Below are 55207 nucleotides of genomic sequence, written 5' to 3'. Positions count from 1 at the left end.
CCGCTGTTGCTGATCAAGATCCGAACGCAATACGGCCTGCGCCGCTTTGCCGAGGTGGCGATCATCACCTACCTGCTGGTCTCGATTGCGGCGCTGATGATCTCGGACCTGCGCTCGGCGGTGATGGTGCAATTTTTTGCCGGCATGGCCTCGGCACCGTTGTCGACGCTGGCCTTTCTTTACATGCTGGAGCCGCTGCCGCCGCAATGGAAGATGCGGCTGGGCCTGCCGATGGTGCTGACTTTCGCGATGCTGGGCACGCCGCTGGCGCGGGTGATCTCGCCCGCGCTGATGAGCGATACGGGCTGGGTATCGCTGCACTTGCTGAGCCTTGGCATGGCGGCGGTGGCGCTGGCGCTGGTCTATCTGCTGCCGCTGAAGCCGACGCCGCATGTGAAGGTGATCGCGCCTTTGGACATTGTCAGCTTCCTGCTGATCGCCGTGGGCTTTGGCGGGTTGACCGTCGCCTTCGTCATGGGCGCGACCTATTGGTGGACCGAGGCCCCGTGGCTGGGCTGGACGCTGGTGGTCTCGATTCTCAGCCTGATGATCGCGGTCGTGATCGAGCTGCACCGCAAGGCCCCGCTTCTGGACATCCGCTGGATCATGAGCCCGGCCATCGTCCACCTGACGGTGACGCTGCTGATCTTCCGCCTGATCCTTTCCGAACAAAGCGCGGGCGCGCCGCGCATGTTTCAGGTGCTGGGCGTCACGCAGGATCAGCTGGTGCCGCTGTTCTCGGTCATCGTGGTGTCCTCGATTCTGGGCGGATTGGCCTGCATTCCCTTCATCAAGGCCGAGAATGTTCCACGATTTCACGTCGTTGCGCTGGTGCTGATCGCGGCAGGCGCATGGATGGACAGCCATTCCACCATCGACACCCGGCCGCATCAGATGATGCTGAGCCAGGCGATGATCGCGGCGGCCGGATCGCTGTTTCTGGCGCCCGCAATGCTGCGCGGGCTGATGTCGGCGCTGGCGCGGGGGCCGAATTACATCCTGTCCTTCGTCATCGTGTTCCTCTCGACGCAAAGCCTTGGCGGAGCCATCGGCTCGGGCGTGTTCAGCACGCTCATCAACCACCGCGAGGCCTTCCATCTTGAGGTGCTGCGCGAACAGATCCCGGCAACCAGCCCGATGGTCACCTCGGCCATTGCGGCGCGGGTCGCGGCGGTCAGCTCACAGATCGCCGATCCCATGCAGGCGCGTGCGCAGGCGGTGACGATGATCGGCACCGACATCACCAATCAGGCCTATGTGCTGGCCTATAACGATCTGTATCTGCTGACGTTCCTGATCGCCTGCCTCGCACTTTTTGCGCTGCTCTTGCACATGTGGCGGGACTGGATCGTTCAGCGGCTGGAGGCATGGCGATCTCGCCCGCCACCCGAGGCTGCGCCCGAAACCCCTGCCTCTGCCGAACCCGAAACCCCTGCCTCTGCCGAACCCGAAACCGCAACTGCAAAGCCCGCCGCGTCATGAAAAAGCACTTTCCAACGATTATCGCCATTTCCGCCGGTGTCATCGGTGTCCTACTGGTCCTTTACGCGTGGCATCTGCCGCCCTTCACCGCTGCCCTGCCACAGACGGAAAACGCCTATGTCCGCGGCAAGGTGACCTCGATTGCGCCGCAGCTTTCGGGCTATCTGGCCTCGGTCGAGGTGCAGGATTTTCAGGACGTGACCAAGGGCCAGATCATCGCGCGGATCGACGACCGGCAATATCGCCAGAAGCTGGCGCAGGCCCGCGCGCAACAGGCGGCGGCTCAGGCGGCCATGGATATTGGCGAGCAGAACGTCCATTCGGCCGAGGCCAGCGTGCAGTCGGTCGAGGCGGCACTGGCCTCGGCCGAGGCAGCGCGCGACACGGCGCAGCAAAGCTGGGACCGCGCCAGTGCGCTGCAGTCGCGCGGGGTGACGGCGCAAAGTTCGGCCGATCAAAGCCAGCTTTCGCTGCGGCAGGCGCAGGCGGCGGTGACGCAGGCGGAAAGCCAGATCGCGGTCGCCCGCGAAAGCGTCAACAGCGCCCGGGTGTCGCTACAGGCGCGGCAGGCGGATATCGAATCCGCCCAGGCCGCCGTCGAGCTGGCCGAGATTGATCTGGGCAACACCGTGATCCGCGCGCCCGAGGATGGCCGTCTGGGGCAGGTGGCTGCCCGCGTGGGCCAATATGTCACCCCCGGCACGGCGCTGGTCAGCCATGTCGGCAAGGAGGTCTGGATCATCGCGAATTACAAGGAAACGCAGCTTCACGGCATGCGCGTCGGCAAGCTGGCCAGTTTCACGGTCGATGCCCTGGGTGGGCAGAGGTTCACCGGGCGGATCGAGGCGTTCTCGCCCGCCACGGCCTCGGAATTCAGCCTGCTGCCCGCCAGCAACGCGACCGGCAACTTCACCAAGATCGCGCAGCGCCTGCCGGTCCGCATCTCGATCGATCCGGGGCAGGAGCGGTCCGAGTTCCTGACGCCGGGCCTGTCGGTGGTCATCACCGTCGATACGAATACGCCCGAGCAAGCGGCGAATTGATCCGGTCGCCCGAATGAAAAAGGCCCGCGTGATGCGCGGGCCTTTTTGTTGAAGGGGAGGGGGGGCGCTCAGACCTCGGGCACCAGAACCTCACGCTTGCCGACGTGGTTCGCGGGCGAGACGATGCCCTGTTCTTCCATCTGTTCGACCAGACGCGCGGCCTTGTTATAGCCGATGGCCAGCTTGCGCTGGATATACGAGGTCGAGCATTTCCGGTCCTTCGCCACGATGGCGACGGCCATGTCGTAAAGCTCGGCATCGCCGCCTTCGCCGGTGCCAAGGCCCAGAACCATATCGATGCTGTCGGCGCGGTCCTCATCCGGGCCCTCGACGACGCCCGACATATAGCTGGGCGGGCCGAAGGATTTGAGGTGGTTCACCACTTCCTCGACTTCCTCGTCGCTGACGAATGGGCCGTGGACGCGGGTGATTTTCGAGCCACCGGCCATATACAGCATGTCGCCCTGACCTAGCAGCTGCTCGGCCCCCTGTTCGCCAAGGATGGTGCGGCTGTCGATTTTCGAAGTGACCTGGAAGGAAATCCGGGTCGGGAAGTTCGCCTTGATCGTGCCGGTGATGACGTCGACCGAGGGGCGCTGCGTCGCCATGATGAGGTGGATGCCCGAGGCCCGCGCCATCTGGGCCAGACGCTGGATGCAGGCCTCGATCTCCTTGCCCGCGACCATCATCAGGTCGGCCATCTCGTCGACGATGACGACGATATAGGGGAAGGTTTCGGGCTGGAATTCATCCGTCTCGAAAATCGGCTCACCGGTGTCCTCGTCAAAGCCGGTCTGGACCGTGCGCTTGAACATCTCGTTCTTGGCCAGCGCCTCGCGGACACGGCCGTTATAGCCCTCGATGTTGCGCACGCCCATCTTGGACATCTTGCGATAGCGCTCTTCCATCTCGCCCACGACCCATTTCAGGGCGACGACCGCCTTCTTGGGGTCGGTGACGACGGGCGAAAGCAGATGCGGGATGCCGTCATAGACCGACAGTTCCAGCATCTTCGGGTCGATCATGATCAACCGGCACTCATCCGGCGTCAGCTTGTAAAGCAGCGACAGGATCATCGTGTTGATCGCGACCGATTTGCCCGAGCCGGTGGTCCCCGCGATCAGCAAGTGAGGCATCTTCGCAAGGTTCGCGACGACCGGGCCGCCGCCGATGTCCTTGCCAAGCGCCAGAGGCAGCGGCTGCGTGCCGTCGCCATAGGCTTTCGCGGCCAGAATCTCGCGCAGCACGACCTTCTCGCGGCGTGCGTTCGGCAGTTCGATCCCAATGACGGTGCGGCCGGGCACGGTCGAGACACGCGCCGACAGCGCCGACATGGACCGCGCGATGTCATCGGCCAGACCGATCACCCGGCTGGCCTTCAGACCGGCGGCGGGTTCCAGTTCATAAAGCGTGACGACCGGGCCGGGGCGAACCTCGGTGATCTGGCCCTTGACGCCGTAATCGTCCAGCACCGCTTCCAGCATGCGGGCGTTTTCCATCAGCGCCTCTTCTGACAGCTGATGACGCTCGACGGTCGAGCCTGCGGCCAGCAGCGACAGCGGCGGGCATTCATAGCTATGCGCCGGATCGGTGAAGCTGAGGCAGGGCTGCGCTTCACTTTGCGCCTGACGCGAGGGCTGGGGCTTGCGGGCAGGGGGCACGACGACGCGTTGGGTGGCCGCGCCAAAGGGCATGGCGGTCGGCGCGTCCAGCGCCTCATCGGCGTCGAAATCAACCTCATCCTCATCGACCGATAGCGTGGGCTCTTGCCGGGGCGCGGCCGCGGCGCGATTGCCGGTCAGCTTGGCGGCCATGGCGGCCATCACGCCGCCCGCCTTTGCCTCGCCTGCCGGGCGTTCGGCGCGCAGGCGGATCGCATCGGTGATGCGGGCGCTGATCGCGGCCTTCGAGGGGGTCTCGACGCCTTCGTAATCGGCATGACGCTCGACCAGTTCGGATTCGAACTGCATGTCGCGGTCGTCGTCCAGCGGCTCGGGCGCACGGCGCAGGCGGGGCAGGAAGCGGCGGCCTTCGGTCGCGGCGTCATCCTCATCCTCAAGCGTGGCTGCACCTGCACGGGCGGTGCGGTCGCGTCGGGCATCAGCGCGCGCCTTCAGCCCACGGGCGGCAACGCCCGAGGCATTCGCGCCCCGGTCGATCACCCGCAGCGCCAGATAGCGCGCGGTCAGCAGGCCGTTGCGCAGGAAGCGCGCGATGACAGAGACCTCTTTGCGGTCAAAGCCCAGCACGAAGGCCAGAAACGCGACCGAGCCCACCGCCGTCAGCAGCGCCAGGATCTTGATCGCAATCGAGGCCTTGATCGGCATGATCGACAGCATCGCGCCCATCAGCATATCGCCCAGATGCCCGCCAAGCCCGAAGCTTTGCGTCCAGCCCGGCGGCGGCGTCAGCGAGGTCGCATAGACCGAGACCAGCACCATCGCGATGGGCAGGAAGATGCCGCGCATGATCCGCTCTTCGCCCCGGTGCAGCATGCAGCGCAGCCCCCAGACGATGGCACCGAAGGACAGCGCATAGGCGCCATAGCCCGCGATCATGAACAGCGCCGAGGCGATGTAGGCGCCAAAGCGGCCCAGATAGTTCTGCGCCTGCTGGTCGGTGGCCGACATGATGCTGGGATCATCGGGGGAATAGCTGACCAGCATCATCGCGATCAGCACGCCAAGCACGACCATGCCAGCGCCCAGCAATTCCTTGCCGCGTCGCTCTAGTGCCGCCTGCGTGGATTGGTCGAACAGCGGATCGCGGTGTTTCGCCTGCCAGCTTGCCATCAACTAACCCCCTCGTACAAACAGTTCTTCAGGCGGGTCAGCGCCGCCTCGGTTTCTTCGGCCGACGCGACCAGCGCCACCCGGATGTAATTCTTGCCGGGGTTCCCCTCGGCGGTGTCGCGCGAGAGATACGCGCCCGGCAGCACCTGAATGCCCGCCTCGGACCAGAGCTTCTTCACCGCCGCCTCGCCGTCGCCGATCTCTGCGGGGACGGGCAGCCACAGGAAGAACCCGCCTTCGGGCGACTGATAGCCCGGCGTATTGCCAAGGATGCGGTCGGCGATGGCGTATTTCTGGTGATAAAGGGCGCGGTTTTCGACCGCGTGATCTTCGTCATTCCAGGCGGCGGCGCTGACGCGCTGGATCGGCAGGGGCAGGGGTGCGCCGGAATAGCTGCGCAGGATGCGCAGCTTCGCGATCTGTTCCGCACCGCCCGCCGCAAATCCCGAGCGGAGGCCCGGCAGGTTCGACCGTTTCGAGAGCGAATTGAACATCAGCACCCGGTCGGCCAGCCCCATGCGGGTGGCGACGGCCAGCGCACCGGGCGGCGGGGCATCGCGCCAGATCTCGGAGTAGCATTCATCGGCGAAGATCAGGAAATCATGCCGCTCGGCCAGCTGGATCAGCTGTTCCAGATAATCCTCACCGGCGACCGCGCCCTGCGGGTTCGCGGGCGAGCACAGATAGGCGATGGCCGTGCGGTCCAGAAGTGCCGGGTCCAGCGAGGCGAAATCGGGCAGATGGCCGCTTTCGGCGGTCGCATTGACGAAGACCGTCTCGGCCGAGACGGCGGCGGCGGCGACGGCATAGACCTGATAGAACGGGTTCGGGATCAGGATGGCGGGGCGCTGCCCGGCCTTTTCCTCGGGCGCGAGTGCAAGGGCGGTGTTGAAGAGCCCCTCACGCGTGCCGTTCAGCGTGGTGATGCGCGCAGGCTCGACCTCCAGCCCGTGGCGGCGTTTCAGCCAGCCCGAGATTGCCGCCAGCAGCTCCGGCGTGCCTTCGTTCGGCGGATACTTCCCGAATTCGCCGATATGTTCCGCCATGATCGGAGCGACGAAATCCGGCAGGCTGTGCCGCGGCTCTCCGATGGTCATGACGACGGGGTCCGCGCCCGGCGGAATCCCGTTCAAAAGCTTCCGCAAACGCGGAAACGCGTATTCCGGGAGGTTCGAAAACCGCTCGGGACTAGCCATGTCTGCCTCTCAGTCGGGGTCGTTGCGCCCCGTTTGGCCCAAGGTTACCGGCAATGGCCCGTTTCGTCCAGACTTTCGGCGGCCAAATGCCCCAGAAACAAGGCCATATCACGCGGCGGCGGCCAGCGCCGCCTCGACGGCGGCGGCGGTGCGCAGCAGCGCGCGATCCTGTCCGGCAGGCCCCATCAGCATCAGCCCGCAGGCCGGTTGCCCGGTCGGAAGCGAAATTCCGGGCAGGCCCAGCATGTTGCCGATGCGGGTGTTGCGCAGCGCCAGCAGGTTCTCAGAGGTGAAATAGTCCGGCTCGGCCAGAAGCCGCGCGGCATCGGGCGGCGGGATGGGCGAGGTCGGCAGGATCACCGCGTCAAAGCCCGCAACCGCGTGGGCCCATTCCGCGCGCAGGCGGCGCATTTCTTGCCAGCCGGCGATGAAATCGGTCGCCAGCACATCCTTGCCACCCCGGAAGCGTTGCAGGATCGGCGGATACATCAGCTCGGGCGCGTCCTCGATCTGCTCGCGCCATGTGGCATAGGCCTCGGGGGCGAACAGGGTCGTGGCCAGCGCCATGGCCTTGGCGACGCTGGGCGGGTTGCCGTGGGTGATGCGTGCGCCTGCCTGCGACAGGCGACGCACGGCATCTTCAAACGCGGTGACGGGGCCTTCGCGGGCCTGATCGAAGGGCACGCCCTCCAGCACCAGAAGCCGCAATCCGCGCGTCTCGGCCCCGGTCAGGTCGACGGCGGCCTCTCCGCGCAGGATGGCAAAGATTTCGGCGCAATCCTCGACCGTGCGGGCAATCGGCCCCAGGACGTCGAAGCTGGCGCAAAGCGGCACCACGCCGTCCGAGGAGACCGCGCCATGCGTCGGCTTGAAGCCGACCACGCCGTTCCAGGCCGCAGGCAGCCGGATCGAGCCGCCGGTGTCCGATCCGATCGCCGCCGCCGCCAGCCCAAGCGCCACCGACACCGCCGCCCCCGAAGATGAGCCGCCGGGCGCAAGCCCCGGATCATAGGCATTCGGCGGCGTGGCCGTGACCGGGTTCAGCCCAAGGCCCGAGAAGGCCAGTTCCGTCATATGGGTTTTGCCAAGGCAGACCGACCCCAGCATGGTCGCATTGGCCAGCGATCTGGCGTCCTGCGCAGGCGTCCGCTTGGCCAACAGGGCCGAGCCCGCCTCGGTCGCGATGCCTGCGCTGTCGACATTGTCCTTCCAGCTCAGCGCGACGCCGTCCAGAAGCCCGCGCCGCAGCCCGGCCTTGGCGCGGTCATGGGCGGCGATGGCCTCGGCCCGCGCACGGGTGGGGGTCAGGCGCGCATAGATCTGCTGGCCATAGCGGTGGCGATGGATCGCATCCAGATAAGCCTCTACCTGTTCGACCGGGCTCAGCAGCCCCGCCAGAAACGCCCGCCCCTGCTCTGCCGCCGACGCCTTCAGCCAGTCCATGCCGTCCCCCCTGCAAATGATGCGGAAAGCGTAAACCCGCGCCGTTCCGCCTGCAATGCCGCATGGACATTGCCGCTGTGGGCGGCATAGTGCGCGCATGGAACAGAACTTCGATGTGGTGATCGCAGGCGGCGGGCTGAACGGCCCCGCGCTGGCCCTGGCGCTGGTGGATGCCGGGCTTTCGGTGGCGGTCGTTGACGCGCGCCCCGTTACGGCGCGGGCCGCGGATGATTTCGACGGGCGCGCCTATGCGCTGGCGCTGGCCTCGCAGCGGCTGCTGGCCGCTTTGGGGCTGTGGCCGGGGCTCTCGGCCAATTCCCAGCCGATCCTGAAGGTCGAGGCGACGCAGGGCGAGCCCGGCGATGGCGCGGGCCCCTTCGGGCTGCATTTCGACGCGGCCGAGCTGGAGGAAGGCCGTCTGGGTTATATGCTGGAGGACCGCTTCCTTTACCGCGCGCTGATCCAGGCGATGCAGGGCCGGGTGACCCATGTGCCAGGCGTCTCGGTGATTTGTCAGGAGATCGAGGGCGCGCGGGTGCGGGTCGGGCTGTCGGATGGTCGCGAACTGACCGGCGCGGTGCTGATCGGCGCGGATGGTCGCCAGTCGGGCACGGCCACGCGCGCGGGCATTGGCCGCACCGGGCACAGCTATGGCCAGATCGCGCTGGTCGCGGCGGTCGATCACGAATTGCCCCATCAGGGCACCGCGCATCAGTATTTCATGCCCACCGGCCCGTTGGCGATCCTGCCGCTGCCGCCGGGCAACCGCAGCTCGATCGTCTGGTCCGAGGATGAAACCAATGCCCGCGCGATCATGGAACTGGATGACGGTGCCTTCATGCGCGTGCTGCGTCCGCGCTTTGGCGATTTTCTGGGCGAGATCCGGCTGACCGGCCCGCGCTTTTCCTATCCGCTAGGCCTGACACTCGCGGATCGCTATGTCGCGCCGCGTGTCGCGCTGATCGGTGACGCCGCGCATGGCGTCCATCCGATTGCGGGGCAGGGGCTGAACCTGGGCCTGCGCGATGTGGCCGCGCTGGCCGAGGTGCTGGTGGCCGCCCGTCGCCGGGGCGAGGATATCGGCGCGGCGGACGTGCTGGCCCGCTACGAGGCGTGGCGCAAGCCCGATGCCACGGCGCTGGCCTATGGCATGGACCGGGTGAACGCGCTTTTCTCGAACCGGAACCCGTTTCTGAAGCTGGCGCGCGAGGTCGGAATGGGGCTTGTCGACGCCGTGCCGCCCCTGCGCCGGGGCTTCATGCGGCAGGCGGCGGGCCTTCGGTTGCAGCCGATGCCTAAATTGTTAACAGGCCAGCGGCTATAGCGCCGGAACAGTCACGCGGGCGCGAGCGTTGAGGCTTTGCACATCCGGGTAACGTGATGTGCAAGTCGCTGAACACACAGTATCATCCGGATCATGAAACTCAGATCGCTTGCCCTTGCACCCGTCCTCGCCCTCGCCATGGCTTTCCCGGCACTGGCCGAGAAAATCCCGCTGAACGAGATTTCGCGCTATCTGAACGGTATCCAGACCGCGCAGGCCGATTTCTCTCAGGTGAATGCCGATGGCAGCATTTCCACCGGGACCGTGTTCATCCACCGCCCGAACCGTGTCCGGTTCGAGTATAAGGGGGACAACACGCTGGTTCTGGCCTCGGCCGGGCAGGTCGCGGTCTTCGACAAGAAATCCTCAGGCGGCCCGCAGCAATATCCGCTGTCTCGCACGCCGCTGTCGATCATTCTTGCGCCGAACGTGAACCTGTCGCAGGCGCGGATGGTCACCGGCTATACCGAGAAAAACAACGCCACCATCGTGACGGCGCAGGACCCGCAGCACCCGGAATATGGCAATATCCAGATGGTCTTCACCGCCAACCCGACGCAGCTGCGCCAATGGGTGGTGACGGATGACACCGGCTCTCGCACGACCGTCATTCTGGGCGACATGCAGACCGGCGTCAGCATTCCGCCCTCGCGCTTCGCCATCGAGAATGAGATCGCCCGCCGTCGCTAGGCCGCGCGAAGGGGCAAGGAAAAAGGCAGCGCCGCTTTCGCTGGCGCTGCCTTTTTCTGAACTGTGCCGATGTCTAGCGGCAGCTTGCCAGCTGCATCTGATAAAGCTGCGAGCGCGCATTGACCCGCCCGGCCACGGTCATCAGCCAGGGTTTCGAGTTGTGCGAGCCGCGCGAAAAGCCGCCCCGGCCCTCGTGATAGGCCAGATATTGCGACCCCGCGTCCAGCTTGGACACGCCCAGCCGCTGCGTGGTGCCGTTCATGTACCAGCCCATAAAATCGGTCGCGTCGCGGATATTGTCGCGCCGCGCGCGGCGGTTGCCGGTCGACTGGCGGTATTCGTCCCAGGTCCCGTCCAGCGCCTGGCTATAGCCATAGGCCGAGCTTTGACGGCCAATCGGGATGATCCCCAAGGCATATTGATGCGGGGTGCGGGCATCGCCGATGAATTTCGATTCCTGATGGATCGTCGCCATCTGCACATGGATCGGCACGCCCCAGCGGCGTTCGGCATCTCTCATTGCGCGCAGATAGGCGGGCCGCTCGGCCACGATGGCACAGGCGTTTTCCAGATTGCGCGGCGCCTTGTAATTGCCCCCGCCCCCACATGAGGCGACCAGCCCCACAATGGCAAGCTTGAGAAACCTGTTCATACTGCCCTCATGTTTTTTCCGGCCAGAATACGGAAAACGCGGGCCGGAGCAAATGACAAAGGCGGGAAGGATCTAGCTGCGCGCCATCGCGACCGACTTGATGACGGCGAAACAGGGGGTGCCCGGGGTCAGCCCCAGCACCTCGACCGAGCGGGGCGTGACCTGCGCCAAAGCCTTCTGATCGCCCAGTTTTAGCTGCACCAGACCGTCTGAAACCGCGGTCACGGTGGCCGGAAGAACGTTCAGCGCCGAGAGCCCGACGGGGGCCTCTCGCGACAGGATGATCTCATGAGCGAGAATCCGCAGACGCAGCATCTGGCCCGGCTGCGCGTCCAGATCGGCCAGTAGAAGCGGCCCGGCCGAGGTCGCGACGCGGACCATGCCATCGGCCTCGCGCGCCTCGACGGTGCCGGTGATCAGCGCGCCCGCCTCGCGCGCGCCAAGCTGCGGGGCCAGTTCCGGATCGGCCAGAATCTGGGTCAGCGGGCCCGAATGCGCGACCCGGCCCTTCTGCATCAGCACCACGGTCGTCGCCAGCCGCAGCACCTCGGCGACGCTGTGGCTGACATAAAGGATCGGCAGTTGCACCTCATCGCGCAGCCGCTCCAGCCAGGGCATGATCTCTTCCTTGCGGGCGTCGTCCAGCGCGGCCAGCGGCTCATCCATGATCAGAAGCTGTGGGTCGGACAGCAGCGCGCGGCCGATGGCGGTGCGCTGACGCTCCCCCCCGGACAGCGTCGAGGGGCGGCGGTTCAGCAGCGGGCCAAGCGCCAGCATCTCGACGATGCGGTCGAAATCGCGCGCGGCACCTTTGCGGAACCGGGCCGGATAGCGCAGGTTCGCGGCGACGGTCATATGCGGAAACAGCCGCGCATCCTGAAAGACGCAGCCGATGCGGCGCGCCTGCGGCGGCAGGTCGATGCGCCGGTCCGAGTCGTAAAGCGCCCGACCGTCCAGCACGATCCTGCCGCTGTCGGGCCGCATCAGCCCGGCAATCGCGTTCACGGTCGTGCTTTTGCCGCAGCCCGAGGGCCCGAACAGCGCGGTGACGCCGGTCGGCGCCTCAAAGGCGACGTTGAGGTCAAGTCCCGGAAACTGATGCCGGATATCGACAGAGAGGCTCATCTGCGCGCCGCCATCCTGCGGGCCAGATATTCCGAGCCGATGACCGCGCTCAGCGCCACGACGATCGAGACCAGCACCAGCCGCATCGCCGGACCCTCACCGCCGGGCTGTTCCAGCAGCGCGTAGATGGCCGAAGGCAGGGTCTGCGTCTTGCCCGGAATGTTCGACACGAAAGTGATCGTCGCGCCGAATTCGCCCATCGCCTTGGCAAATCCCAGCGTGGCCCCGGCCAGGATCGCCGGGAAGATCAGCGGCAGCGTCACGGTCAGGAAAATCCAGATGCGCGGCGCGCCCAGCGTGGCCGCCGCCTGTTCCAGCTTTGGATCGACCGCCTCGAACCCCAGCCGGATCGCCCGCACGGTCAGCGGAAAGGACATGATCGCGGCGGCCAGGGCCGCCCCGGTCCAGCGAAAGGCGAAGATGATGCCGAAGGGCTCCAGCAGCCGCCCGACCGGGCCCTTGGTGCCGAAGGTGATCAGCAACAGATAGCCCGTCACCACCGGCGGCAGGATCAGCGGCAGGTGAACCAGACCGCTGACCAGCCCGTGACCGGGGAAGTTTCTGCGCGCCAGCAACCAGGCCACCGCGATGGCCAAAGGCAGGCTGAGGATCGTGGCGACCAGCGAGACCTGCACCGACAGGCGGATGGCCTGCCATTCCTGCGGGCCCAGCCAGTCAAGAAACGGCAGGCTCATGGAAGGACGGTAAAGCCCTGCGCTTCAAAGATCGAGCGTGCCGGTTCCTGCGTCAGGCTGTCGAGGAAGGCATTCGCCTGTTTCGTTTGCGAGACCTTGGTGACCGCTGCCGGATAGATGATCGGATCATGGCTGTCGGCGGGGAAGGTGGCGACGACGCCCACCTCGGGCTCGGCCACGGCATCGCTGCCATAGACGATGCCCAGCGGCGCCTCTCCGGTCGCGACCAGTTTCAGCGCGGCGCGCACGTTGTCGGATTGCGCGACATGGCTTTCAACCGCGCCCCACAGGCCCAGCTTTTCCAGCGCCTGCTTGCCGTATTGACCGGCGGGAACCGAATCGACCATGCCCATGGCCAGCTTGCCGTCGCCCAGCAGGGTCGGAAGCTGATCGACCGCCGCCTCGGCTGGTTTACCCGTGCCGACCAGCACCAGCGTGTTGCCCAGAAGGTCCTTGCGCGTCGCCGGGTCGATGTCGCCCGACCCCTCGACCGCATCCACCCATTCCGGCGAGGCCGAGATGAACAGATCGGCGGGCGCGCCCTCCTGGATCTGCTTGGCCAGTTTCGAGCTGGAGGCGTAAGAGATCACCACCGTGTCGTCATGGTTTTTTTGCCATTCGGTCGCGATCTCATCCAGCGCGGTCTTCAGGCTGGCGGCCGCGAAAACCGTGATCTCATCGGCCATGGCGGCCGGAGCGACCAGGGTGGCAAGGGCGAAAGCAAAGACGGGAAGGCGCATCGACGTGATCCATTCGTTATGTTGCGCTAAGCATAACTGCCGGATTTTACGAAAGACAAGCGTTATTTACTGCGGTGCATAACCCTTGAGGGCGGCACGCATCCGCAGCAGCTCTCCGTCACCTTCGCGGCGCAACAGTTCCTCCAGCGCGGTGTAATCGGCCAGCATCTGGCGGCCGGTCGGGGTCAGCTGCGCGCCCCCGCCCTTCGCCCCGCCGCGGCTGCTGTCGACCAGCGGCTGGTTGAAAGCCAGGTTCATCTCTTCGACCAGCGCCCAGGCGCGGCGATAGCTCATGTTCATGGCGCGACCGGCGGCCGAGATCGAGCCCTGCTCGTCAATCAGCCGCAGCAGATCGGCCTTGCCGCGACCAAAGGTCAACCCTTGAGTGAAATGCAGCCGAAGGCTGAGACGGGGATCGTTTTCCATGGCGTGCATTCTTGGCGAGCCCGCGCGGCTGTGCAAGTCTGGAAGCGAGTTCCCTTCCGTTCCCACGCGTGGCGGACCCATTTAGCGAGGTGCATTGAAATGTCCGACGACGATATCGTGATCCTGTCCGGTGCCCGGACCGCCATCGGTGGCTTTGGCGGCAGTCTGGCGGCGGTGACCCCGATCCAGCTGGCGACCTTCGTGACCAAGGCGGCAGTCGAGCGCGCAGGCCTGACGCCTGATCAGATCGGAACGGTGGTCTTTGGCCATGTCATCAACACCGAGCCGCGCGACATGTATCTCTCGCGCGTCGCCATGCTGGATGCGGGCATCCCCGACACCACGCCCGCGATGAACGTGAACCGGCTGTGCGGGTCGGGCGCGCAGGCCATCGTTTCCGCCGTGCAGGCGCTGCGTCTGGGCGATGCCGATTTCGCCGTCGCAGGCGGGGCCGAATCGATGAGCCGCGCCCCCTATGCCTCGACCACGGCACGCTTCGGCGCCAAGATGGGCGATACGCAGATGCTGGACATGATGGTCGGCGCGCTGACCTGTCCCATGGGCACCGGGCATATGGGCGTGACGGCGGAAAATGTCGCGACCGAGACCTCGATCACCCGCAAGGATCAGGACGATTTCGCGCTGGAAAGCCAGAACCGTGCGGCCAAAGCCATCGCCGAGGGCCGGTTCAAGGACCAGATCGTCCCGGTCGAGATCAAGACCCGCAAGGGCATGGTCGCCTTCGACACCGATGAGCATCCGAAGGCCACCGATGCCGACAAGCTGGCGGGCCTGCGCCCGGCTTTCGTCAAGGATGGCACGGTGACGGCGGGCAATGCCTCGGGCATCAATGATGGCGCGGCGGCGGTGGTTCTGGCGCGCGCAGGCGCGGCGAAACAGGCGGGGCTCGCGCCGCGCTTCAAGGTGCTGGGCTATGCGGTGGCGGGCGTGCCGCCGCGCGTCATGGGCAACGGGCCGATCCCGGCGGTGAAGAAACTGCTGGAACAGACCGGCCTCTCGGTCGGCGATTTCGACGTCATCGAGTCGAACGAGGCCTTCGCGGCGCAGGCGATTGCGGTCAATCGCGGGCTGGGCCTCGATCCGGCCAAGGTCAACCCGAACGGCGGTGCCATCGCTCTGGGCCATCCGGTCGGCGCGACGGGGGCCATCCTGACCGTCAAGGCCATGTATGAGCTGGACCGGATCAACGGGAAGAAAGCGCTGATCACCATGTGCATCGGCGGCGGTCAGGGCATTGCCCTCGCGATCGAGCGGATCTGAGAAAGCGCGGGCGCACGGGTTTCCGTGCGCCGCCTCAGGTGCCGGACGCAGCCACGGCGGCGGCGCGAGGCCTTCCCGTCGCGGGCAGGGCCTCCCGGTAAAGCGCGCCGCGCGATACCAGCGTCACGGTGACAAAGGCCACGTAAAGCAACAGATACCACGCGCCGACCTTGTGGAAGCTGACCATCTTTCCGGCCTGCTGCCCGGCGTAAAGCCATGTGCCCGTGGCCGTGCCCACATTCTCGGCCACCCACAGCGCGATGCTGGACAGGAACGCGGCCACCGGCAGCGGCATCCGCCAGTCCCGGTCCGAGATCCGGAACCAGATCATCGTGCGCCAATAGATCACCACCGTCGCCGCAAACAGCCCCAGCCGGATGTCAGGCAGGAAGTGATGGGCAAAGAAATTCACATAGATCGCCACCGCCAGCAGCAGCGTAACCCAGAAGGGCGGATAGGGCGCAAAGCGCATGTCGAAAATGCGGATGACGCGGGCCATATAGCTGCCGACGCTGGCATACATGAAGCCGGAAAACAGCGGCACGCCCATCACCTTGAACAGCCCCGGATCCGGATAGGCCCATGACCCGGCGCTGACCTTGAACCACTCCATCAGTGTACCGGTCAGGTGAAACAGCAAGATCACCCGCGCCTCGTCCCAGGTCTCCAGCTTGAAGACCAGAAAGGCGGCCTGCGTCGCGATGGCGAACAGAAACAGCGCGTCATAGCGGTGAAACGCCCAATCCGGCTGCCAGAACATGCGCGTACCCAGCAGCGCTAGAAGCAACAGCCCGCCAAACAGACAGGCCCAGCCCTGCTTCAGCACGAACATTACCAATTCGCGCACCGCAAAGGGCAGATGGGCCCGCGCCCAATCGCCCAGACGCCGCTCGATCCGCCCTGTGCTGGGCTGGCGCGAGCCGCTCATTCGCCCCTCGGGAAGCGCTTCGATTCTTCCAGAATGTTCAGGTCCATATGGTTGCGCATGTAACGCTCGGAGGCCTTCATCAGCGGCTGATAATCCCACGGATAGTAGGATCCATTGCGCAGCGCCTCATAGACGATCCAGCGCCGCGCCTGACTTTCGCGCACCTCGGCGTCATAGGCCCCCAGATCCCAGCGTTCCGCCGCCAACGCCCGCATGTGCTCGAGCCGCCCCTGAGCCGCAGGGTCAGCGGCCAGATTGACCCGCTCACCCGGATCATCACGCAGATTGAACAGCATCTCGGGATCGGCGGCGCAGGCCACATATTTCCAACCGCCGTCGACCAGCCCCACCAGAGGCGTGATCGAGCCCTCGGCCGCATATTCCATCGCCACCGGCCCGCGCGCCGCCGCCCCTTGGGCAAGGCTGACGCCATCGGTCCATGGCGCAATCTCCGTTGTTGAAATACCCGCCAATTCGCACAAGGTGGGAAGAACATCGGTGGTCGAGACCGGCGCTTCCTCCAACCCCGGATCCATCCCGGGGGCCGAGATCATCAGCGGCACCCGCGCCGATTGCTCGAAGAAGTTCATCTTGAACCACAGCCCGCGCTCACCCAGCATTTCGCCGTGATCGGACAGGAAGACGATGATTGCCTCCTGCCGGGTGCGCTCCAGCACATCGAGGATCTCGCCGATCTTGTCGTCGATATAGGTGATATTGGCGAAATAGGCCTGACGCGAGCGGCGGATGTCCTCCTCGGTCACCTCAAGGCCCCGGAAATCGCAGGCATCCATCAGGCGCTGCGCATGCGGGTCCTGATCCTCATAGGCAATCGCGGGCGGAGCGGCCAGCTCGGCCGCGCCCTCATACAGATCCCAATACTTCCGCCGCGCGACAAAGGGATCGTGCGGATGGGTAAAGCTGACGGTCAGACACCAGGGACGGTCATCGGCCCCGCGCGACAGATCGTAAAGCTTGCGGCAGGCGTGATAGGCGACCTCATCGTCATATTCGTACTGGTTGGTGATTTCGGCCACGCCCGCGCCGGTGACCGAGCCAAGGTTATGATACCACCAATCGATCCGCTCGCCCGGCTTGCGGTAATCCGGGGTCCAGCCGAAATCGGCGGGATAGATGTCGGTGGTCAGCCGTTCCTCAAACCCGTGCAGCTGGTCGGGGCCGACGAAATGCATCTTGCCCGACAGCGTGGTCTGATAGCCCGCCCGGCGCAGGTGATGCGCATAGGTCGGGATGTCCGAGGCGAACTCGGCCGCATTGTCATAGACCCGCGTCCGGCGCGGCAACTGCCCGGACATGAAGCTCGCGCGCCCCGGCGCGCAAAGCGGGCTGCCGGTATAGGCGTTGCGGTAACGGACCGAGCGTGCGGCCAGCCGCTTCAGGTTCGGCGTATGCAGAAATTCGGCAGGACCATCGGGAAACAGCACCCCTGACAGCTGGTCGGCCATCAGGATCAGGATATTCGGTTTCGTCAATTCACTTCACCGAGGCCAGAACCGCATCCGCGCCGGGTTGCCCGTCAAGGGTGGTGACGCCCTCCAGCCAGGTCCCGACCCGATCGGGATTGGCGGCGATCCAGGCTTTCGCGGCCTCGGCCGGGTCCATCGCATCGTCAAGGATATTGCCCATCAGGACGTTCTCAATGTCGACGTCGAACACCAGTTGCGAAAACAGCTTCGCCGCATTCGGGCAGGCCGCGACCCATTCCTTGCGCGCGACGGTATGCACGGTCGCGCCGCCGAAATCGGGGCCGAATTCCTCATCCCCGCCGGTCAGATAGATCACGTTCATCTTGACGTTCATCGGATGCGGCGCCCAGGCCAGAAAGACCGAAGGCGTGCCCGCGCCGTCGTTGCGCTGCACCTGCGCCAGCATGCCCTGTTCGCTCGACTCGACCAGTTCCCAGTCGCCAAGACCGAACTTGTCGGCGTCGATCATCTTCTGGATCGACTGGTTGGCGGGCGCGCCGGGCTCGATCCCGTAGATCTTGCCCTGAAAAGCGTCCTTATGGGCGTCCAGATCGGCGAAATCCTTGACCGGCAGATCCTTGATGGCGTCGGTCACGGCCAGGGTGAACTTCGCGCCGGTCAGGTTCTGGACCAGCTCCTCGGTTTTGCCCGAGGCGTCCAGATCATCGCGGAATTTCTGCTGCGCGGGCATCCAGTTGCCCAGAAACACATCGGTTTCGCCGTTTTTCAGCGCCTCATAGCCGATGGGCACCGACAGCGTCTTGATGTCGGGCGTATAGCCCAGCCCGGTCAGAAGGGCGTTCGCCACGCCATTCGTCGCGGTGATGTCGGTCCAGCCGGGGTCGGAAAGCCGCACGGTTCCGCAGGTCGCGGCGTCATCGGCAAGGGCGGGCATGGCGGCGGTCAGGGCAACTGCGGCGACGGTGGCTTTGATGATCTTGCTCATGGCATCCTTGCTTCAACGTGACGGTGACAACTCGGGACAGATAATCATATTGATATCCCCCATGCCCATCAGCGCAACCCCGCTTGCGCTGTGGCGGCGCAGGTCCTTTTGTGAAGGCAGGCCCATGACCGACGACCCCTCAGCGACAGCCCCCTGCGCGATCTGCGGCAAGTCCACGCCTGTGGGCGATCTTGTCCCGCTGTCGATGAACCGGACCATGCTGGCTGACCTTATCCGCAAGGATCGGCCCGATCTGCGACCGGACGGGATGATCTGTCGCGATTGCATGGCGAAGTACCGCCAGCTTTACCTGACCCAGCTTCTGGCGGATGAGACGGGCGAGCTGGGCGCACTTGAGGCAGGCGTTGTCGAGGCGCTGGAGCAGGGCGAATTGCTGACCCTGCAAACCGCCCGCGAGTCGGTCGAGCCGATGACCTTCGGCGCGCGTCTGGCGGATCGCGTGGCCGAGATTGGCGGCTCCTGGGGCTTCATCCTGTTGTTTTCCTGCGTGCTGGTCGGCTGGATGGGCCTTAACACGCTTGGGTTTTTCACAAAGCCCTTTGACCCTTACCCCTTCATCCTGCTGAACCTGCTGTTGTCCTGCGTCGCGGCCTTTCAGGCCCCGGTCATCATGATGAGCCAGCGCCGACAGGAGGCCAAGGACCGGCTGCGCGCGGAAAACGACTACCAGATCAACCTGAAGGCAGAGCTGGAGCTGCGTCAGCTGCACGAGAAGATCGACCACCAGCTGACCCATCAATGGCGCCGCTTGCTGGAGATTCAGGCGATCCAGACCGACCTTCTGCGCGAGCTTCGGGGACCGGATGCCGCGCGGGCCGACCTTGGCGCGACTGACGGCAGGGCGTCCGGGAAATAGAACGGGCCGCCCCAGAGGAACGGCCCGCGAGATCTACGGAGATGGTCCGGTTAGGGTTGGAGTACAACCACCGTCCCAGTCAGGGTTTACGACCCTTGGGGCTGCCCTCAGGCCACGGCCCCCCTGACTGTCCCGACACCTCTCTCCACTATCACTCTCGACACTGGACCACCTCCTTTCAATATGTTGCCGTTAAATGGAAGCGTGCCACAAATATTGTGTCTGTCAATCAGATTTGCGTCCGTCTTTCGATCAGATTTCCGACAATGATGCGGAACGGTATCAGCGCCAGAACGGCCTGCGCCATCTTCACCGACCAGTCCGCCACCGCCAGCGAGACCCATAAAGGCTGAACCGGCCCGACGCCCAGAAGCGGCAGCGCCTCATTGGCCCAGGCCACGTCGTCATGCGGGAAAATGCCCGAAAGCGCGGGCGCGAAGGCGATGAAAAAGAAGACCACCGTGTCCAGAACCGAGCCCGCGACGGTCGCGGCCAGCGGCGGAAGCCACCAGTTGATGCCGCGCAGGCGGTTGAAGATGGTGATGTCCAGAAGCTGGGCCGACAGGAAGGCCGCGCCCGAGGCGACGGCGATGCGCAGCGTCGTCTTGTCCAGCCCGGCGGCCACGACCGAACAGGCGACCCCGGTCAGGAAGCCCGCAAAGACCACCTTGCGGGCGACGGCGGGGCCATAGACGCGGTTCATGATATCGGTGACCAGAAACGCCAGGGGATAGGTCAGTGCCCCCCAGGTCAGCCAGTCGCCCAGCAAATGCTGGACCAAAATATTCGAGGCCACCACGACGGCAGCCATGGCAAGAATGCCAGGAAGAAGGCGGGACATATCTGATCCGTTTTGACAAGGTAGCGGAGACTCGGCCCGAAGCACGGCCTCGGGCAGGGGCGCGATACGCCCCGCCGCCTTGCGAGTCAAGAATCAGGCGGCCGTAGCGCGCTGCATCTCGACCGAGAAACGGCCGCACATGCCCTCGACGGCGGTGTTGGTCAGCGCGATGACGGTGCGTTTGCGCAGCGGATCGATGAACCAGCAATGGCCGTAGATCCCACCCCAGGTGATGCTGCCCTTGGAAAGCCCGACCGAGGCCGCCTGCGGGTCGGTGATCAGCGCCCCCGCCCAGCCGTGGCCATAACCGGGGCCGCGCAGCGGATGTTCACCCAGAACGCGGTTCGTGGTCGCGGCGGCGCGCAGATCTGGCGTCAGGAACGCGCCCTCGCGCAGCGCCTCCAGAAGCAGCAGCGCCGATTCCGCCGTTCCGGCCATCCCGCCCCCGCCCGAGGGGAAGGCGGAAAGATCGGTGATCCGCTGCGGGTCGAAAGCATAGCTGAAGCCTTCGGGCAGGTTGCCACGGATGCGGGTCACGCCCTCCATCCGTTTGGGCTCGGGCTGACCGTCGACATAAGGCACGGCAAGGTTCGTCGTGTCAGGCAGAAAGAACGAGGCATCCAGCGCCAGCGGTCCGGTCACCAGCTCGGCCATGGCGAAGGGCAGGGCGCTGTCGGTCACCGCCTCGATCACCGCGCCCAGAACGTCGGTCGCGACCGAGTAGCGCCAGTCCTGCCCCGGCGTCAGGTCCAGCGGCACCGAGGCGATGCGGCGGATATTCTCGGGCAGCGAGATCATCCGTTCAGAGATGCCGTCCGACACGCCCGCGCTTTCATAGGCACCGCCGGGCGGTTGGGCGAAGGCGTAATCCAGCCCCGCCATATGCGACATCAGGTGATTGACGGTGATCTCGGGACGGGAGCCATCGGGAAAAGCGGGGGTGAACTCGGGCAGCCAGCGCGCGACCGGATCTTCGGGCGAGAGGCGCTGCTGCGCGATCAGTTGCAGCGCGGCCATGGTGACGAAGGGCTTGGTGACCGAGCTATAGCGGAACCAGGTGCCGGGCTGCATCTCGATGCCGTTTTCCCGGTCGGCAAGGCCAGCGGCGCGGGAATAGGTAATCTGGCCGTCCTCGGCCATCATCACGACCGTGCCGACCAGCCGTTTCTGCGCAATGGCCGCATCGATCGCCGCATCCAGTGCCGCGATGGCGGGGGTGTCGGGGCTTTTGCCGCTCATGTCTTGCTCCTTTACCGCTCGTTTTTCTGCCAACGAACGCAAGCGGGGCCGGCAAGTAAAGGCCGATGGCCAGAGGGGCGCGGAAATCGGCTTATTCAGCCGGTTCGATGACGCGATATTCGACTAGCTCGGTGCGCTGCAGGAAGTAGAAATTATCGTCCGAGATCATCGTCAGCCGGATCCCCAGCCCGTCGCTCCAGGCGGTGATGCCCTCCAGATTGTCATATTGCAGGGAGCGGGTTTCCAGCAGCGTGACCTCGTTCTCGATCCCGTTTTCGGTCAGATCGAAGCGCCGGACGCGGGACAGGAAGCCCAGAAGGCCCTTGAAGTCACGTTCCAGCAGATAGAAGCGGCCATCCGGGCCGATATCCGCGCCGACCGGCAGCCAGGCGCCCGAGCGCGGAATGCTGAAGGGCTGATCCCAGGCGCCATCCCTGTAGCGCCAGACCGGGAAGGGCCGCGTCAGCATGCCCGAGCGTTCGGGCAAGGTCAGGATCGTCCCATCCGCCGTGATCGCCAGCGCCTCAAGCGAGGAGTTGCGCTGCATCTCCTTGAACTCGGGCGGGCTGGGCAGGGGTTTGGCGGGGCTGTCGGGCGTGTCATAGCGCACGACGCGCGTCAGCCCCTCGAAGCTGACCCACATTGCGCCGTCGGGGCCGATGGCAATGCCCTCACTATCGGCCAGATAGCCGCCTTTCAGCGGCGCGCCATGGGCATCGCGCAACCGGGCGATGCCTGCGGTGTTCATCGCGCGGATGCGACCCGCGCCGTCACGCTCGACGCTGCCCCAGCGAACGGTTCCCCGGTCCGACAGCGCGTGAAAGCGTGTGCCGTCGTCATTCATCTCGATGCCCGAGAAGCCGCCGAACGCCTCGTCATCCATATGCCAGACATAGGTCGCGACATATTCGACGCGGGGCTGCGCTACTGCCGCGACGGCCCAAAGGGCCAGCGCCATCGAGGCCACGCCCCTCTGGATCAGAGGGGCGAAGCGTCGGGTTCGTGAAACGGTCGTAAGGGTGTCAGGCCCTAGCGGGCCAGACCGATGGTCTGACATTGCTGGGGCATTTCACTAAGCTTGAAGCTGCGCGGGTGACGATAGTTGGGATCGGGCGGCACGGGCTTCACGCGGCTGGGGTCGATACGGTTGCGGATCCACTCGGCCGCTTCCTCGCAGCCGTCGCCCGGGGGCGGCGCGTCCTGCTGCTGGCAGACCGAGCCTGCGGGGCAGGACATGCGGACGTGGAAATGGTAGTCGTGGTTGTTGATCGGGCGCACCTTGCGCAGCCAGTTGCGGTTGCCCGTTTCCGACTGGCACATGGCGACCTTGACCACCGGGTCGACGAAGACACGCTCGACCCGCGGATCGCTGGCGGCGGCGCGGATGATCGACATGTGGCCCGGCGTCCAGTAGTTCGAAAGCGCCGTCCCCGCCCGGTTCACCACCGAGACCGAGGAAATATTCTCGCGCTGCGCCCGGCTAAGCTGCAGGCTCGAGGGCGGCAGCATCCAGATATCGGCGTCCAGACCCAACTGGTGGCTGGCGTGGCCGGTCAGCATGGGGCCACCGCGCGGCTGGCCGATGTCGCCGATGTAGAGCCCCTGCCAACCGGCGCGCTGCGCGGCTTGGGAAAGGCCGATCAGGAAACCCACCATTTCGGGGTGGCCCCAGTTGCGGTTGCGCGACAGGCGCATCGCCTGCCAGCTTGGCCCGGATTCGGGCAGCGCCACGGCGCCGGACACGCAGCCCTTGGAATAGAAGCCGACCGATGCCGGATTGCCGGCGGTGGGCCCGGGGGCGCCTCCGAACACATCCTTGGCAAGCGGTTCTGCGCCGGCAGGCAACGCGGTCGCGATGGCCGCGAACGCCAGAGCGGCGGCGGATAGCATTTTGCGGATCACTGCTCGGGTTCTCCCTCTGGTTTGACCCAGATTAGCAAAATCAGCGACAGAAGGAACAGCAAGATCAGCGGAGAAATTCCCAGACGCTGGCTGCCTGACATGCTTGTGACCAGCGTGATCAGCGCCGGGGCCAGAAATGCGGTGGCCTTGCCCGAGAGCGCGTAAAGGCCGAAGGCCTCGGTCGCGCGGGCGGGCGAGGTGTGGCGCACCATCAGCGTGCGGCTGGCCGATTGCAGCGCCCCACCCGCGCCGCCAATCGCCACGCCGCAGATGAAGAACACCGTGTCGGGCAGGTTCGACCCGGCCTCCAGCGGCATGCCGAAGAACGAGGTGCGGCTCATCCCCACCAGAACGACGCAGACAAGGCAGAGGATCGATGAGCAGATGATGATGACCGGCATCGGCCCCCATCTGCGATCCGCCAGCCCGCCGATCCAGCTGATGACGGCGGCGGAAATGGCGCTGACGACGCCAAAGATGCCCGCCATGAAGATCGACCAGCCCAGCACCGTGCCCGCATAGACGCCGCCAAAGGCGTAAAGCGCGTTCAGCGCATCGCGCGACAGCATTGACGAGGCCAGCCAACTGGCCAGCGAGCGACGGTGACGCAGGCTTTTGATCAGGTCCCACAAATCCATCATGGCGCTGCCGAAGTGCAGCGGCTTTTTCGGCCCCTTCGGTTCAGAGACCCAGAAGAGGAAGGGCAGCATGAAGACGATGTACCACAGGGCCACAAAGGGGCCGGTCGCCCGCGTCCCCTCGCGCGCAGAGGCATCAAGGCCGAGGGGCGGGTTCAGGCCCAGAAGGGTCAGCCCGGTCTTCGAATCCTCGGCCAGAAACAGCAGCACGACAGCCAGCGATACCACACCGCCCACATAGCCGAAGGCAAAGCCCGAGCCCGAGACGCGGCCGATCTCATCTCGTGAGGCAAGGCCGGGCAGCATCGCATTTGTGAAGATCGTGGCGAATTCAATGCCGATCAGGCCGATGGCAAAGCTCGTGATGGCGAAATGCAGGTTCGGCTGTTCCGGCATCAGGTACCAAAGCCCCGCCGACCCCAGCACATAAAAGCCCGAGAAGACCCACACCCAGACCAGCCTGCGCCCGGTGTTGTCCGCAATCGCCCCCAGGATCGGGGCCAGCACGGCAATGATCACGCCCGAGATGGTCAGCCCGGTCCCCCACAGCTCTTGCGCGGCAGCGGCAGCGGTCGCCGTATCCATGCCCTGCTGGGCGAAATGGTGCCGCGCGACCTCGGCGTAATAGACGGGAAAGATGAAGGCCATCAGCAGCGTGGCAAAGGGCTGACTGGCCCAATCAAAGAACCACCAGCCCCAAATGCGCTTGCTGTTCATCGCGTTCGTCCCTGCTGAGCCTTGATTGCCGGCATAAGGACAGAGCGCGCTCAGGCTGGCAAGTCCTCGCGCGGGTCGCTGGCGGCCAGCGGGGGGACCTCGGGCGGCCAGGGACGGGCGGCATCGGCGGCGATCCAGTCCCTGACCCAATCGGGCAGCGCCGGGCTTTCCGAGGGCAACCCGGCCGCATCCAAGAGGCGCGCGGGCGGCACGATCCCGTTCTCGGATGTGATCGCGGCGCGCAGCAGCATGTGGTTGCAGCATTCGCCGCGCCGCCACATCGATTGCTCCATGTAAAGGAAGCGGTTGTCCCACCCCAGCGAGCGCGAGAGCATGGTGAACCGCTGGAACGCCCGGATCCGGCGACGATAGCGGACCGAGTTCCCGGCGACGGTGATGCCCCAGCGGTTCTGGCGCATCGTGTCGATCATACCGGTGCGCACCGCCATCGGGATGCGGCCCAGATCGTAAAGCGTCAGGGTGCGGCCGTTGTTCAGCTCGATCCAGGGGTCAAGGTCCCAGGGCCAGCAGCGGTGGGTCGAGACATGCACCCCCAGCGGGTCCAGTGCGGGCGCGCGACGGAATTTCAGCATTTCCTTGGCGAAACGCGCGAATGGGTACATGGGTGCGGTCCCTTCTGGCATGCCCGACCGGGCCCGGCTAGCCCCCGATGCCGCAGACGTCAACCGGGACGCCACGGCTAATGGGTTGCGCGAAGCCCGTGGCTGGCTTACCTGTCCCAAAACTCCATGACCGAGGGATGTGATGCTGACACTTTATCAGGCGCTCATGCTGATCCTTGACGTGATCTGGTTCGTGATGATCGCCCATATCCTGATGTCATGGCTGATCAACTTCCAGGTGCTGAACCTGCGCCAACCGCTGGTCTGGCAGATCTGGAACGGGCTGAACCGGCTGCTTGAGCCGATCTATGCGCCCATCCGCAACATCCTGCCCAACACCGGGGGCCTCGATCTGGCGCCGCTGGTGGTCTTTGTCATCATCATCATCCTGCAGCGGGCGCTGGCCAATAACGCGGGCTGGTTCCTGGGCTGATGTCCGCCGCGCCTCTTTTGCGGCAGATCTTCGGCTTTGACGCCTTCCGGCCCGGCCAGGAAGAGATCGTCGATGCCGTCGCCCAGGGCCGCAACGTGCTGGCCATCATGCCGACGGGCGGCGGAAAGTCGCTGTGTTATCAACTGCCTGCGTTGATGCGCGACGGGGTGACGGTGGTCATCTCGCCGCTGATCGCCCTGATGCGCGATCAGGTGCGGGCGCTGGCCGAGGCCGGTGTGGCGGCGGGCGCGCTGACCAGTGGCAATACTGAGGAAGAGAATGCCGAGGTCTTCCGCGCGCTCACCTCGGGCGCGTTGCGGCTGCTTTACATGGCGCCCGAGCGGCTGGCCTCGGGGGCGACGGTCTCGATGCTGCGGCGCGCGGGCGTCAGCGCAATCGCCGTTGATGAGGCGCATTGCGTCAGCCAGTGGGGCCATGATTTCCGCCCCGATTATCTGCGTGTGGGCGATCTGCGCCGCGCGCTGAACGTGCCGCTGGCCGCCTTTACCGCCACCGCCGATGCCGAAACGCGGGACGAGATTGTCTCGCGCCTCTTCGGAGGCGATACGCCGCAGGTGTTCCTGCGCGGCTTCGACCGCCCGAACATCCATCTGGCCTTCCAGCCCAAGGACGGGCCGCGCCGTCAGATCATGGATTTCGCGCAGGCGCGGCGCGGGCAATCGGGGATCATCTATTGCGGCACCCGCGCCAAGACCGAGACGCTGGCGCAGGCGCTGAACGAAAGCGGGCTGCCCGCCGTCGCCTATCACGGCGGCATGGAGGCCGAGGATCGCCGCGGCGTCGAGATCCGCTTTCAGCGCGAGGACGGGCTGATCGTTGTCGCGACCGTGGCCTTCGGCATGGGGATCGACAAGCCCGATATCCGCTGGGTGGCCCATGCCGACCTGCCGAAATCCATCGAGGCCTATTATCAGGAAATCGGTCGCGGCGGTCGTGACGGCGCGCCTGCCGAGACGATGACGCTGTTCGGCCCCGATGACATCCGCCTGCGCCGAAGTCAGATTGATGAAGGCCTCGCCCCGCCAGAGCGGAAATCGGCGGATCATGCGCGGCTGAACGCGCTTCTTGGGCTGGCCGATGCCAGCGGCTGCCGCCGCGTCGGCCTGCTGGGCTATTTCGGCGAAACCGCTGGTCCTTGCGGAAATTGCGACAATTGCGACCAGCCGCCCGAGGTCTTCGACGCGACCGAAGCGATCCGCAAGGCGCTGTCGGCGATCCTGCGCACCGGCGAATATTTCGGCGCGGGCCATATCATCGACGTACTGACCGGGAATGAGACCGAGAAGGTCCGCCAGCGCGGCCATGACCAGATCCCGACCTTCGGCGTCGGCCGCGACATGAGCCGCCCGCATTGGCAGGCGATCATCCGGCAGATGCTGGGCCGCGACCTGATCCGCCCGGATCCCGAGCGGCATGGCGGGCTGGCAATCACCGCCGCCGCCCATCCGGTCCTGCGCGGGGAAGAGCGGATCGAGCTGCGCCGCGACGTCATCGGCCGGGCCCGGCCCTCGACCGTGATCCGCACGCAGGTCGATGAGGAGGACGCGCCGCTGCTGTCGGCCCTGAAGGCCAAGCGCCGCGCCCTGGCCGAGGCCGCCCGCGTTCCGGCCTATGTTATTTTCCCGGACCGCACGCTGATCGAGATGGCGCAAAGCCGTCCCTCGACGCTTGATGAGATGGCGCAGGTCAACGGCATTGGCGCCAAGAAGCTGGAAAGCTATGGCGAGGATTTTCTGCGGGTCATTGCGGGCGACGTCGCGCCCATGCATCCGGCGCGCAAAGCGCTGGCCGGGCGCGCCTCGGGTGCGCTGTTCGACCGTCTGGCCGAGGCGCAGACCCGGCTGACGCGCGGCGAGGATGGCACCGAAAAGCCCTTGTCGGTCAGCAATTCGATCCTGCGCCGGATCGCGGAAGACCGTCCGCGCGACCTTTCGCGTTATCTTGATACCGCAAGGCTTGAGCGTTTCGGTGCCGCCTTCGACGCCGAGATCAGCGCCGAGTGATCAGGCGGCCTCGGCCTCCGTTGGCGTGTCGTCGTTCTTGGGCGGTTTGACGCCAAAGACCGCGCAGTAAAGTGCGGGCACAAAGATCAGCGTCACCAGCGTTCCCGCGATGATGCCACCCATCATGGCGAAGGCCATCGGCCCCCAGAACACCTGCCGCGAGATCGGGATCAGCGCCAGACTGGCCGCCGCCGCCGTCAGCAGGATCGGCCGCGCGCGGCTGTCGGAGGCCTCAAACACGGCCTCCCAACGGGAATGGCCCTTGCTGAGCAGCACCTGAATCTCATGCACCAGAATGATCGAGTTCCGGATCAGGATGCCGACCAGCGCCAGCACGCCCAGAATGGCGACAAAGCCCATCGGCACGCCGAAGGGCAGCAGCGCCGCGACCACGCCGATCAGCCCCAGCGGCGCGGCGGCAAAGACGATGAAGGACAGCCGGAAGCTTTGCATCTGGATCATCACCAGAAGCGCCATGACCAGCAGCATCACCGGGACGACGGCGGCAATCGGCTCCTGACTTTCGGCCGAGGTCTCGACCGTGCCGCCGATCTTGACCTGCACCCGCGAGGGCAGATCAGCGGTGAAGGCGTCGACCCGGCCCTGAAGCGCGGCAATCAGCGTCGCGGGCTGGTCCTTGGTGGTGATCGCCGCCTTGACCGTGACCGTGGGCAGGCCGTCGCGCTGCATGATCAGCGGCTGCTCGGTGCCATATTCCAGCTTCGCCAGTGACGCCAGCGGAATGGGTGTGCCGGTCGCGGTCGCCAGTTGCAGGTTCTGGATGGACTCCAGCGAGGCGCGATCATCCTCGGCCCCGCGCGCGATGATGTCGATCAGGAAGATGTCGTCGCGCAGCTGCGTGACCGTGACGCCCGAGAACAGCGCCATCAGCGCGCCCGAGATATCCTCATTCGTCACGCCCAGTTGGCGCGCCTGATCCTGATTGACCTGCAGGCGAATGACGCGCGCGGGTTCGTTCCAGTCCAGCGAGATATCGCGCAGGCGCGGCTCGGTCGCCAGCACGGCGGCAAGGTCGCGGGCGGTGTCGCGCGCCTCGTCAATGTCGGGCGAGGACACCCGGTACTGCACGGGTTTGCCGACCGGAGGACCGATTTCGAGGTTCTTGATATAGACATCCGTGCCCACCAGATCACGCTCGACAATCTCGGTCAGGCGCGCCTTCAGGCGGTCGCGGGCCGCAAGATCGGGGGTCTGGATCACGATCTGACCCATGAACGGCCCGGGCGTCGGCACATCCATCGACAGTACGAAGCGTGGCGCGCCGCGTCCGACATAAGAGGTCCAGAACAGCGCATCCGCATCCTCGGCCAGCTGCGATTCGATCAGGTCCATATCGGCCGAGGTCTTGGCGATCGAGGCGTTGGCGCGTTCGGTGATGTCCAGAATGATCTCGGTTCGGTCCGAGGTCGGGAAGAACTGCTGTTCGACGAAGCGCATGCCGAAGACCGACAGCGCGAACAGCAGGACGGTAGCCGCGATGGTCACCCATTTGTGCCGCATGCCCGCCAGCAAAAGCCGGTGAAAGGCGCGGCGAAGCCAGCTGGCCTTTTCCGAATGATGCGCCATCTTGGCGGGCAGGAAGGTGACGCCCAGAAGCGGCGCGAAAAGGACCGCGACGATCCAGCTGACCAGCAGCGACACGGCGATGACGACGAAGAGCGAAAAGGTGAACTCCCCCGCAGCCGAGCTGTTCAGCCCGATGGGGATGAAGCCCGCGACGGTAACCAAAGTGCCCGTCAGCATGGGAAATGCGATCGAGGTCCAAGCGTAGCTGGCCGCCTGTCCCAGATTGTCGCCCAGTTCCAGCCGCGAGATCATCGTCTCGATCGCGATCATCGCGTCGTCGACCAGAAGGCCAAGCGCGATGATCAGCGCCCCCAGCGAGATCCGCTGCAGGGTGATGCCGTAAACCTCAAGGATCATGAAGGTGATGGCCAGGACCAGCGGAATGGTCAGGGTGACGACGAAACCCGCCCGCATGCCAAGGCTGATGAAGCTGACCAGCAGGACGATGGCGACCGCCTCGGCCAGCGCCTTGACGAAATGGCTGACGGCTTCGTCGACGACATGGGGCTGGTCGGCAAATTTCGCCATCTCGATCCCCACCGGAAGATCGGCGGCGACGTCGGCCATCAGCGCGTCAAGTTCTGCGCCGAATTCCAGAATATTGCCGCCTGCGCGCATCCCGATCTGCAGGCCGATGGCCGGTTCGCCGCGATAGCGGAACAGCGTCGAGGGCGGGTCCTGATAGGTGCGCCGGATCGTGGCGACATCGGTCAGGTTGAAGAAGCGGTCGCCGACCCGCAGGTTCACCGCCGCAATCGAATCCGTATTGTCAAACTGGCCGCCCACGCGGACCAGAACCTGCTCGGGACCCGCCTGAATGATGCCCGAGGGCGCGATGGCGTTCTGGGTGGCCAAGGTGTTCATCACCTGCACCTGATTGAGGCCCAGTGCCGCCAGCCGCGCGCTTGAAAATTCCAGATAAATCTCTTCCTTGCGGACACCCAGAAGCTCGGTCTTGCCGGCGGCGGGAAGGGCCTGCACGCGCTTGCGGATATCCTCGACCCGGTCGCGCAACTCGCGCAGCGTGAAGCCGTCGGTGGTGAAGGCATAGATGTTGCCGTAGACGTCGCCGAAATTGTCGTTGAACTGGAAGCCCGCGAATTCCTGCGGGAAATCGGCGCGGATGTCGGACATCATGCTGCGCACGCGCTTCCAGATCTCCGGCACGAGCGGGCCACGGATCGAAGGGTCAAGCTCCAGATAGACGACCGATTGTCCCGGCATCGTCACCGAGCGGGTGAACTTCAACTCATCCAGCTCTTCCAGCTTGGTCTCGATCCGCGTGGTGACCTGATTGAGCGTGTCTTCGATGGTCGCACCGGGAAGGGCGGCGCTGATCACCATGGTCTTGATGGTGAAGTTCGGATCCTCTTCTCGCCCGAGGTTCAGATAGCTGAACGTGCCCGCGATCATCGAGACGATCAGCAGGAACCACACCAGAGAGCGGTGGTGAAGCGCCCAGTCCGAGAGGTTGAACCCCTTTTGCGTCATGGGCTTACCCCTTCTCCGACTCTTTGGCCCTCGGTCAGCGAGTGGATGCCCCGGATGACGATTTCCTCGCCCAGAGACAGGCCGTCGCTGATCGCGACGATGCCGTTGATCGCGGGGCCAGCGGGTGTGATCTCGCGCCGGGTGACCGTCGCGCTGTCGTCTTGGCGCTCAACAACCCAGACGCCCGGGCTACCGTCCTTCGTCAGAATCGCGGCCTGCGGCAGGGCGGGATGATGGTCGCCCTTGATCTGCGGGCGGGCGCGGATCAGCGCGCCCAGCCTGATATCTGCCTGCTCGGCCAGCGCGAGATGCACGCGCCGCGTCCGGGTGGCGGCATCCGCCAGCGGCGCAATCTGCCGGACCTTGGCGGGCTGGATGTTGTCGGGGTCACTTTCCGCCCAGACCTCGAACGCCTCTCCGATCGAGACATCCTGCAGCGCCGTTTCGGGCAGGTCGATGACGGCCTCAAGCTCGCCTTGCGCAGCCAGTTTGAACACAGGCTCACCCGCGCTGACGACCGCGCCGGTGTTGACATAGCTTGCGCTGATGACGCCGTCGAAGGGGGCTGTCATCACCGCAAATCCTTCGGCGTCGCGGGCGCGCACCAGCTGCGACTGGGCCTGATCCATCTGCGCCTGCGCGGCGGTATAAGCGCGCTCGGCCTGTTCAAGCTGGGCGGCGGGGGCGACATTGCGGCGCGCCAGTTCCCGCGTGCGTTCCAGCATCGCTTCGGTCGTTTGCAACTGAACCTCAGCCGAATCGACGGCGGCGAGGGCGGCATTGACGTCGCCATGAAGGTCATCAGGGTTCAGCGAGGCCAGTGTCTGGCCCGTCTTGACCAGATCGCCGATGTCGACGTTGCGCGTGGCCACGCGCCCGATGGTCTGAAAGCCCAGCGTCACCTCGACCCGTGCAGCGATCGCTCCGGGGACCGAGCGCACGTTCTGCGAGGTGTCGGCCAGAATGATGCTGGCCACGGGGCGCGGCGCGGTTTCTTTCGTCGTTTTCGCGGTCTGCCAGGGCCAGCTGAAGGCATGTGCAGTGCCTGCAAAAGCCATACACACAAAGATCAGCAGACCGGTGATCGCCCCCTTCATTTCCGCACCTCCGCTGCGACGACGGTCCGGCCAGGATAAAGCTTCTGCGACCCGGCGCCGACGACTGTCTCTCCGGCTTCGAGCCCGGATTTCAGGATGACCTTGCCATCCACGAAGCGCTCGATCACGACGGGCCGCAGGTTTGCGCGACCATCGGCCTCAACCACCCAGACGGCAGGTTGATCATGCGATGCGGTTAGGGCCGTCCAGGGAATCGCGATCCCCGAACCAAGCGGGAAATGGACAACGCCATGCGTCGCCCCGCCCAGCAGGTTGATGTCGTCGGGCGGGTTGTCGATCGTCGCGTGAATGGTGACCGAGCCCGTCATCGGATCGACAAGCGGAGAGACCTCGGTGACATGGGCCGTCATCGTCATCCCGGGATAATCCAGGGGCGTAATGCTGACCGAGGCACCCATGGCGGCGTGCAGCAAGGGGGAATCGGGTGTCTGAAAGACCGCCTCGCGCCCCTGTGCGGCGGCCAGCGACATCACCGTCTGGGCCGCGCCCACGATCTGCCCCGGCTCGACAGAGCGCGTCGTCACAATGGCATCGGTCGGTGCGCGCAGGACGGTATCCTCCAGCGCGCGTTGGGCCTGCCCCAGGGACGTCATAGCCTGAGCCAACGCCCCTTCGGATGCCGACAGTGCCTGAGAGGCGGAATCCGCTGCCGCCCTTGTGCCGACGCCGCGCTCCAGCATCGCCTTCGCGCGGTCATTCGCCTGTTTGGCCTGCGCCTGCGCGGCGCGGGCTGAGCTGACGGCAGCCTCGGCCACGCGCAGCCCCTGTGTCTGCTGAGTGGGATCGGTGCGGGCCAGAGCCTGACCTTTCACCACCTTGTCGCCTTCTGCCACCAGAACCGAGGTGACACGGCCGCCCAGCCGGAACCCCATATCGATGCTGTCCTTGGCAAGGATCGTCCCGGTCAGCCGCGAATCCAGCGTCAGCGACGTCGTTTCGACCGGGACGAATTCGACGCGCAACCCTTCCTCTGCCATGGCAAGCGAGGGGGTGGTCAGTCCGATGATGAGCAGCGCCGTAAATCTGTTCATGGCCAAGACTTCGCAAAGATCAGCGCAACCTGACCGATTTTGCCGCATATGAGAAGCACCCGGCCTCAATGACGTTACGCATTCGGCAGGAAGGGGTACGATCGGGCGGCGGAGCGCCGCGCGCGACCACGCCTACTGGTAACTTCGCACCAATGCGGCGGCGATCAGTCCCCAGCCGTCTATGACCACAAAGAATGCCAGCTTGAAGGGCAAGGCGACGACGGCGGGCGGTACCATCATCATGCCCATGGACATCAGAACCGCTGACACTACCAGATCGATGATGAGGAAGGGCAGGGAAATCAGAAAGCCGATTTCGAAGGCACGCTGCACTTCGCTGAGCATGAAGGCGGGGATCAGCACGGAAAGCCGTCCCTCGGCGCTGTCGGGGTCGGGGGCGACCTCTGCCAATGATGCCAGCGTTTCAGGGCTGGTGCGGTTCTCCATGAAGCCGCGAAACGGCTCGATCCCCCGTTCGAAGGCCTGTTCGACGGTGATCGTGCCATCGCGCAGGGGGGCGCCTGCAGTCTCCCATGCCTCGTTCAGGACGGGGCTCATGACGAACCAGGTCAGGAACATGGCGAGACTGACAATCAACATATTCGGGGGCGATTGCTGCAGCCCCATCGACTGACGCAGGATCGACAGCACCGTCACGATGAAGGGAAAACAGGTCACCATGATCGCAATTCCTGGTGCCAGGGAAAGGATCGTCATGACAGCCAGCAGGATGATCGTATGTCTGCCGACGCCATTCGCCAGGCCGTCAAGGCCATCCATCTCTTGCCCGAAGGCGATGGCGGGCAGCAGCATAAGTCCGACGGCGAGGCCCAAACGGATCATTTGTTGGCCACCGCGCCAAGGATACGGACGCAGAGCCGGTCACCATCGTCTTGATCGGTGGTCAGTTCGCCCCGGGCGATGACCTTTTCGCCCACGCAGATCTCGACGCCGTCCGAGATCTGTTGATCCAGCGTCAAGACATCATCCGGCTTCAACTGCGACAGCTCCGCAATCGTCAGTCGGGTGCTGCCCAGACGTATGGTGATTTCGACCACGATCTGGTCGGTGGCGATCAGGCTGGCGAGGTCTTCCATCGTCATTCCTCTGTCAATTCGGAGATAAGGGCGTGCAGCGATTGGGTGATCGCGTCGAGGGCAAGCACGGTTCTTGCGCTGTCGAAGATCAGCTCTGCCGATCCTGCCATGTCGGGATCGCCTTCGAGCTGAACGCGATCAACGCCAGAGGCCGCAACAGCTTGCTCAATCAGCGGCAGCAGGTTCAGATCACAGCGCACGAGCGGCCGCCGAAGGGGCGCATTGTCGACCATGCGGCGTAACTCATCTGCGATGGCATGGCACAGGCGGTCATTCCGCGAAGCATTGCCCAGCACATCCACGATGGCCGTCAAGACGATCCCCAGATCGCGCAGCATTTGCTGGCGAAGCTGGGCTGCCTGCGTCTCGTTGAACTCAAGCGTTGCGTTCAGCGCACGCAGTTGCCCAGCAAGATCTTCGATGCCGACCTGTCGGCCCTGCGCATAGCCGTCATCGAAGGCGAGCTTGCGCTCGTCTTCGAGCAATCCGGGCTCCGCCTCCATTGCTCTGGGTTGCGTAAAAGATTCGAGCCTCAGGACTGCGGCGCTCATAGCGCGTCCTCACGCTTCTCGATCCAGCCGGACAGCAGTTTGAGGCTTTCCTCGCGCCGCTCTTTCATCATTTCCTTCAGCCGTGCGACGGGATCTGATGCCGGGGCCGACATGGGTTCAAAATCGAACTCGGGAACTGCCATCGAAAGCGGAGGCAGATCATTGCTTTCAGCCGGGGACGGCTCGACCGGCGAGGGCAAGGCCACAGAATTATCTAGGATCGCTGCCGAAGCCGCAGCATTCCGGGCGCGAAGGACTGGGCGCAGGAACAGCAGCGCCAGGATCAGAACGAACAGTCCGAACATTGCCAGTTTGACCAGGCTGTTCAGTTCCAACCGATCAAGAAGGCCGCCCTTGCTGGCCTCGCTCCCAGCATCCGAGAGGTCTGCGAAAAGAAGCGATTTCACCGTGATGACATCGCCACGCGCCTCGTCGAAGCCGACCGCCGAGGCGACGAGTTCACGTATCGCTTGCAAGTCCTCCTCAGAGCGCGGAACCAGCGTGGGCGCGCCGTTCGCATCGGTCTGGACCACGCCATTGACCAATACGGCGACGGTCTGGCGGCGAACCTCACCCGGACGGCGGGTGACCTCCCGGGTGACCTTGCTGACTTCGAAATTCGAACGCTGGCGGGTTTCGGATCGGGATGACTTGCTTTGCTCGCCACTATCCATCTGTCCTTCAGGCAAGTTCGATGCGGCCGTGACACCCGCCTGCTGTGCGTTCGAGCTTTGATCGGCAGTTTCCTCGCTTTCCTGCGAAATCAGGGCGCGCTGCTGAGGATCGAACCGCTGTTCGGTCAGGAATTCGGATTCAGTGACGATATCAAGGTTCAACTCGACAATCGCATTCCCCATGCCCACATGCGGCTCAAGGATGCGCTCGACGTTGCGCTTCATCTCGGCCTCGCGGTCTTCGCTGCCCAGCTCCTCGCCCGTGCCGACCACGCCGCGTTCGCTGTCGATCACCGTCACCCGGTCAGAGGACATGCCCGGCACACCTGAAGACACAAGGAACTTCAAGGCCTTCGCCTGAGCGCGCGACAGGGGTGTCCCGTTTGTCGTCAAGGTGACCGACGCCGAGGCCTGCGCCTCCCGGCGGTACCCTCGTCCACCGGGTACGGCCAGATGGACCCGCGCTGCCTTGACGTTCGGAATTGCCAGAATGGTCCGGGCAAGCTCACCCTCTTTGGCCCGCCAGTAAGCGGCGTCAAACATCTGCGAAGTGGTGCCAAAACCGGACATGCCGTCCAGGATTTCGTATCCTGCGCCGGTCGCAGAGGGCAGTCCATCGCCGGCAAGCGTCATGCGCAAGGCGTCTCGCCGCGCCTCTTCCACCCAGATGGAATCGCCGCGAATCTGGTAGCGAACGCCCGTCTTTTCTATCGCCTCAAGCACGCTGCCGGATTGCGCTGAATCCAGCCCCGAATAAAGCAGCGCCATCGTCGGGCGGTTCGCCATCCAGGCGAAGGCCAGTATCCCCAGAAAGGAAAGAGAAAAGACGACAGCAAGCACTGTCTTCTGCTGCGCACTTCTTGCACGCCAATAGTCTTGCAGTTTCAGCAAAACATTCCCCCGCGAATCGCATTCGAAAACCGTTCATCCGAATGTGCATGAGTGGAATTAAGATTCGGTTAGTTTCGCAGTGCTATCTGTCGTCATGCCGGAAGGAGAATCATGATGACAGACATTGCCGAGCCAGATGGAGACGCGACGGGAGGTTCGCGACGACGGGGCGCCCTTATTGCGGTGCTTTTGATCGCGGTTTTTGCATCCGCTGGATTGGCGTCGACTTTTTTTGGGTATTGGTCACCCGGTGAGGTTCTCTCCCGTCGCGCCAGTGCGCCACTTGCCGAAGATACAGTCGTTTTTGTTGATATTCCAACGATTGTTCTTTTGGTCCCGGGATATCAGGGGCGCAATCTGGTTCTTTCAGCGAAGGTCGAAACCTCTTCGAAATATCAAGCTGATGTTGAATATATGATTCCCAGATTTTTGGACACGTTTAATGGCTTCCTAGCGGATATTGATGCCACGGCCTACGGGAAACGCGGAATTCTGGATGTTATCCGCGCCGAACTTATGACGCGTGCAAGCTACGTTGTTGGATCGGAAAAACTGAAAGATGTTCTGATAACGGAGTTTCGAATTCAATGAATATGACATTGATGATGCAAATTCCGGTTCTCGTATTTCTTCTTGCAACCTTGATTTACTGTGGTGTTCTGGCGCGCAGAGTGAAAAGCTTGAATGATCTTGAAACTGGGCTGGGCGGAGCCATCGCCGTGATGACCAGCGAGATTGATCGGCTTGACCGGGCTCTTGCTGCCGCCAAAGCCGATGCGCTGAAAGCCACCGAGACGCTCTCCAAAGAAATTGAGCGGGCGAAAGAAGAACGCGCATTCTGGATCCTGCAGCAGAAGTTTTCGCAAAACGGCGGCTCTGCGCCGGTCAGTCGGCTTCGTCGGCGTAAGCGGAAGGAGGCTCTGGAAGATGCGTAGGTACCTTCAGCAGGTGCAGGGTTGCGTGGCCGTCGTGGTTGCTGCGGGCAGCGCGGCAGCATTTCTTGGCACATCGGACAAGCTGCAGGCCCTTGCTGCACCGGCGGAGCTGTTGGCTGGCTGTCAGGACATCCCCGAGACGGTCGCATTGGCGCAAACGCTCAATGATCGAACCCTGCGACTTGAGACATATAAGCAGGAACTCGACCGTCGAAAAAACGAACTATCAGCGGCGCAGGCAGAGCTGACGCGGAAGCTGGAAGAGTTACGAAAACTCAAGCAACAAACCAGTGACCATCGTATCGCAAATGATCAACGACGGGACGATGATATTTCCGGCCTGATCGCGATTTACGATCAAATGAAACCCGATCAGGCCGCAACGATTTTGGCGAATCTTCCGCCCGATTTTGCAGCGCAGATACTCGTGCGCGTACAACCCGAGACGGGCGCCAGAATCATGGGCGCTTTTCCGCCAGATCAGGCCGCAATCATGACCCCCTACATGGGACTTGGTCGTTCCGCTAGAAATTAGGAGGTCGGAATGTTTGGACTAATTGGTATCGCCCTGACATTCGCGATGGTTTTCGGGGGATATATTCTTGCCGGCGGAAAGCTTGGCGTTATCCTCCATTCATTGCCCTATGAAATGATGATGATCGGGGGTGCTGCGGTCGGGTCATTCCTCCTGTCCAACGAGACATCGGTTCTGAAACACACGGCGGCTGGCTTGGGACGTGCATTGAAAGGGCCGAAATGGAACGAGCAGGATCATCAGGATGTTCTCTCATTGCTGTTCCAGCTGCTTCGCATGGCCCGGGCTGCCCCGGTCGAGATTGAAGAGCATATCGAGAACCCCGAAAGCTCCTCGATTTTCAGCAGCTACCCAAAGATTGCTGCCGACCACAATGCCGTCACACTGATTGCAGATACGCTTCGCTCGGCAAGTCTGAACTACGACGACCCTTATCAGGTTGAAGAGATGCTGGCCCGGCGCATTGCCCTGATGAATGAAGAGGCCATGCACCCTCCGCATGCGCTTCAGAATATGGCGGATGCCCTGCCTGCGCTTGGCATCGTCGCGGCAGTTCTGGGCGTGATCAAGACCATGAGCGCCATCGATCAGCCTCCGGAGATTCTGGGCGGCATGATCGGCGGCGCGCTGGTCGGCACGTTTCTGGGGGTGTTTTTGGCCTATGGTCTGGTCGCGCCTTTTGCGCAACGACTGTCGGCTGTCACCAAACAGGATCAATCCTTCTACGATGTCATCAAATCGGTTTTGGTCGCCGGATTGCATCAGCATGCGACCAACCTTTGCATCGAGGTTGGTCGCCAAGCGTCACCTGAGCATGTCCGACCGTCCTTCGTCAGCGTCGAAACGGCGCTGCGAGAGATCAAAAGGGCCGCGTGATGAGGCTCATTCTTGTGCATCTGCTGATCCTGGCATCCGCGCAGCAAGCTGCCGCGACCCCGCGCGATGACCTTCTTCATGAGGCGACAGCCTGGCTGCTGAATGGTGACGCGCTGCCACCTGATATCGCCGACCGGTTGATGCAGCTTGAGCCGGGCGAGCGTGTCGAGGTGCTGGTGTTTCTTCGCCGCTCGGGCTTGCTGACGACACCCGTCTGGTCGGCCGAGCGCATGCTTGCCCCTGCGGTCAAAGCCGAACGGGGGGAATGATGGGGCTCACTTTGCCGAAAACGTCGATCTCGCCCTTGGCCGTGACCGGGGGGCTGGTGCTGATCGTGATGTCGATGGTCCTGCCGATGCCAGCCTCGGTGCTTGACGTCGGTATTGCGCTGTCGATTGCCTCCGCCATCCTCATTCTTGTCATGGCCTCACTGGTCGAGAGGCCATCCGAATTCCAGGCCTTCCCGGTCCTGCTGCTGGTATCGCTGCTGATTCGGTTGTCTCTGAACGTGTCCTCGACCCGGCTTATTCTGACGGACGGACATAACGGCACGCATGCCGCCGGGCAGGTCATCCAGGGCTTTTCCGATTTCGTGGCGGGCGGATCATTGCTGATCGGCCTGACAGTTTTCGGCGTGATCTCAGTCGTTAACTTCATGGTTATCACCAAAGGCTCTGGCCGGATGGCCGAGGTGTCGGCGCGGTTCGCGCTGGATTCGCTTCCGGGCAAGCAGCTTGCGATCGATGGCGACCTGAGTTCAGGCGCAATCGACCATGAGGAGGCGAAGCGCCGCCGCGTGCAGGAACAGCGTGAGATCAGCTTCTATGGCTCGCTGGACGGCGCGTCCAAATTCGTCAAGGGCGATGCCATCGCGGGCCTTGTCATCATGCTGATCAACCTTTTCGTTGGCTTGGCGGCGGGAGTTCTGGTCCACGGCCTGCCGATTGGAGAGGCCGTCGCGACCTATTCAAAGCTGACCATAGGGGACGGGCTGGTCACGCAGGTGCCTGCGCTGATCACCTCGATGGCTGCCGCGCTTCTGTTGTCGCGGGGCGGTACGACCCAGAACACCGCAGCCCTCCTGTCGTCGCAACTGGTCGTCGACTGGCATGTACCAGCGGTGGTGGCCGCCGGTCTGGCGCTGATTGGTCTGATCCCCGGCATGCCGCATCTGCTGTTCTTCTCGCTGGCGATAGGTATGGCCTTTCTGGCCTATCGGAATTTCCGCCGCCAGAAGGCCAAGGCCGAAACACCGGAGGTCGCAACAGAGTTGCCAATCGCCGCGCCAACATCCTCAACTCTCGGCGATTTGCTGGATATGGATGAGATCTGCGTCGAAATCGGTGCCGATCTGATCGCCAGCGCTCTGGACGAGGCGAGGGGGCTTGGCCCGCGCATCACCAACCTGCGCCTGCATATCGCGCGGACCTATGGCCTGATTTTGCCGGACGTTCGCATCACCGACGTTTCGTCCTTGAGAGACGGGGAGTACGTGATCCGCCTGCAGGGCGTGACGCGCGGCAAGGGCGTGCTGCACGCGCACCGGGTTCTGGCGCTGGCCCCGGAAGACATTCTGCAGACCCTGCCCGGAGATCAGGTGCGCGAACCCGTCTACAACAGCCCCGCACGCTGGATCGAGCAAGACCGTCAGGATCAGGCGGCGCTAAGCGGCGCGACGGTCGTTGCGCCGATGGAGGTGCTCTCGACCCATCTGATGGAGGTGGTCAAGGCAAACCTTCCCGCGCTGCTGACGATGACCTCGATGCAACGGATGATTCGTGAGTTGTGCAACGTGACGGACGAACACCGAGCGCAACTGAACCAGCGCTTCTTTGATGGGATGGTGCCGGACAAGGTGTCGCCTGACATGCTGTTGTTCGTCTTGCGCGGCCTGCTGCAGGAACGGCTGTCGATCCGCAATCTGGTGCTGATCACCGACGCGACCTATGAGGCAAAGTCCTCGCCGACCCCGGAAGCTGCCTATGAGCAGGTTCGCAAGCGCCTGCGCGGCCAGATAACCGAGCAATATTCAACCAGCGATGGTCGATTGGATATCGTGCAACTACAACCTCAGTGGGAAGCTGAGATCGTCCGCGCCGAAGGCGAGGCGGGCCGGGGCAGTCCGGCACAGATCCCGCAGCTTCAGCTTCGACTCGCGGAGGCGCTCAAGACCACCTTGGCCGAGGTTCCCGACGAATGCGATCCGGTTCTGGCCGTTCCCGACCACAGGCGCAGACTTGTCCGGATGATGCTGGCGGCATCCGGCGTGGCAACTCCCGTGATCGGTTTGGATGAGATTGATCCGGATGCGCAAGTGCGCCTGTGCGGCACGGTGGCCTGATGACCGAGGGGCTGCAGGATCCGGCATTTCTGACCATGATGATGACGCTCTTTCTGGTCTATTGCCGGGTTCAGGCCTGCTTCATCTCGATGCCCGCCTTCTCTCAGAGGGTCTTGCCTGCGCGTGTGCGTGTGGCGCTGGCCATGGCCGTGACGCCGCTTCTGGCGCAGCAGGACGGGTTGCGCCAATTGCCTGCTGGCCTGGCGACGCTGGGCATGTTGGTTGCGGCCGAATTGGTGACGGGCCTGGTGCTGGGCGCGTTGGTGCGGCTGATGGCGGGTGCGCTGGATATCGCAGCCTCGACCATTGCGGCCAGCGCCTCGCTGTCGCAGCTGATCGGGGCGACAACCGAATATGCACCGCACCCGATCGGTAACCTGCTGCATCTGGCGGGGCTGGCGCTGTTGATGGCGATGGGCTTTCCGGTTCTGCTCTGTGAGCTTTTGCGCGACAGTTTCCAGCTTCGACCGCTGGGCGACTGGCCGCAGATAGCGGAGCTTCTGCCCAATGTCGTCGGCATCATGTCACGCGCCTTCCTGCTAGCGATGTTGCTGGCTGCCCCGTTCATTCTGGGCGGGTTCCTGTTCCAGCTGCTGACGGGGATGGTCAGCAAGGTCATGCCGTCGCTGCCAATCGTGTTCATTGCCGCACCGGCAGCCATTCTGCTGGCCCTTCTTGGGATCACGCTGCTGACCCCTTCCATTCTGTCGGTCTGGGCCGAAGCCCTGCTGACGCTGGTGGAGGACGGACCCGCATGAGCGAGGACGGCGAGAAGCAATTTGACCCGACCGAGCAGAAACTGCGCAAGGCACGCGAGGATGGCGATGTTCCCCGATCTGCGGAACTGAACAGCGCGCTGATGTATGTGGGTTTCTGGCTTGCCACGGCCTTCGCGGCGGGGTGGGCCGTACCACGATGGCTCAGGATGGCCGCGCGTGCCATCGGGGCAGAGCCTTGGCCGGACGCCGCCGGGCATTCGGTGATGGACCTGTCGACGGCGCTGGCGGGCTTTGCGGCCTTGGCCACGGTTGGCTTCATTCTGGCGATGGGGGTGCCTGTGCTGGCGGGGCTGATCGTGCAGCGGGCAATCACCTTTTCTCCCAAGAAACTCAATCTGGATTTCGGGCGGATCAATCCGCTCAAGAACGCCAAGCAGAAATTCGGGACTTCTGGGCTGGTCACCTATGGGATCTCGGTGGGCAAGGTCGCTTTGATGGTCGTTGGCGGCTGGTTTCTGTACCGGTTTCTGCTGAGCTGGCTGATGACGGCAGAAGCCATGGACGATCTGCAATGGGTCGACGGGCTGGGCGATATCCTGCGTCGCGCGACGATGCTGGCGACTGCGGTCGCCGCTGCGTTTGCGATCATCGATCTGCTGTGGAAGCGCATCGAACACCGGCGGCGGCTGCGGATGTCGCGCAAAGAGATGCAGGACGAGTTCAAGGAAAGCGAAGGGGATCCGCATCTGAAAGCGGCGCGCCGTCAGAAGGGTGTAGATCTGGTGCTGAACTCGATGCTGGCGGATGTCGAAAAGGCCGATGTAATCATCGTCAACCCGACCCATTACGCGGTCGCCCTGGAATGGAAGCGGGGCAGCGGGCGCGCGCCCGTCTGTCTGGCCAAGGGCATGGATGAAATCGCCGCGCGCATTCGCGAAAAAGCGCGCGAGAACGGCGTGCCGATCTGGTCCGATCCCCCTTGCGCGCGGGCGATCTACGCTTCGGTCGAACTGGGCGATGAGATCGAGACCGAGCAATTCGCCGCCGTCGCCGCTGCGATCCGCTTTGCCGAGGAGATGCGCAAGAAGGCACGCAACGGCTGGGGCAGCGCCGTCGCCACCAAGAAGGGCAAAAGATGAGCCGCACGACCGACCGGCTGGAGCAGCTGCAAAAACTGGCGAAACTGCGCTCGGATATGGAGATGCGCCGCTTCTCGGCCTTTCGTCACCATGTTGAGGCGATGCGGGCCAGGATCGACGGTCTGCAGCACGATCTGGCGGCGCTCTATCAGGTTGAAGATAAGTTTTCGGTTAGCCAGGCAAAGCTGGTGAATGCCATGGCGGGTGATATCGCCCGGCAGACCCTGCATGCCGAGACGGAACTCAGCCAGATGCTGCCGGGGTTCGAGGCCGCGCGCCAGGATGCGGTGCGGGAATTCGGCCGGGCCGATGTCCTGAAACGGCTGCGCGAAAACCTGACCACAGAGGAGAAACAGAAGGCGCAGAAGAAGCTGGCAAACCTATGAAGTGCTGAGGATCACGACGGTCGAACTGGGACCAGCAGATGAACCGGCACGCCTCCGTAGCTGTGGAAAGCGCCGCACCGCAGCCGCCCTAAACCATCAGGCGGCTGCCCGCTTCATCGAAAGCGCGCTTAAAGCCCAAGCGCCTGATAGCTGGCGGCGATGCGTCGGATCGCCACGACATAGGCCGCCGTGCGCAGGTCCGTCACCCGGTTGTCGCTGTAAAGCACGTCGGCCATGTTCTGGAACGCGCCGCGCATGGTGTCATCCAGACCGGAACGGACCAGCTCAAGCTCATCAGCACCGCGCAGATACTTTTCCTTGAACCCTTGCGTCAGGGTCCATCCCAGCCCGCGATCCGCCGAAAGCTGCTCCAACTCGCTGACAAGAAGCTGGTGCCGGGCCTCCTGCTGGCGCCGCTCCATCCGGCCGAAGCGGATATGGCTGAGGTTCTTGACCCATTCGAAGTAGCTGACCGTCACCCCACCGGCATTGGCATACATGTCGGGAATGATCAGCGTGCCGCGTTCGCGCAGGATCTGGTCGGCCTCGGCCGTCAGGGGGCCGTTGGCGGCCTCGATGATCATCCGGGCCTTGATGGCCTTGGCGTTTCCGGCGTGGATGACGGCCTCGACCGCGGCGGGGATCAGGATGTCGCAATCCAGTTCCAGCGCCGCCGCCACGTTCGGGTCAAACCGGCCGCCTGCAAAATCCGCGATCCCCCCGGTCTGTGCCAGATGGGCGCGCAGATCCTCGATGTTGAGCCCGTCTTCGTTCGAGATGGCCCCGTCACGCTCGATCACCGCGATGATCTTGGCGCCATCCTCTTGCGAGAGGAACTTGGCGGCGTGATAGCCCACATTGCCAAGGCCCTGAACGATGATGCGCTTGCCACCAAGCCCGCCTTCCAGCCCGGTCGGCTTGATCAGTTCGGGGTGACGGAAGGCCTCGTGCAGGGCGTATTGGATGCCGCGCCCGGTCGCCTCGACCCGGCCCGCGATGCCGCCCATCGACAGGGGCTTGCCGGTGACGCAGCCGCGCGCGTCGATGTCCTCGGGGTGCAGGCGCTTGTAGGCATCGGCCATCCAGGCCATTTCGCGCTCTCCGGTTCCCATGTCCGGGGCGGGCACGTTCTGGCTGGGGGAAATCAGGCTGCGGCGTGACAGCTCATAGGTGAAGCGGCGGGTGATGCGCTCCAGTTCATCCTCGTCATATTGGCGGGGATCGATGCGTAAGCCGCCTTTCGAGCCACCGAAAGGCACCTCGACCAGGGCGCATTTGTAGGTCATCAGCGCGGCCAGCGCCTCGACCTCGTCCTGATTGACGTTCGAGGCATAGCGGATGCCGCCCTTGACCGGCTCGGCATGTTCGGAATGGACCGAGCGGTAGCCGACGAAGGTGTGGATCGCGCCGCGCAGGCGGACGCCGAAGCGCACGGTATAGGTTGAATTGCAGACCCTGATCTTTTCCTCCAGCCCCTCGGGCAGGTTCAGCAGCGAGGCTGCATGGGAAAACATCTGGTCGACCGAATCACGAAATGAACGATGTTGCGGAACCGGGTTCTTGGGCGAAGACATGCGGCCTCCCTGACTGCGTCAGCCTTTGGATCAAGGTTTCCTAGGGCCAGAGTCGGCGGATTGGTGCCGAATTCTCCGGCTTTCCGATGGTCCTGAAACGCTAGCACGCGACCAAGGTCTTGCCTATCTGGTATCCGCGATACGGCTCAGTGCAATAATGCATCATTTGTGTGGCGTTGGTTTCCGCAGTCCCGGATCATGCGTTCGGCCCCTTTTGTTGAATTGGCATGAACCGTATAGTTTGAACTTGGGCTGCATTTAATTCGTTTAGTCTGGATTGTACCGACAAGTCGTTATGTTGAGGTCAGGAGGTTCGTTGTGATGCAGAAATCGTTGCCGGTGACGCGCGGTCGGAAGTTCATGCAGGTTCTTGAAGGCGCTCGGACGGTTTTTCTGAGAGACGGATTCGAAGGCGCCAGCGTGGACGACATCGCGCGCGAGGCGGGGGTCTCGAAGGCGACGCTTTACAGCTATTTCCCTGACAAGCGGATCATGTTCATCGAGGTGTTCCGCAACGAACTGGCGCGCGAGGCGGCCGATGCCAGCGCGCTCATCGACGTCGACCTGCCGGTCGAGCAGGTGTTGCCCTTCATCGTGCAGATCATTTCGGCGCATCTGGTCTCGGGTCTTGGCATGCGCATGTACCGCGTCAGCGTGGCCGAGGCCGAGCGCTTCCCGGTGCTGGCGCAGGAATATTACGAGGCCGGGCCCGTGCTTTTGCGCACGCAGGTCGTCCAGTATCTGGAGCGCTGCGTCGAGAAGGGCGAGCTGGACATCCCCGACCTTGAACTGGCCGCCGACCAGCTGATCGAGCTGTCCAGCACGACGGTTCATGACCGTTCGCTGTTTCTGGGGCCGGAGTCGGTCGACAAGGATCTGATGCGCCGCATCAACCGTGGCGCGGTGCGCATGTTCATGTCCTGCTATGGGCAGGCCTCGACGATGAGCCGCTCTGCCGTCGGGTGAAACTTGCGTGATTGCGCCGTGTCCAAATAACGTCGCGCGATATCAAACCATTAGCCTGTGGCGGCGCTGCCGCTGCGCGACGGATTGATCTTTCGCGCCCTTCTCAAGGCATCTGCCGTCTTTTATGATGAGGCGGATTTCAATTCTGCGCCGGGATGCCTGACTGATGAAACGACCTTTGATTGCGCTTCTTGCTCTTGTGCCGCTGGCTGCTTGCGTTGCCCCGCAGGCGCAGCAATATCCTGTCGAACCCGTTCCGGCCGTTCAGCCGGTCGTGGCCGCGCCCGTCAGCCCGGTTGCAGGCTTCGGTGGCCTGCAATCGCGCGAGCCTGACGCCTGCCACGCGAAAGACTATACCTCGGCCCTGGGTCAGCCCGGCACCGTCATTCCGGGTCTGGGCGTGACGCGCCAGTATCGCGTGGTCGAGTATCGCGGCATCGAGCCGCAGGAATACGACCCGCTGCGCATCGTCTTCCGCCTTGATGCGGCAGGCAACATCTACAACATCGACTGCGGTTGAGGGGGCCAGCCCGTATGAAACTGCGACTTCTTGCCCTTCTGCCGGCGCTGATGCTGGCCGCCTGTGTCGAGACCTCGACCCCTGCGGTCGAGCCGCCGCAGGACGCCTGCAACGCCACCCGCTTTCAGGGGCTGGTCGGCCAGCCCGAGGGTGTGCTGAAGGAAATGATGCTGCCTGCGGGCGCGCGCGTGATCCGTCCGAATGACGCGATCACCGATGATTTCCGGGTTGATCGGCTGAATGTCGAACTGGGCAACACCGGCCGTATCGAGAAGGTCAGCTGCTACTGATCGCCATGATCGCGAAACGGGCGGCTTCGGCCGCCCTTTTTCGTTGCCACCGCGCCCGGCCGGTGCCACCATTTGGTCATGAATGCACCCACGCCCCTTGTTCCCTCTGGTGATCGCGTGACCTTCAACAGGGCAGAGCTTGGCGTGATCCTGTCCGTTTATGGCCGCATGGTCGCCGCCGGGGAATGGCGCGACTATGGCATGTCCTTTCTGCGCGATGTCGCGATCTTTTCGGTGTTCCGCCGCGCGACCGAACACCCGCTTTACCGGATTGAAAAGCGCCCGAAGATGCGGGCGGCGCAGGGGGCCTATTCCGTCGTCGCCATGGATGGGCGCATCCTGAAGCGCGGCCATGATCTGGCAACCGTCCTGCGGGTGCTCGAGCGCAAGCTGATCCGCCCCGTCGAATAACCCGCCCTCGGCAATTCGCTGCCGATCAGGGCGCGCCATTTTGCCTGAACTCTGGCGCGATTTCGGCGGTCTCGACTATGCTTGACGCATGATGATGCGTTCGTTTTCCAGTTCATTGTTTTGTGTGTTAATTGCATCCGGCCCTGCCATTTCGCAGGACAGCAAGGATTGCAGCGATGTGGCCGCGCCCGGCCAGCGGTTGGCCTGCTATGACGCCGCCGAAAATCCCAGCGGTGCCAGCACCTGGCGCATCCAGCGCGAGGCGACGGCGGTCGACAAGCATGAGACGGTCCATATGGCGCTTCTGTCGAAGAACGCGATCTCGACCCCGTTCACGACGATGGGCGATGCCTCGACCCATGCGGTTCTGGCGCTGCGCTGCATGGGCGGGACGACGGCGTTCTATGTCACGCTGGCCGACAATCTGATGAGCGACATCCGCGAATTCGGCCATGTACCCTACCGGATCGATGAGGGCGAGCCTGCGGAATATGTGATGACCGCCTCCTCGGACGACAGGTCGCTGGGTTTCTGGGACAGCGCCAGCGCCATCGCCGCGATCAAGCCGCTGCTCGAGGCGCAGACGCTGCGCATCCGCGCGACACCCTTCGCGGGCCGCCCGCATGAGCTGGAGTTCACCGTTGCGGGCCTTGATGAGGCGATCAAGCCGCTTCGCGCCTCTTGCGGCTGGTAGGCGGCGCGTCAGCCGCCCGTCACCCAATGGATGAAGGCGGGCACGGTCAGGATGCTGGCCGCCGTTGAAAACAGGATCGCGGTCGAGACGCGATGCGGCGCGACCTCGAATTGCCGCGCCAGAATATAGACATTCCCGGCCACCGGCAGCGCCGCGGCTGAAATCATCACGGCTGCGGCGAAGGGCTCGACCCCAAAGACCGCCAGCGCGGCGATGCCCACGGCGATGGGGTGCAGCACCAGCTTGGCAAAGCTGATCCACAGCGCTGTGCCGACACGGGTCGCGGCGCGCCCGACGAGGCTCGCCCCGATCGCGAACAGCGCCCCCGGTGTCGCGGCGGATCCCAGCATGGCCAGGAACTCCTCCAGCGGCGCGGGCATCGGCAGATGCAGCGCCGACCATGCCAGCCCCAGCAGCATCGACACGATCATCGGGTTCGCGACGATCCCGCGCAGGATCGGCGCAAGTGCCGCAACCGAGACGCGGCCCTGACGGCTGATCTGGACGATGACCGTGATCAGCGTGGTGAAGACCACCAGATCGATGGTCAGCATCATCAGGACTGGCCCGACCGAGGCCGGACCCAGCAGCACGACCAGCATCGGCACGCCCAGAAAGCCGGTGTTCCCGGTCATCGAGCAATGCGCCTCCATCCCCGCCTCGGCCAGTGGCAGGCCGCGATAGCTCGCGACCGCCATCGCCAGCCCCCAGACCGCCAGCGAGCCCAGAAGGTAGGCCAGAATGAAGTTCAGCCGGAACAGCGTCTCGACCTCAAGCGAGGCGGCGAAGCGGAACAGCATGGCAGGCAGGGCGAAGTAATAGACGAATTTCGTCAGCCAGCCGGTCGCTTCCTGGGTGAAGAACCCGGTCCGTCCGGCAAACCAGCCGCAGCCGATCAGGCCAAAGAAGGGCAGGGTCTTCAGAAAGATCTCAAGCATCTTCCGCGCCGCGCTCGACCAGATATTCGGCGGAACCGTCGTCCAGCGGCCGCGTCTCGATCAGCAGATGGCCGGATTCGCGGCAGAAATGCGGCACGTCGATGATGGCGGCCGGATCGGTCGCGACCAGCACCACGCGCGCGCCGGGCGGCAGGTCCAGCAGGATCTTGCGCAGGCGCAGCACCGGCAGGGGGCACAAAAGGCCCCGCGCGTCGATCCGGGTGGTCATGCGGCGGGCCGGTCCAGCGCCCCCAGACACCAGTCCTGCATCGACGCCGCCGAGACCGGCTGCGCCAGATCGCCCGCGAAGGCATGGAAATCGGCCAGCATCTCGGGCGGGACGTACAGCAGCACCGGAATTTCATCGTCCAGCGCGCGGGCGATCACCTCGCGGAAGCCACCGCCCCGGCTTTCCTGCTTGCCGAATTTGTTCAGGATCACCAGATCCGCGCCGCCATCCAGCACGGCGACGATGCGCCCCGCCGCCTGCATCAGCGCATCCGTATCCAGCCTGCACCCCTGCGAGCATGAGCCCAGCGATTGCGAGATGCGGATCTCGGGGCCGTCGTCGCCCAGAATGCGCAGGTCCATGTCGCAGTCGCGGTCGGGGCCGTGGTCGATGTTGAACTGCACCGCACCAGCCAGCCGGACGCCACGCTCGGCCAAAAGCCGCGCGGCCTCGGCCAGAATACGGTCGGCTGCGCCCGGCGCGTCATTGTCGATGGTCACGAAACCCAGCATGTCACGGCCTTTCTGAATGCATGCGCAAGACTAACCGGCATGGGCGGGCGTGTCACGGCTGCTCATCACCCTTGGCCAGCGGGCCATAGATGATCAGCGCCGGATGTTTGCTGGGCCCTTCGGCCTGCAAAAGCGCGGCAAGGGCGGTCACGGTCGAGCGCACGAGGCGTTGATGCGGATGGCCGACCGCTTCGGCCAACAAGGCGGGCGTATCGGGCGCAAGCCCGTTCTTCACCAGCAGTTCCACCATCGCCGGGAAGGTTCGCTGCCCCATGAAGACGACCGTGGTCGCGAAAGGATCGGCCAGCGCCGCCCAGTTCTGGTCCTGCGGCAGACCGCCGGTCACATCCGCCCCGGTCAGGAACTGCACCCGGCGCGAGGTCAGCCGCCGGGTCAGCGGCAGTCCGGCAACCGCCGCCGCCGCATTGGCCGAGGGCACGCCCGGCACGATCTCATAGGGAAGGCCCGCATCGCGGACGGCCTGCAGCTCTTCCTCAAGCCGGCCGAAAATCCCGGCATCGCCCGATTTCAGCCGCACGACGCGCCGCCCGGCCTGCCCATGTTCGACCAGCAGCGCGTTCACCGTTTCCTGCTTGGCCGAGGGCCGCCCGGCGCGCTTGCCGACGCTGATCAGCGTGGCGCCCTCGCGCGCCTGCCCCAGCACCGGGCCCGAGGCCAGATCGTCATAAAGCACGACATCCGCCGCCTGCAGCCGCTTGACGGCGCGCAGCGTCAGAAGCTCGGGATCGCCCGGACCCGAGGACACGAAACTGATGAAGCCATTCGAATTCTTCATAGCAGCCGGTTGCGCTAAATCTTGACGCAATGCAAGAGGCTGCGCGCTTGCCGGGCTGCCCCGCATTTGCGATAGAGAGCGCGACCGAACCGAGGGAAGTTCAACATGTTTCGCGCGCGCCACCTTCTTGGGATCGAGCCGCTGGCTCCGGCCGAAATCACCGCCATCCTTGATCTGGCCGAAACCTACGTCGATCTGAACCGGCGCACCGTCAAGCATTCGAACGCGCTTGAGGGCATGACTCAGATCAACATGTTCTTCGAGAACTCGACCCGCACCCAGTCCAGCTTCGAGCTGGCCGGGAAGCGCCTTGGCGCCGATGTGATGAACATGTCGATGCAGACCAGCAGCGTGAAGAAGGGCGAAACGCTGATCGACACCGCGCTGACGCTGAACGCCATGCATCCCGACCTGCTGGTCGTGCGCCATCCGCAATCGGGCGCGGTTGACCTGCTGGCGCAGAAAGTGAATTGCGCGGTCCTGAACGCGGGCGACGGTCGGCATGAGCATCCGACGCAAGCGCTGCTGGACGCGCTGACCATTCGCCGCACCAAGGGCCGCCTGCACCGGCTGACCGTCGCGATTTGCGGCGACATTGCCCATAGCCGCGTCGCACGCTCGAACCTGATCCTGCTCGTCAAGATGGAGAATCGCGTGCGGCTGGTCGGCCCCGCGACGCTGATGCCCTCGGGCGTGGGTGAGCTTGGCTGTGAGGTCTATGAGGACATGCGCGAAGGCCTGAAGGGCGCGGATGTCGTCATGATGCTGCGCCTTCAGAAAGAACGCATGGACGGCGGCTTCATCCCCTCCGAGCGGGAATATTACCACCGCTGGGGTCTGGATGCCGAAAAGCTGGCGCTGGCCCATCCCGATGCCATCGTCATGCACCCCGGCCCGATGAACCGCGGGGTCGAGATCGACGGCACCATCGCCGATGACATCAACCGCAGCGTGATTCAGGACCAGGTCGAGATGGGCGTGGCCGTGCGCATGGCCTGCATGGATCTTCTGGCGCGGAACCTGCGCGCGCAGCGGGGCGCCATGGCCTCGCAGGCCTTCGAGGTCTGATCGAGTGGCCGCATCCGTCCCCACCATGCCCCCCACCGATGAGTGGCGCGATTATCTTCTGCCCGACGAGAGCATCGTCTGGCAGGGCCGCCCCGGCACCATGCTGCGAATCCGGCCGCGCGACCTCTTTCAGATGCTGTTCGGCGCGGCCTTCACCGCCTTCGCGCTGTTCTGGATGATCGGCGCCTCGCAGGCCGGGGGCCATTTCTGGATGTTCGGGCTTTTGCACTTCGGCGCGGGTCTGGCCCTGACGCTGATGCCGCTGCTGGCCGGTCCGTTTATGCGCCGCCGCAGCTTCTATACGCTGACGACGCAGCGCGCGCTGATCGCCAGCGACGTGCCGCTTTGGGGTCGCCGCCTTGACGCCTATCCGCTGAAGCAGATGGGCGAATTGCGGCTTGAGCCCGGCAAGCGCGGATCGGTCTGGTTCGCCGAGCGTCCCGGAAACTGGGCCCTGCGCACCGCGCCCGCCCAGATCGGATTTGAATTCATCGCCGATGCCGCTCAGGTGTTTTCCTGGATGGCGCAACTGCAAGGGAAACGTTCGTGATCCTTCATTTCCTGAACGCCCGCCTGATCGACCCCGAGGCGCAGACCGACGCCCTGGGCTGCCTGACCGTGACCGATGGCATCATCACCGCGCTGAACGCCGAGCCGCCCGAAGGGGCCAAGCTGATCGACGCGGGCGGCAAATGCCTGGCACCCGGCCTGATCGACTGGGGCGTCAAGATCGGTGAACCGGGTGAGCGTCACAAGGAAAGCTTCCGCTCCGCCGGTCTGGCGGCGGCTGCCGGGGGCGTGACCACGCTGATCGCGCGCCCTGACACGCTGCCCGCCATCGACGCCCCCGAATCGCTGGAATTCGCCACGCGCCGCGCCGCCGATGCGCCGGTCCACATCCGCCATATGGCCGCGCTGACCAAGGGCCGCGACGGGCGCGAGATGGTCGAGATGAGCTTTCTGCGCGACGGCGGCGCCGTGGCTTTCACCGATGGCGTCCGCGTCGTGCCCGACACGCGCCTGCTGTCGCGCTGCATGACCTATGCGCGCGGCCTTGACGCGCTGATCGTCGGCCACCCGCAGGAACCGGGTCTCTCGAAGGGGGCGGCGGCCACCAGCGGCAAGTTCGCCTCGCTCTACGGCCTGCCCGCCGTCTCGCCCATGGCCGAGGTCATGGGGCTGGAACGCGACCTCGCGCTGGTTGCCATGACCGGCTGCCGCTGGCACGCCGATCAGATCACCACCGCAGGCAGCCTGCCCGCCCTGCGCCGCGCCCGCGACAAGGGGCTGAACGTCACCGCCGGGATTTCGATCCATCACCTGACGCTGAACGAATTCGACGTGGGCGGCTATCGCACCTTCTTCCGCTTCACCCCGCCGCTGCGATCCGAGGATGACCGCATGGCGATGATCGATGCCGTGGCCGAGGGGTTGATCGACGTGATCGCCAGCTTCCACACGCCGCAGGATGAGGAATCGAAGCGCCTGCCCTTCGCCGAGGCCGCTCCGGGCGCCGTCGGCCTGCAGACGCTGCTGCCTGCGGCCATGCGGCTTTACCATCAGGGCGGGCTTAGCCTGCCGCAGCTCTGGCGGGCGATGTCGCTCAATCCTGCGCGCAGGCTGGGCCTGCCCGGCGGACGGCTCAGCCAGGGCAGCCCGGCCGATCTGGTCCTTTTCGACCCGGATGCGCCCTTCATTCTTGACCGTTTCACGCTGCTCTCGAAATCCAAAAACACGCCCTTCGACGGCGCGCGGATGGAGGGCAAGGTCCTCGGCACCTGGGTGGCGGGCAAAAAGGTGCACGGAGACAACGCATGAGCCTGATCCTCTGGACCGTGATCGGCTATCTTCTGGGCTCGATCCCCTTCGGCATCGTCATCACCCGCAGCCTGGGGCTGGGCGACCTGCGCCAAATCGGCTCGGGCAATATCGGCGCAACGAACGTGCTGCGGACCGGCAACAAGGGCGCGGCGCTTGCCACACTCCTGCTCGACACCGGCAAGGGCGCGATTGCGGTCCTGCTGGCCCGCTGGGCCGCCGGCGATGACGCAGCCATGCTCGCCGGTGCCGCAGCCTTCCTCGGCCATCTCTTCCCGGTCTGGCTGGGCTTCAAGGGCGGCAAAGGGGTCGCGACCTTCCTCGGAACCGTGCTGGCGCTCGATTGGCGCCTCGGCCTTGCGGCCTGCGGCATCTGGCTGGTCGCGGCGCTGATTGGACGGATTTCGTCCCTCTCGGCCCTCGTCGTCGCTGCCCTGACGCCCTTCCTCGGCTGGTGGCTCGACGGCGGGCGCATGGCACTGGTCACCGCCTTCATGGCCGCGCTCATCTTCATCCGCCACCGCGCGAATATCGAACGCATCATGTCGGGCACCGAACCCAAAATCGGCAAACGCTGACCCGCGCCTGCCGATTTCTCTGTTGCCCAAATACCCCGGGGTCCGGGGCAGAGCCCCGGCCTGACTAGCGCGTCGGAACCGGCGTTTCGCCCGAATAGTCATAGAAACCGCGCCCGGTCTTGCGACCCAGCCAGCCCGCCTCGACATATTTGACCAGCAACGGGCAGGGCCGGTACTTGGTATCCGCCAGCCCTTCATGCAGCACGTTCATAATCGCAAGGCAGGTGTCGAGACCGATGAAATCGGCCAGCTCCAGCGGCCCCATCGGATGGTTCGCCCCGAGCTTCATCGATTCGTCGATCGAGCGCACCGATCCCACGCCTTCATAAAGCGTATAGACCGCCTCGTTGATCATCGGCATCAGGATCCGGTTGACGATGAAGGCCGGGAAGTCTTCGGCGCTGGCCGAGGTCTTGCCGATCTTCTCGACCACCTCGACTAGGGTCTTGTAGGTTTCCTCATTCGTCGCGATGCCCCGGATCAGCTCGACCAGCTGCATGACGGGAACGGGATTCATGAAATGGAAGCCCATGAACTTCTCAGGCCGGTCGGTGCGGCTGGCAAGCCGGGTGATCGAGATCGACGAGGTGTTCGAGGTCAGGATCGTGCTGGGCTTCAGATGCGGCAGCAGATCCTCGAAAATCGCCTGTTTCACCGTTTCGCGCTCGGTCGCGGCTTCGATGATCAGGTCGGTCTGGCCCACGTCCGACAGTTGCTGCGTGGTCGAGATGCGGCGCATTGCGGCGGCACGCTCTTCTTCCGAGATCTTCTCGCGGCTGACCTGGCGTTCGAGGTTGCGATCAATCAGCGTGATGGCCTTGTCCAGCGCTTCGCGTGAAATGTCGGTCATGAGGACATCATAGCCGGCCAGCGCGAATACATGCGCGATGCCATTGCCCATCTGTCCTGCGCCGATGATGCCCACCGATTGAATCGCCATGGTTCTATCCTTTTGAAGGTCAACCCGGACGATAGGCGCAGGGCAGGGGCGGTTCAATGCAAAAACCGCCCGGCTTTGTTGGCCGGGCGGGGATTGGGTGTGGTGTCGGGATGGGAGGGGCTCTGCCCCTCGGCGCGGTGCGCCTCACCCCGGGGTATTGATCGCAACGAAGAAGCTCTCAGAGCTTTTCGGTCAGTTCCGGCACGGTGGTGAAGAGGTCACCCACGAGGCCGTAGTCGGCGATCTGGAAGATCGGGGCCTCTTCATCCTTGTTGATCGCGACGATGACTTTGGAGTCCTTCATCCCCGCGAGGTGCTGGATCGCGCCCGAGATGCCAATGGCGACATAAAGCTCGGGGGCGACGACCTTGCCAGTCTGCCCGACCTGCCAGTCGTTCGGGGCATAGCCCGAGTCGACCGCCGCGCGCGAGGCACCGACGGCGGCGCCGAGCTTGTCGGCCAGCGTCTCGATGATCGCGAAGTTCTCTTTCGAGGCCACGCCGCGGCCGCCCGAGACCACGCGCTTGGCCGAGGTCAGTTCCGGCCGGTCGCTTTGCGCCACCTCGTCCGAGACCCAGGCCGAGAGGCCGGGATCGGCCGCCGGGGCCGCGTCCGCGACCGAGGCCGAGCCGCCCTCGCCCGCCGCGTTGAAGCTGGCCGTGCGGATCGTCATGACCTTCTTCGCATCGCCCGATTTCACCGTCTGGATGGCGTTGCCGGCATAGACCGGGCGCTCGAACGTGTCGGCGTCGACGATCTTCGACACATCCGACAGGATCATCACATCCAGCAGGGCCGCCACGCGCGGCATGATGTTCTTGGCATCCGTGGTCGCAGGTGCAGCGATATGACTGTAGTCGCCCGCCAGCGACACGATCAGCGCCGCCGTCGGTTCGGCCAGCCGGTGGCCGTAAAGCGCGTTCTCCGCAACCAGCACCTTCGAGACCCCGGCGATCTT

General features: G+C 64.4%; 57 protein-coding genes (1 of these 57 cut by a window edge). 26 read left to right on the top strand and 31 right to left on the bottom strand.

All coding sequences use genetic code 11. The features are described from left to right. A protein-coding gene (locus tag IQ24_RS19580; RefSeq protein ID WP_242008360.1) for an MFS transporter crosses the window boundary here: on the top strand, positions 1–1482 show its 3' portion. Its footprint begins 252 nt before the window's first position; only the last 1482 of its 1734 coding nucleotides appear in the window; its start codon lies beyond the left edge, outside the window; the stop codon is at positions 1480–1482. Then, positions 1479–2525, top strand: coding sequence for an HlyD family secretion protein (locus IQ24_RS19570; protein WP_145400064.1), 1047 nt, complete (start codon positions 1479–1481; stop codon positions 2523–2525). Before IQ24_RS19580 ends, IQ24_RS19570 begins: the two co-directional genes overlap by 4 nt. A 68-nt stretch (positions 2526–2593) precedes the next feature. Here the strand turns inward: IQ24_RS19570 and IQ24_RS19565 are convergent, their stop codons facing one another. From IQ24_RS19565 to IQ24_RS19555, 3 genes are all read right to left on the bottom strand, one after another. Then, positions 2594–5317 carry a DNA translocase FtsK gene (locus IQ24_RS19565; protein WP_145400063.1) on the bottom strand — a complete coding sequence of 908 codons (2724 nt, stop codon included), beginning with the start codon at positions 5315–5317 and terminating at the stop codon, positions 2594–2596. Then, complete coding sequence (locus IQ24_RS19560; RefSeq protein ID WP_145400062.1) at positions 5317–6513, bottom strand: aminotransferase class I/II-fold pyridoxal phosphate-dependent enzyme; 1197 nt, start codon at positions 6511–6513, stop codon at positions 5317–5319. The genes IQ24_RS19565 and IQ24_RS19560 overlap by 1 nt, the downstream gene beginning before the upstream one ends. A 108-nt stretch (positions 6514–6621) precedes the next feature. Then, complete coding sequence (locus IQ24_RS19555) at positions 6622–7956, bottom strand: amidase (RefSeq protein WP_145400061.1); 1335 nt, start codon at positions 7954–7956, stop codon at positions 6622–6624. A 97-nt stretch (positions 7957–8053) separates the two neighbouring features. Here IQ24_RS19555 and IQ24_RS19550 point away from each other — a divergent pair, with 97 nt between their 5' ends. Together IQ24_RS19550 and IQ24_RS19545 are read left to right on the top strand one after the other, a co-directional pair. Further along, positions 8054–9280 carry a UbiH/UbiF/VisC/COQ6 family ubiquinone biosynthesis hydroxylase gene (locus IQ24_RS19550; protein WP_145400060.1) on the top strand — a complete coding sequence of 409 codons (1227 nt, stop codon included), beginning with the start codon at positions 8054–8056 and terminating at the stop codon, positions 9278–9280. Between the two features lie 93 nt (positions 9281–9373). Then, the gene (locus IQ24_RS19545) at positions 9374–9970 is read left to right on the top strand and encodes a LolA family protein (protein WP_145400059.1); all 597 of its coding nucleotides are present in this window, start codon (positions 9374–9376) and stop codon (positions 9968–9970) included. A 73-nt stretch (positions 9971–10043) separates the two neighbouring features. On the opposite strand, the gene IQ24_RS19540 is transcribed toward IQ24_RS19545, so the two are convergent. The 5 genes from IQ24_RS19540 to IQ24_RS19520 form a co-directional block, all read right to left on the bottom strand. Further along, positions 10044–10622, bottom strand: a complete 579-nt coding sequence (locus IQ24_RS19540) for a transglycosylase SLT domain-containing protein (RefSeq protein WP_145400058.1) — start codon at positions 10620–10622, stop codon at positions 10044–10046. 72 nt (positions 10623–10694) lie between these two features. Next, complete coding sequence (gene modC / locus IQ24_RS19535) at positions 10695–11747, bottom strand: molybdenum ABC transporter ATP-binding protein (protein WP_145400057.1); 1053 nt, start codon at positions 11745–11747, stop codon at positions 10695–10697. After that, positions 11744–12442 (bottom strand): molybdate ABC transporter permease subunit, encoded by a 699-nt coding sequence (modB, locus tag IQ24_RS19530; RefSeq protein ID WP_145400056.1) that lies wholly within the window; start codon positions 12440–12442, stop codon positions 11744–11746. The genes modC and modB overlap by 4 nt, the downstream gene beginning before the upstream one ends. Further along, positions 12439–13182, bottom strand: coding sequence for a molybdate ABC transporter substrate-binding protein (gene modA, locus IQ24_RS19525; protein WP_145400055.1), 744 nt, complete (start codon positions 13180–13182; stop codon positions 12439–12441). Before modA ends, modB begins: the two co-directional genes overlap by 4 nt. Before the next feature lie 66 nt (positions 13183–13248). Further along, positions 13249–13608: a winged helix-turn-helix domain-containing protein gene (locus IQ24_RS19520; RefSeq protein WP_145400054.1), complete on the bottom strand. Its 360-nt coding sequence runs from the start codon at positions 13606–13608 to the stop codon at positions 13249–13251. A 99-nt stretch (positions 13609–13707) separates the two neighbouring features. On the opposite strand from IQ24_RS19520, the gene IQ24_RS19515 reads away from it, so the two are divergent. Beyond that, positions 13708–14889: an acetyl-CoA C-acyltransferase family protein gene (locus IQ24_RS19515; RefSeq protein WP_145400053.1), complete on the top strand. Its 1182-nt coding sequence runs from the start codon at positions 13708–13710 to the stop codon at positions 14887–14889. Positions 14890–14923: 34 nt separating this feature from the next. On the opposite strand, the gene IQ24_RS19510 is transcribed toward IQ24_RS19515, so the two are convergent. The 3 genes from IQ24_RS19510 to choX are packed head-to-tail and all read right to left on the bottom strand — an operon-like array spanning position 14924 to position 18250. Further along, a complete protein-coding gene (locus IQ24_RS19510) occupies positions 14924–15817 on the bottom strand; it encodes a DUF817 domain-containing protein (RefSeq protein WP_145400052.1) in 894 nt (297 codons plus the stop codon). Then, a complete protein-coding gene (gene betC / locus IQ24_RS19505; protein WP_145400051.1) occupies positions 15814–17310 on the bottom strand; it encodes a choline-sulfatase in 1497 nt (498 codons plus the stop codon). Before betC ends, IQ24_RS19510 begins: the two co-directional genes overlap by 4 nt. Position 17311: 1 nt before the next feature. Beyond that, positions 17312–18250 (bottom strand): choline ABC transporter substrate-binding protein, encoded by a 939-nt coding sequence (gene choX / locus IQ24_RS19500; RefSeq protein WP_145400050.1) that lies wholly within the window; start codon positions 18248–18250, stop codon positions 17312–17314. A 124-nt stretch (positions 18251–18374) separates the two neighbouring features. On the opposite strand from choX, the gene IQ24_RS19495 reads away from it, so the two are divergent. Continuing rightward, a complete protein-coding gene (locus tag IQ24_RS19495; RefSeq protein WP_145400049.1) occupies positions 18375–19127 on the top strand; it encodes a DUF1003 domain-containing protein in 753 nt (250 codons plus the stop codon). 229 nt (positions 19128–19356) lie between these two features. On the opposite strand, the gene IQ24_RS19490 is transcribed toward IQ24_RS19495, so the two are convergent. The 6 genes from IQ24_RS19490 to IQ24_RS19465 form a co-directional block, all read right to left on the bottom strand. Next, positions 19357–19968, bottom strand: coding sequence for a VUT family protein (locus IQ24_RS19490; RefSeq protein ID WP_145400048.1), 612 nt, complete (start codon positions 19966–19968; stop codon positions 19357–19359). Between the two features lie 93 nt (positions 19969–20061). After that, positions 20062–21207: a serine hydrolase domain-containing protein gene (locus tag IQ24_RS19485; protein ID WP_145400047.1), complete on the bottom strand. Its 1146-nt coding sequence runs from the start codon at positions 21205–21207 to the stop codon at positions 20062–20064. 91 nt (positions 21208–21298) lie between these two features. After that, positions 21299–22165 (bottom strand): esterase-like activity of phytase family protein, encoded by an 867-nt coding sequence (locus IQ24_RS19480; RefSeq protein ID WP_242008358.1) that lies wholly within the window; start codon positions 22163–22165, stop codon positions 21299–21301. Between the two features lie 71 nt (positions 22166–22236). Then, positions 22237–23109, bottom strand: a complete 873-nt coding sequence (gene mepA / locus IQ24_RS19475; protein ID WP_145400046.1) for a penicillin-insensitive murein endopeptidase — start codon at positions 23107–23109, stop codon at positions 22237–22239. Next, positions 23106–24464 carry an MFS transporter gene (locus IQ24_RS19470; RefSeq protein ID WP_145400045.1) on the bottom strand — a complete coding sequence of 453 codons (1359 nt, stop codon included), beginning with the start codon at positions 24462–24464 and terminating at the stop codon, positions 23106–23108. Before IQ24_RS19470 ends, mepA begins: the two co-directional genes overlap by 4 nt. A gap of 50 nt (positions 24465–24514) precedes the next feature. Further along, the gene (locus IQ24_RS19465) at positions 24515–25087 is read right to left on the bottom strand and encodes an acyl-CoA thioesterase (RefSeq protein WP_145400044.1); all 573 of its coding nucleotides are present in this window, start codon (positions 25085–25087) and stop codon (positions 24515–24517) included. 142 nt (positions 25088–25229) lie between these two features. Between IQ24_RS19465 and IQ24_RS19460 the strand changes: the two genes are divergently transcribed. Both IQ24_RS19460 and recQ read left to right on the top strand, forming a co-directional pair. Then, the gene (locus IQ24_RS19460) at positions 25230–25520 is read left to right on the top strand and encodes a YggT family protein (RefSeq protein ID WP_145400043.1); all 291 of its coding nucleotides are present in this window, start codon (positions 25230–25232) and stop codon (positions 25518–25520) included. Then, positions 25520–27544, top strand: coding sequence for a DNA helicase RecQ (gene recQ, locus IQ24_RS19455; protein ID WP_145400042.1), 2025 nt, complete (start codon positions 25520–25522; stop codon positions 27542–27544). Before IQ24_RS19460 ends, recQ begins: the two co-directional genes overlap by 1 nt. On the opposite strand, the gene IQ24_RS19450 is transcribed toward recQ, so the two are convergent. From IQ24_RS19450 to fliF, 7 genes are all read right to left on the bottom strand, one after another. Next, a complete protein-coding gene (locus tag IQ24_RS19450; protein ID WP_145400041.1) occupies positions 27545–30622 on the bottom strand; it encodes an efflux RND transporter permease subunit in 3078 nt (1025 codons plus the stop codon). Beyond that, entirely contained in the window at positions 30619–31719 is a 1101-nt protein-coding gene (locus IQ24_RS19445; RefSeq protein ID WP_145400040.1) for an efflux RND transporter periplasmic adaptor subunit, read from the bottom strand. The genes IQ24_RS19450 and IQ24_RS19445 overlap by 4 nt, the downstream gene beginning before the upstream one ends. Continuing rightward, the gene (locus tag IQ24_RS19440) at positions 31716–32771 is read right to left on the bottom strand and encodes an efflux RND transporter periplasmic adaptor subunit (RefSeq protein WP_145400039.1); all 1056 of its coding nucleotides are present in this window, start codon (positions 32769–32771) and stop codon (positions 31716–31718) included. The genes IQ24_RS19445 and IQ24_RS19440 overlap by 4 nt, the downstream gene beginning before the upstream one ends. Positions 32772–32903: 132 nt before the next feature. After that, positions 32904–33614, bottom strand: coding sequence for a flagellar type III secretion system pore protein FliP (fliP, locus tag IQ24_RS19435; RefSeq protein WP_145400038.1), 711 nt, complete (start codon positions 33612–33614; stop codon positions 32904–32906). Further along, positions 33611–33868, bottom strand: a complete 258-nt coding sequence (locus IQ24_RS19430; RefSeq protein ID WP_145400037.1) for a FliM/FliN family flagellar motor switch protein — start codon at positions 33866–33868, stop codon at positions 33611–33613. Before IQ24_RS19430 ends, fliP begins: the two co-directional genes overlap by 4 nt. Positions 33869–33870: 2 nt before the next feature. Next, positions 33871–34419 (bottom strand): FliH/SctL family protein, encoded by a 549-nt coding sequence (locus IQ24_RS19425; protein ID WP_145400036.1) that lies wholly within the window; start codon positions 34417–34419, stop codon positions 33871–33873. Beyond that, positions 34416–35984 (bottom strand): flagellar basal-body MS-ring/collar protein FliF, encoded by a 1569-nt coding sequence (gene fliF / locus IQ24_RS19420; protein ID WP_145400035.1) that lies wholly within the window; start codon positions 35982–35984, stop codon positions 34416–34418. The genes IQ24_RS19425 and fliF overlap by 4 nt, the downstream gene beginning before the upstream one ends. Positions 35985–36098: 114 nt before the next feature. Here fliF and IQ24_RS19415 point away from each other — a divergent pair, with 114 nt between their 5' ends. Genes IQ24_RS19415 through IQ24_RS19375 form a run of 9 tightly spaced genes read left to right on the top strand, consistent with a single transcriptional unit; the run spans position 36099 to position 42915 of the window. Further along, complete coding sequence (locus IQ24_RS19415) at positions 36099–36575, top strand: flagellar basal body-associated FliL family protein (RefSeq protein ID WP_145400034.1); 477 nt, start codon at positions 36099–36101, stop codon at positions 36573–36575. Then, the gene (locus IQ24_RS19410) at positions 36572–36919 is read left to right on the top strand and encodes a hypothetical protein (RefSeq protein WP_242008356.1); all 348 of its coding nucleotides are present in this window, start codon (positions 36572–36574) and stop codon (positions 36917–36919) included. The genes IQ24_RS19415 and IQ24_RS19410 overlap by 4 nt, the downstream gene beginning before the upstream one ends. Further along, positions 36912–37454 carry a MotE family protein gene (locus tag IQ24_RS19405; protein ID WP_145400033.1) on the top strand — a complete coding sequence of 181 codons (543 nt, stop codon included), beginning with the start codon at positions 36912–36914 and terminating at the stop codon, positions 37452–37454. Before IQ24_RS19410 ends, IQ24_RS19405 begins: the two co-directional genes overlap by 8 nt. 9 nt (positions 37455–37463) lie before the next feature. Beyond that, positions 37464–38330, top strand: a complete 867-nt coding sequence (motA, locus tag IQ24_RS19400; RefSeq protein WP_145400032.1) for a flagellar motor stator protein MotA — start codon at positions 37464–37466, stop codon at positions 38328–38330. Further along, entirely contained in the window at positions 38330–38599 is a 270-nt protein-coding gene (locus IQ24_RS19395) for a hypothetical protein (RefSeq protein WP_145400031.1), read from the top strand. Before motA ends, IQ24_RS19395 begins: the two co-directional genes overlap by 1 nt. Beyond that, positions 38599–40671 carry a flagellar biosynthesis protein FlhA gene (locus tag IQ24_RS19390; protein WP_242008353.1) on the top strand — a complete coding sequence of 691 codons (2073 nt, stop codon included), beginning with the start codon at positions 38599–38601 and terminating at the stop codon, positions 40669–40671. The genes IQ24_RS19395 and IQ24_RS19390 overlap by 1 nt, the downstream gene beginning before the upstream one ends. Next, entirely contained in the window at positions 40671–41429 is a 759-nt protein-coding gene (locus tag IQ24_RS19385; RefSeq protein WP_145400029.1) for a flagellar biosynthetic protein FliR, read from the top strand. Before IQ24_RS19390 ends, IQ24_RS19385 begins: the two co-directional genes overlap by 1 nt. After that, positions 41426–42529 (top strand): flagellar type III secretion system protein FlhB, encoded by a 1104-nt coding sequence (flhB, locus tag IQ24_RS19380; RefSeq protein ID WP_145400028.1) that lies wholly within the window; start codon positions 41426–41428, stop codon positions 42527–42529. Before IQ24_RS19385 ends, flhB begins: the two co-directional genes overlap by 4 nt. After that, positions 42526–42915, top strand: coding sequence for a hypothetical protein (locus tag IQ24_RS19375; RefSeq protein ID WP_145400027.1), 390 nt, complete (start codon positions 42526–42528; stop codon positions 42913–42915). Before flhB ends, IQ24_RS19375 begins: the two co-directional genes overlap by 4 nt. 128 nt (positions 42916–43043) lie before the next feature. Here IQ24_RS19375 and IQ24_RS19370 read toward each other — a convergent pair whose 3' ends face one another. After that, positions 43044–44489 (bottom strand): Glu/Leu/Phe/Val family dehydrogenase, encoded by a 1446-nt coding sequence (locus tag IQ24_RS19370; protein WP_145400026.1) that lies wholly within the window; start codon positions 44487–44489, stop codon positions 43044–43046. A 321-nt stretch (positions 44490–44810) separates the two neighbouring features. Between IQ24_RS19370 and IQ24_RS19365 the strand changes: the two genes are divergently transcribed. From IQ24_RS19365 to IQ24_RS19345, 5 genes are all read left to right on the top strand, one after another. Further along, complete coding sequence (locus tag IQ24_RS19365; RefSeq protein WP_145400025.1) at positions 44811–45455, top strand: TetR/AcrR family transcriptional regulator; 645 nt, start codon at positions 44811–44813, stop codon at positions 45453–45455. Between the two features lie 166 nt (positions 45456–45621). After that, positions 45622–45975, top strand: coding sequence for a hypothetical protein (locus IQ24_RS19360; protein ID WP_145400024.1), 354 nt, complete (start codon positions 45622–45624; stop codon positions 45973–45975). A gap of 14 nt (positions 45976–45989) precedes the next feature. Continuing rightward, positions 45990–46265: an I78 family peptidase inhibitor gene (locus IQ24_RS19355; protein ID WP_145400023.1), complete on the top strand. Its 276-nt coding sequence runs from the start codon at positions 45990–45992 to the stop codon at positions 46263–46265. A gap of 78 nt (positions 46266–46343) precedes the next feature. Beyond that, positions 46344–46676, top strand: coding sequence for a DUF2794 domain-containing protein (locus IQ24_RS19350; protein WP_145400022.1), 333 nt, complete (start codon positions 46344–46346; stop codon positions 46674–46676). A gap of 178 nt (positions 46677–46854) precedes the next feature. After that, positions 46855–47370, top strand: coding sequence for a type VI secretion system-associated protein TagO (locus tag IQ24_RS19345; protein WP_158637586.1), 516 nt, complete (start codon positions 46855–46857; stop codon positions 47368–47370). A gap of 8 nt (positions 47371–47378) precedes the next feature. Here the strand turns inward: IQ24_RS19345 and IQ24_RS19340 are convergent, their stop codons facing one another. From IQ24_RS19340 to cobA, 4 genes are read right to left on the bottom strand one after another with little or no spacing between them, the layout of a single operon-like run. Then, a complete protein-coding gene (locus IQ24_RS19340) occupies positions 47379–48308 on the bottom strand; it encodes an AEC family transporter (protein WP_145400020.1) in 930 nt (309 codons plus the stop codon). Next, positions 48301–48537 carry a sulfurtransferase TusA family protein gene (locus IQ24_RS19335; protein WP_145400019.1) on the bottom strand — a complete coding sequence of 79 codons (237 nt, stop codon included), beginning with the start codon at positions 48535–48537 and terminating at the stop codon, positions 48301–48303. The genes IQ24_RS19340 and IQ24_RS19335 overlap by 8 nt, the downstream gene beginning before the upstream one ends. Beyond that, positions 48534–49049, bottom strand: a complete 516-nt coding sequence (locus tag IQ24_RS19330; RefSeq protein WP_145400018.1) for a DUF2478 domain-containing protein — start codon at positions 49047–49049, stop codon at positions 48534–48536. The genes IQ24_RS19335 and IQ24_RS19330 overlap by 4 nt, the downstream gene beginning before the upstream one ends. Before the next feature lie 52 nt (positions 49050–49101). Next, positions 49102–49845: a uroporphyrinogen-III C-methyltransferase gene (cobA, locus tag IQ24_RS19325; protein WP_145400017.1), complete on the bottom strand. Its 744-nt coding sequence runs from the start codon at positions 49843–49845 to the stop codon at positions 49102–49104. Positions 49846–49950: 105 nt separating this feature from the next. Here cobA and IQ24_RS19320 point away from each other — a divergent pair, with 105 nt between their 5' ends. From IQ24_RS19320 to plsY, 4 genes are read left to right on the top strand one after another with little or no spacing between them, the layout of a single operon-like run. Continuing rightward, complete coding sequence (locus IQ24_RS19320; RefSeq protein WP_145400016.1) at positions 49951–50913, top strand: aspartate carbamoyltransferase catalytic subunit; 963 nt, start codon at positions 49951–49953, stop codon at positions 50911–50913. Between the two features lie 4 nt (positions 50914–50917). After that, on the top strand, positions 50918–51463 hold the full coding sequence (locus tag IQ24_RS19315; RefSeq protein ID WP_145400015.1) for an aspartate carbamoyltransferase catalytic subunit: 546 nt from the start codon (positions 50918–50920) through the stop codon (positions 51461–51463). Next, positions 51460–52731 carry a dihydroorotase gene (gene pyrC / locus IQ24_RS19310; RefSeq protein WP_145400014.1) on the top strand — a complete coding sequence of 424 codons (1272 nt, stop codon included), beginning with the start codon at positions 51460–51462 and terminating at the stop codon, positions 52729–52731. The genes IQ24_RS19315 and pyrC overlap by 4 nt, the downstream gene beginning before the upstream one ends. Next, entirely contained in the window at positions 52728–53309 is a 582-nt protein-coding gene (plsY, locus tag IQ24_RS19305; protein WP_145400013.1) for a glycerol-3-phosphate 1-O-acyltransferase PlsY, read from the top strand. Before pyrC ends, plsY begins: the two co-directional genes overlap by 4 nt. A 64-nt stretch (positions 53310–53373) precedes the next feature. Here the strand turns inward: plsY and IQ24_RS19300 are convergent, their stop codons facing one another. Together IQ24_RS19300 and IQ24_RS19295 are read right to left on the bottom strand one after the other, a co-directional pair. Next, positions 53374–54249, bottom strand: a complete 876-nt coding sequence (locus IQ24_RS19300) for a 3-hydroxybutyryl-CoA dehydrogenase (protein ID WP_145400012.1) — start codon at positions 54247–54249, stop codon at positions 53374–53376. Positions 54250–54427: 178 nt separating this feature from the next. Further along, on the bottom strand, positions 54428–55207 hold a 780-nt coding region (locus IQ24_RS19295), incomplete at its 5' end, for an electron transfer flavoprotein subunit alpha/FixB family protein (protein ID WP_145400011.1).

Source organism: Paracoccus sulfuroxidans, from assembly GCF_007830335.1.
In the GTDB taxonomy this organism is placed as follows: domain Bacteria; phylum Pseudomonadota; class Alphaproteobacteria; order Rhodobacterales; family Rhodobacteraceae; genus Paracoccus; species Paracoccus sulfuroxidans.
The sequence above is the reverse complement of the archived record's forward strand: the minus strand, read 5'-3'. Positions and strand labels throughout refer to the sequence as shown.

Coding starts and splice junctions, on each gene's coding strand:
- IQ24_RS19385 (WP_145400029.1), top strand. CDS start 40,671: ATGACCGAGGGGCTGCAGGATCCGGCATTTCTGACCATGATGATGACG.
- IQ24_RS19485 (WP_145400047.1), bottom strand. CDS start 21,207: ATGAGCGGCAAAAGCCCCGACACCCCCGCCATCGCGGCACTGGATGCG.
- IQ24_RS19560 (WP_145400062.1), bottom strand. CDS start 6,513: ATGGCTAGTCCCGAGCGGTTTTCGAACCTCCCGGAATACGCGTTTCCG.
- IQ24_RS19350 (WP_145400022.1), top strand. CDS start 46,344: ATGAATGCACCCACGCCCCTTGTTCCCTCTGGTGATCGCGTGACCTTC.
- recQ (WP_145400042.1), top strand. CDS start 25,520: ATGTCCGCCGCGCCTCTTTTGCGGCAGATCTTCGGCTTTGACGCCTTC.
- IQ24_RS19365 (WP_145400025.1), top strand. CDS start 44,811: ATGCAGAAATCGTTGCCGGTGACGCGCGGTCGGAAGTTCATGCAGGTT.
- IQ24_RS19440 (WP_145400039.1), bottom strand. CDS start 32,771: ATGAACAGATTTACGGCGCTGCTCATCATCGGACTGACCACCCCCTCG.
- IQ24_RS19565 (WP_145400063.1), bottom strand. CDS start 5,317: ATGGCAAGCTGGCAGGCGAAACACCGCGATCCGCTGTTCGACCAATCC.
- IQ24_RS19370 (WP_145400026.1), bottom strand. CDS start 44,489: ATGTCTTCGCCCAAGAACCCGGTTCCGCAACATCGTTCATTTCGTGAT.
- IQ24_RS19470 (WP_145400045.1), bottom strand. CDS start 24,464: ATGAACAGCAAGCGCATTTGGGGCTGGTGGTTCTTTGATTGGGCCAGT.
- IQ24_RS19550 (WP_145400060.1), top strand. CDS start 8,054: ATGGAACAGAACTTCGATGTGGTGATCGCAGGCGGCGGGCTGAACGGC.
- IQ24_RS19495 (WP_145400049.1), top strand. CDS start 18,375: ATGACCGACGACCCCTCAGCGACAGCCCCCTGCGCGATCTGCGGCAAG.
- IQ24_RS19425 (WP_145400036.1), bottom strand. CDS start 34,419: ATGAGCGCCGCAGTCCTGAGGCTCGAATCTTTTACGCAACCCAGAGCA.
- IQ24_RS19405 (WP_145400033.1), top strand. CDS start 36,912: ATGCGTAGGTACCTTCAGCAGGTGCAGGGTTGCGTGGCCGTCGTGGTT.
- flhB (WP_145400028.1), top strand. CDS start 41,426: ATGAGCGAGGACGGCGAGAAGCAATTTGACCCGACCGAGCAGAAACTG.
- motA (WP_145400032.1), top strand. CDS start 37,464: ATGTTTGGACTAATTGGTATCGCCCTGACATTCGCGATGGTTTTCGGG.
- IQ24_RS19515 (WP_145400053.1), top strand. CDS start 13,708: ATGTCCGACGACGATATCGTGATCCTGTCCGGTGCCCGGACCGCCATC.
- IQ24_RS19540 (WP_145400058.1), bottom strand. CDS start 10,622: ATGAACAGGTTTCTCAAGCTTGCCATTGTGGGGCTGGTCGCCTCATGT.
- IQ24_RS19465 (WP_145400044.1), bottom strand. CDS start 25,087: ATGTACCCATTCGCGCGTTTCGCCAAGGAAATGCTGAAATTCCGTCGC.
- IQ24_RS19415 (WP_145400034.1), top strand. CDS start 36,099: ATGACAGACATTGCCGAGCCAGATGGAGACGCGACGGGAGGTTCGCGA.
- IQ24_RS19545 (WP_145400059.1), top strand. CDS start 9,374: ATGAAACTCAGATCGCTTGCCCTTGCACCCGTCCTCGCCCTCGCCATG.
- IQ24_RS19555 (WP_145400061.1), bottom strand. CDS start 7,956: ATGGACTGGCTGAAGGCGTCGGCGGCAGAGCAGGGGCGGGCGTTTCTG.
- modA (WP_145400055.1), bottom strand. CDS start 13,182: ATGCGCCTTCCCGTCTTTGCTTTCGCCCTTGCCACCCTGGTCGCTCCG.
- IQ24_RS19450 (WP_145400041.1), bottom strand. CDS start 30,622: ATGACGCAAAAGGGGTTCAACCTCTCGGACTGGGCGCTTCACCACCGC.
- choX (WP_145400050.1), bottom strand. CDS start 18,250: ATGAGCAAGATCATCAAAGCCACCGTCGCCGCAGTTGCCCTGACCGCC.
- IQ24_RS19340 (WP_145400020.1), bottom strand. CDS start 48,308: ATGCTTGAGATCTTTCTGAAGACCCTGCCCTTCTTTGGCCTGATCGGC.
- IQ24_RS19410 (WP_242008356.1), top strand. CDS start 36,572: ATGAATATGACATTGATGATGCAAATTCCGGTTCTCGTATTTCTTCTT.
- IQ24_RS19375 (WP_145400027.1), top strand. CDS start 42,526: ATGAGCCGCACGACCGACCGGCTGGAGCAGCTGCAAAAACTGGCGAAA.
- IQ24_RS19460 (WP_145400043.1), top strand. CDS start 25,230: ATGCTGACACTTTATCAGGCGCTCATGCTGATCCTTGACGTGATCTGG.
- cobA (WP_145400017.1), bottom strand. CDS start 49,845: ATGAAGAATTCGAATGGCTTCATCAGTTTCGTGTCCTCGGGTCCGGGC.
- IQ24_RS19300 (WP_145400012.1), bottom strand. CDS start 54,249: ATGGCGATTCAATCGGTGGGCATCATCGGCGCAGGACAGATGGGCAAT.
- IQ24_RS19320 (WP_145400016.1), top strand. CDS start 49,951: ATGTTTCGCGCGCGCCACCTTCTTGGGATCGAGCCGCTGGCTCCGGCC.
- IQ24_RS19445 (WP_145400040.1), bottom strand. CDS start 31,719: ATGAAGGGGGCGATCACCGGTCTGCTGATCTTTGTGTGTATGGCTTTT.
- IQ24_RS19510 (WP_145400052.1), bottom strand. CDS start 15,817: ATGAGCGGCTCGCGCCAGCCCAGCACAGGGCGGATCGAGCGGCGTCTG.
- modC (WP_145400057.1), bottom strand. CDS start 11,747: ATGAGCCTCTCTGTCGATATCCGGCATCAGTTTCCGGGACTTGACCTC.
- plsY (WP_145400013.1), top strand. CDS start 52,728: ATGAGCCTGATCCTCTGGACCGTGATCGGCTATCTTCTGGGCTCGATC.
- IQ24_RS19490 (WP_145400048.1), bottom strand. CDS start 19,968: ATGTCCCGCCTTCTTCCTGGCATTCTTGCCATGGCTGCCGTCGTGGTG.
- IQ24_RS19330 (WP_145400018.1), bottom strand. CDS start 49,049: ATGCTGGGTTTCGTGACCATCGACAATGACGCGCCGGGCGCAGCCGAC.
- IQ24_RS19520 (WP_145400054.1), bottom strand. CDS start 13,608: ATGGAAAACGATCCCCGTCTCAGCCTTCGGCTGCATTTCACTCAAGGG.
- IQ24_RS19480 (WP_242008358.1), bottom strand. CDS start 22,165: ATGGCGCTGGCCCTTTGGGCCGTCGCGGCAGTAGCGCAGCCCCGCGTC.
- modB (WP_145400056.1), bottom strand. CDS start 12,442: ATGAGCCTGCCGTTTCTTGACTGGCTGGGCCCGCAGGAATGGCAGGCC.
- IQ24_RS19570 (WP_145400064.1), top strand. CDS start 1,479: ATGAAAAAGCACTTTCCAACGATTATCGCCATTTCCGCCGGTGTCATC.
- IQ24_RS19430 (WP_145400037.1), bottom strand. CDS start 33,868: ATGGAAGACCTCGCCAGCCTGATCGCCACCGACCAGATCGTGGTCGAA.
- IQ24_RS19355 (WP_145400023.1), top strand. CDS start 45,990: ATGAAACTGCGACTTCTTGCCCTTCTGCCGGCGCTGATGCTGGCCGCC.
- fliP (WP_145400038.1), bottom strand. CDS start 33,614: ATGATCCGTTTGGGCCTCGCCGTCGGACTTATGCTGCTGCCCGCCATC.
- IQ24_RS19360 (WP_145400024.1), top strand. CDS start 45,622: ATGAAACGACCTTTGATTGCGCTTCTTGCTCTTGTGCCGCTGGCTGCT.
- IQ24_RS19390 (WP_242008353.1), top strand. CDS start 38,599: ATGGGGCTCACTTTGCCGAAAACGTCGATCTCGCCCTTGGCCGTGACC.
- IQ24_RS19335 (WP_145400019.1), bottom strand. CDS start 48,537: ATGACCACCCGGATCGACGCGCGGGGCCTTTTGTGCCCCCTGCCGGTG.
- IQ24_RS19395 (WP_145400031.1), top strand. CDS start 38,330: ATGAGGCTCATTCTTGTGCATCTGCTGATCCTGGCATCCGCGCAGCAA.